The sequence below is a fragment of the Burkholderia ambifaria AMMD genome, from assembly GCF_000203915.1.
GTDB classification, from domain to species: Bacteria; Pseudomonadota; Gammaproteobacteria; order Burkholderiales; family Burkholderiaceae; genus Burkholderia; species Burkholderia ambifaria.
Map to the genome: position 1 here is coordinate 399820 of NC_008391.1, position 57671 is coordinate 457490.

Here is a 57671-nt window from a genome sequence, read left to right on the forward strand (position 1 = left end):
ACGACGCGTGCCGCACGGCGGCGCGCGACTTCGCGCGCGGCGCGGTGGGCGCCGGGCGCGGGATGTCGTGTTTCGACCTGAAGGGCGGGATCGGCTCCGCGTCGCGCGTGGCGGTCGCGGCCGGCCGGCCGTATACGGTCGGCGCGCTCGTGCTCGCGAATTTCGGCCGGCTGCCGATGCTGACGCTCGGCGGCGTGCCGCTCGGGCGCGTCGTCGCGCAGCGGCATGCTGCGGCGGCCGCGCAGGCGGCGGCGCCCGAGCAAGGCTCGATCATCCTGCTGCTCGCGATCGATGCGCCGCTCGACGCACGGCAACTGTCGCGGCTCGCACGCCGCGCGGGTGCGGGCCTGGCGCGCACCGGTTCGGTGTACGGGCACGGCAGTGGCGACATCGCGCTCGCATTTTCCACCGCATACACGATCGCGCACGACGCGTCGACTCTCGCACTGCCGGCCCTCGTGGCCGATGCGGCGCTCGATCCGCTGTTCATGGCCGCGGCCGAAAGCGTCGAGCATGCAATCGCCGACGCGCTGCTGCAGGCCGTGACCGTGGTCGGGCGCGACGGCCACGTGCGGCAGTCGCTGCGCGACGCGGTGCCCGATCTCGAGCGCTTGTTCAACGACGACAACGAAGGACGTCATATCCCGTCATGAAGATCCTGATTTCCACCGACATCGAAGGTGTCGCCGGTGTGTTCGCCGTCGAGCAGACGCGGGCCGGCAATCCGGAGTACGAACGTGCGCGCCGCTGGATGACCGCCGAGGCGAACGCGGCGATCGAAGGTGCATTCGCGGGCGGCGCGCAGACCGTCTGGGTCAACGACTCGCATGGCAGCTTTCGCAATCTGCTGCCCGACGGGCTCGATGCGCGTGCGCGCGTCGTGCTCGGCAAGCCGCGCACGCTCGGGATGATGGCGGGCCTCGAACAGCAACCCGATCTCGTGTTCATGATCGGCTTTCACGCGAAATCGCAGACGCACGGCGTGCTCGCGCACACGATCAACAATTTTGCATTCACGCAGGTGTGGCTGAACGGCGTCGAACTCGGCGAGGCCGGGCTGTACGGCGCGCTGGCGCGCGAATATGGCGCGCACGTCGCGCTGGCGTCGGGCGACGACGTGTTTGCGGAGGAAACCCGGCCGCTGTTTCCGGACGCGCGTTTCGAGACGGTCAAGACGGCCCGCGGCGCATCGAGCGGCGACACGCTCACGCCGGCCGCGTCCTGCGCACGCATCGCGACCGCCGCACGCGAAACGGTCGCGCACGCGCTGTTGTCCGGCTGGCGCGCAACCGCGCATCGGCCCGCGCCGGCCGCTTGCACGTTGCGCGTGCAGACGGCCGCGCTCGCCGATCTGTTCTGCATGCTGCCGACGCTCGAGCGCGTCGATGCGGTGACGTTGCGCTTCGACGGCCCGTCGGTCGAGCACGTGGTGCGCACGTTGAACAGCCTGTCGGCCATGTCGTTCATGCTGCGGTGAGGCGCGGCGCGTCATGCAGGCCCGGCGGGTGTCTCGAGCCGGAACGCTGCAATCGCGGCGGCTGGCGCAAAGATGGGTTCAGCCCCACCCACGATGAAACGTAGTTGGCATCTCCGCTCCGATGAAGTCGCATTCCGGCCGATTGGGCCGTCGGGCCGTCGGGTCGTGCGTCCGTCCGGTCGCACAGGCGTGGAGCGGATCTCGGACCGATCGAAGGTGACCCGCCTTCGATACCAGATCATTCATGATGGAATTCCGGCCTTGAGAAATACGCTGCCAGATCCCTACGACCACATTCCCCGGAGCGTGGTCGTGACCGCCAACGACTATCCGGCGGGCACGACGTTTCCGGAGCACGCGCACGGGCGCGGGCAGTTCGCGTTCGCGTCGCGCGGCACGATCAGCGTGTCGACGCCGCACGGCCGCTGGCTGGTGCCGCCGCAGCGCGCGTGCTGGGTGCCGCCCGGCGTGCGGCACGAAATGACGATGACCGGGGCGGTCACGATGCTCAACACGTTCGTGTCCGACGACGCGGCCCGGGCCGCGGGGCTGCCGGACCAGTGCGGGGTGTACGGCGTGTCTCCGCTGTTGCGGCAACTGATCGACGATGCGATCGAGCTGCCGGCGATGTACGACGTCGACGGCCGGGCCGGCAAGCTGATGGCGCTATTGGTCGCGGAAATCGCGACGATGCCGCGGCTGTCGCTACACGCGCCGCTGCCCGCCGACGCGCGCCTCGCGAGTATCTGCCGGCACCTGTTCGCGTCGCCGTCGATCGCGGCCGATCTGGACCAGGTGGCGACCCATGCGGGCGTGAGCCGGCGCACGTTTACGCGGCTGTTCCGCGCGCAGACCGGCGTGAGTTTCGCCGCGTGGCGTCAGCAGGTCTGCATGCTCGCGGCGATTACGCGCCTGAGCGACGGCCAGCCGGTGACGCGGGTCGCGTTCGAGCTCGGCTATGCGAGCGCGAGCGCCTTTACGTCGGCGTTTCGCCGCATCCTCGGCGATACCCCGAGCCGGTATCTGGAGGCTCGCCGCTAGGTGCGGCGGCGCTGCGGTCGCGCACGAAAAAAACGCGCCTGCCAGGAATCGGTCAGACGCGCTTAAAGGCACTCGGTCAGAAAAAATGCGCGACCAGCCGGCGGGGCGGCGTTCGCGCATTCATTCACTCATGAAAATTGTTGCCTATCCCGATTCAATTCCATCGGCGTATCGCGGATAGCAAAGCATACGCTGCATAACGCGCGAACGATATCGCGTGCCGCCAACGATTCATGTGCCGGCGCAGCATGCGTTTCGATCGCGCGTTCGACGCCGAGGTCCGAGGCCGCCAATCATGGACCTTGGCGATGGCCGTCGCGCGTGCTGCGGCACAACATCGAATGTCGATGCCCGAAAACGAAAACCGCCGCGCGACGCGATGCCTGTCGGTATCGCGCCACACGGCGGTTCGGTGCGAGCAGCCGGCCTGCGCCGGCTCGCGCGTCACACGTCGAAGAACACGGTTTCGTCCGGCCCCTGCATGCGGATGTCGAAGCGGTACACGACGGGGCGGCCCGGCTGCGCATCGCGCTTCGCGACGAGCGTCGCACGGCGTTCGGCCGGCACCAGGTTCAGCACCGGATCGGCCGCGTTCGCCGCGGCTTCGTCGTCGAAATACACGCGGGTGAACGCGTGGGTCAGGATCCCGCGCATCATCACGGTCACGTTGATATGCGGCGCTTCGTCGGCGGCGATGCGGCCCGGCTTTATCGTCGGGACCACGAAGCGGTTCTGCGGGTCAGTGCCCGTGCCGACGCGTGCGAAGCCCGTGAAGCCGGACTTCGCGATGTCGTCACGCGACGCGGGATAACGGCCCGCGCCATCCACCTGCGTGAATTCGAGCACCGCGTCGCCGACGACGTTGCCGTCACCGTCGAACACCTGACCCACCAGCAGCACGTGCTCGCCTTCGGCGTCCGGCGTGGCGATCGCCGGCGTGAACAGGCTCTTCAGGTCGTAATCGTATTGCTGCGGGCACAGGCCGTATGCGAAGTACGGGCCGACCGTCTGCGAAGGGGTTTGCTTCAGCGTCGTCATGGTTCAGCGCTCCATCGGGGTAGCGTCGCGGCCGCGCAGCACGATGTCGAATTCGTAGCCGAGCGCATAGCCTTCTTCGGTGATGTCCATCGAGAAGCGCGAGATCAGGCGATCGCGCGCGGCTTCCGGCGTGCCCTGGAAGATCGGGTCGTACGCGAGCAGCGGATCGCCGGGGAAGTACATCTGCGTGACGAGGCGCGAGCCGAAGTAGTCGCCGAACAGCGAGAAGTGGATGTGATTCGGGCGCCACGCGTTCGGATGGTTGCCCCACGGATAGGCGCCGGGCTTGATCGTCAGGAAGCGGTAGCGGCCTTCGTTATCGGTCAGGCAGCGGCCCGCGCCGAGGAAGTTCGGATCGAGCGGCGCGTCGTGCTGGTCGACCTTGTGCACGTAGCGGCCGGCGGCGTTCGCCTGCCATACCTCGACGAGCGTGTTGCGCACGGGCTTGCCGCCTTCGTCGAGCACGCGCCCGGTGACGACGATGCGTTCGCCGAGCGGCTCGCCGTTCTTCACCGAGTTCTTCGTCAGGTCGTGGTCGAGCGCGCCGAGATCCTCCGCACCGTAGACGGGCGCGTACTGGTCGCGCAGCTTTTCCTTCAGCGGGATCATCGGGCGCGTCGGGCCGCGCTTCACCGACGAACGGTACTCGGGGTGGACATATGCGGGATGCGACGGCCAGTCGCGCGGCGTGAGGATCGTGGGGGAATCCATCGGGTGTCTCCTGATAGGTATTTCGCGAGGGGATGGCAAGACTGTAACCAATCCGGAAAGTTATGCAAAATGACCTTTTTTAGCGAATCGCATAACCATTCGTTATGTTCGACGACCCCAATGAAAATCCGCCGGACAGGCGGCCTGTCCGGCGGAAAAAGCGATCGGGCTTCGCGTCGTCGGTGACGACTCCGTGCAAGGCCCTCCAGCCAGCCCGTCGCTGCTTTTTTGTGTTTCGTTGTTGTTATCAGGTCTCCCCGAGCGTGCCCGTCGTTCGTTTTCGTTCTTCGTCGTTCGTTCGTTACGGTCGGGCGGGATCGAAGACGATTCCGTCGAATTCGAGCGACAGCGTGCCGCTGCGCAGCAGCGCGGCCGGCGTCGCGGTGCGCTCGGCGCCGAGCACGTCGCCCACGTAGTTCGCGCAGAACCCGCGATGCGCGAGCAGGCTGAAGCGGCTGCCGAGCAGCGCGTCGATCCGCTGTTCGGCCAGCGCGTGCACGTGGCGCTGCGCGTCGGCGCTCGGTGCCGCGACGCGGCGAGCCAGCGCGACGCGTCCGCCGTCGGCGCGGGCGATGAAGCGCGACAGCGGTGTGAGCTTCGTCCGCGCAAACGCGGGCTCGGCGATCAACGGTTCGTCGCCCGACGTATCGACGACGATGCCGAAGCGATCGGCCCACGCGCCTGCGTTGCCTGCCGCGTCGCGCAATGCGCGGGCCGGTACGCGGATGAACACGAGATCCCCGACGTGCGCGCCGGCGGCCAGTGTGCGCACCGTGGCGAGCGGCAGCGTGCGGTCCGTGTCGCGGGCGTCGCGCGGCGCGGTGGGATGCGGTTCGAAGGCGGTGGTGTCGGTTCGGGTGCTCATCGCGGCTCCGTGGGGCAGTGACAGGACGGAGCGGATTATGCGGACAAGTATCCAAAAGTGCTTGTATGGATGCTTGAGTAGCCTAATATCCGACCTTGAGCACCATTTTTCGATACCAACATGACCGAGACCGCCCAACTCATCGAAACGCTGAAGCGCCAGCTGAAGGCGCAGGGAATGACCTATCGCGACGTCGCGCGCGCGCTCGACGTGTCCGAGACGAGCGTGAAGCGGCTGTTCGCGAGCGGCCGCTTCACGCTGGAGCGCGTCGCGGAGATCGCGCAACTGCTCGGCTATACGCTTGCCGAACTCGTGCAGGAGGCATCGGCATCCGCGCCGCGCTTGCGCGTGCTGACCGAGCAACAGGAGGCGCTGCTCGTGTCGGACGAGAAGCTGCTGCTCGTCGCCGTTTGCGCGGTTAACTACTGGACCGTGCAGGACATCGTGTCGGCCTATTGCCTGACGCAGGCCGAGTGCGTGAAATACCTGCTGATGCTCGACCGGATGAACGTGATCGCGCTGCTGCCGGGCGACCGGATTCGCGTGCGCGTCGCCCGCGATTTCGACTGGCTGCCGGGCGGGCCGATCCGCCGTTATTTCCATGCACACGTGCTCGACGACTTTCTCGGCAGCCGTTTCGACGGCCCGGGCGAGACGATGACGTTCTCGCAAGGGATGCTGACCGACGCGGCCGCCGCGGAACTCGAGCAGGAGCTGCGGCGGCTCGGCGCCAAGGCGGCGGCGCTGCACGCGGAGTCGTCGTCCGCGCCGCTCGGGCAGAAGCGCGGCACGGGCCTGCTGATCGCCAAGCGGATCTGGGAGCCGACCGGCTTCCACGCGCTGCGGCGCCATGCGTGACGCCGCGCCGAATGCTTGGGCCTTTCCGGAAAGTTATGCAAAATGGCACAACGTCATCCCTTGCATAACCGCCCGTTATGAACAACCGTATCGCCGACGGCCGCGTCAAATTCCGGCACCTGCAGTGTTTTCTCGCGGTCGCGCAGCTGGGCGGCGTGCAGAAGGCGGCCGAAAGCCTGTCGATCACGCAGCCGGCCGTGTCGAAGACGATCGCCGAACTGGAGTCGATCCTCGGCGTGAAGCTGTTCGAGCGCGGGCGGCACGGCGCGCAGCCGACCCGCGAAGCGCAGCTGTTCCTCCCCCATGCGAACGCGTGCGTGCTGGCGCTGCGGCAGGGCGTCGGGCTGCTTGCGCGCGAGGGCGGAGCGGCCGCGGCGACGCTCGAGATCGGCATGCTGCCGACCGTCGCGGCATCGCTCGCGCCCGCGCTGATGAAGGCGCTGGCCGCACGCTGGCCGCGCATCGTCGTGAGGATCGCGACGGCCGCGAACGCCGAGTTGCTGGAGCGGCTGAAGGCGGGCGCGATCGAATGCGCGATCGGGCGCCTGTCGGAGCCGGAGCGAATGATCGGGCTCGCGTTCGAACAGCTGTACAACGAGCCGCTCGTCGCGGTCGTGCGCGCCGGGCATCCGCTGCTGGCCAGCGCCGCACCGGCCGCCGAACTCGCGCGCTATCCGGTCGTGTTGCCGCCGTTCGGCACGCTGATCCGCCAGTCGGCCGAGCAGCTGCTCGGCGCATGCGGTGCGCCGCCGCTGGATTCGTTCATCGAGGTGCTGTCGGTGTCGGTCGCCCGCGCGCTCACGCTCGAGAACGACGCGGTCTGGTTCGTGCCGCTCTATGCGGCCGAATATGACCTGTCGGCCGGTGCGCTCGCGCGCCTGGCGCTGCCGTCCGCGGGCACCGACGAGCCGGTCGGGCTCGTGCTGCGCACCGATGCGCAACCGTCGCCCGTCGCGCGGACGCTGATCGACGCCGTGCGCGAAATCGCTCGCGCCCGGTTCGGCAATGCGCGAGCGCATCGCGCGCCGCCCGGCGCACGCAAGCCGGCTCGCCGCACACGTTGAGCGCCGCGCAGGGCCGCGCCAGGCGGCACTCGGCCGCCGTTCCTTGCCCCTCATTCGTTAGCCGTTCGGTCAGTAGCGGGCTTCGTCGTGCTTGGCATATCGTATCGTTTTTGATACGCTTGATGGCACGACGATGGCGAGACAGCAGATTCAGATCACGCTCGGCGTGCGGTTCTTCCGCACGGCGCGCGGCAACGAGCCGGTGCGCGAATGGCTCAAGGCGCTCGGGCACATCGAGCGCAGGATGATCGGCGAAGAGATCAAGACCGTTCAACTGGGCTGGCCGCTCGGCATGCCGCTGGTCCGGAAGATGTCGAAGGATCTGTGGGAAATCCGCGTGATATTGCCGAGGCGAAGCGCGCGCGTGCTGTTTACGGTCGTCGGCGACACGATGGTGCTGCTGCACGCGTTCTTCAAGCAGTCGCAGGCCACGCCGTCCGACGATCTCGACGTGACCGTCGCGCGGCTGAAAGCGCTCACGCACGCCATCTGAATTTCCCGGTTGCGCCGGAACGCACCGTCTTCGACGGTCGGGCCGCCGGCAACGCCATGCACTGGAGTACCCATGACCACCACGAACAATCCGCATATCGGCAGCGATTTCGATACCTTCCTCGAGGAGGACGGCAATCTCGAAGCGGCCACCGCCACCGCGATCAAGCGCGTGATCGCCTGGCAGATCGGGCAGGAAATGAAGGCGCAGCACATCACGAAAACCGCGATGGCCGCGCGGATGAAAACCAGCCGCGCCGCGCTCAACCGTCTGCTCGACGAAACCGACACGAGTCTTACGCTGGCGACGCTCGCGAGCGCGGCCACCGCGCTCGGCAAACGGCTCAGCTTCGAGTTGGTGCCCGCCTGACGCGTGCCCGGTGAACCGGCGGGCAGCCGATTTCCGATGGAGGCTCACGCTGTTTTCCGGTGGTCCCATGGAGGGAGCGGCGGCTTACCGGTTCGCGGTGTCGTTCAATTCCGCTGTCGTGGTGCAAATTGATTGGATTGAAGGCTCAAATTGCTCCAGCACAGCGCACCCTCCCGTGGTTATTCAAACCACTATAGAAAATCGCTGTTACCCGACATACCTAATGCGCCTTCAGCGCGATCCCGGCGTCGGGTTGCGATATCCGAGGACGCTTGCCTATTGGGCGATGTCCAAGCACGGTCGATTGTGTGTTAGTCGGGGCGACTGACGTTCGAATTTCTTGGATTTTCAGACTCTTTCTAGTGAAGCGCTAAAGGAATTCGGACCCGTTCTATTTTTACCAATTGTTGTTTTTCATACACTCGAAAAGATCTGCAATGTGACGTGCAATTGTGCTCAGTAAGACAAACGTTTGCGCTCGACTCAACTGCAGTGGATGCGCGAATAAAGGAAAACGATGAGCAACTGCAGTCGGCACAGTCGAACGGATGGGGGCATGTCACGAGAGCCCAACCTCAAGGTCGGGCGTCCTCGGTACGCTGCGCGCAATGCGCTAAAGGCAATTTCCAGCTTTCTTGCGATCATATCGGCTACGCATGCCAACGCGTCGAGTCTGGCGAATCTCGCCGGCGAGGCGCTCGCGCAAGATGCCACGTTCAGGAGCGCCGAAGCTGCGTGGCGTGCAGGGATCGAAAGAGCGCCTCAAGGGCGGGCGGGACTGCTGCCGCAAGTTGGCATCCAGCAGGTCATCTATCGCAATGGCGTGCGGATTCCAGGGCAAACCATTCCCGGCTATTCGACCAACGGTTTCACCCTGACGCTGAACCAGCCTCTCTTCAACTGGGCCGCGTGGGAAAACTGGCAGCAAGGCCAACTCCTGGCGATGGATGCCGATCTTGCGTTGGCGCAAGCGAAGCAGGACTTGCTCCTTCGCGTTGCTCAGGCCTATCTGGCCGCACTGAATGCACAGGACGATCTCGCGCTCGCCGTCGGCCACCGCAAGGCCGTCGCGGAACAACTGGCGCTCGCGAAGCGCCGCTTCGCGCTGGGTGATGCGACCATCGTGGATACGAACGAGGCATTGGCCGGTTTTGATGCTGCGCGAGCCGATGAAGTCGCCGCGCAAACGCAGCGCGATACCAGCTACGCGGCGCTCCAGAAGATTGTCGGTCATCCTGTCGACAGGGTAGACGGATGGCGTGACGATGCGCATCTGCCGCCCGTGGCGACCGCAGACCTGCAACAGTGGATGGACACGGCTGCCACTGCGGATTACGGAGTGCGTCGAAAAATGATCGCGATCCAGCTCGCCAGCCGCGAGCGAAGCAAGGCACGCGCCGGTGACTATCCCACTGTCTCGCTGGTCGGCAACGCCAGCAACGGCAATGCGGCGTTTATCAATGGACAGACGAACTTCTACACCGGCGCAAGCCGTGGCAGCTCCGGCTACGTTGGCATCCAGATCTCGTTGCCTCTGACCGACGGCCTGATGACCCGCAGCAAAATTCGCGAAGCGCTCGCGCTGGAGGACAAGGCTCGCGAAGATCTGGAAGACGCCCAGCGCAGCGCCCGGCTCACGGCCCACGACGCGTATTTGGGCGTCACGCGAGGACTGGCGCAGACCGATGCGCTGGCGAGCGCGGTGCGGTCCGCCACGATCGCGTTGCGGTCGAATCAGACCGGCTACCGGGTCGGCGTTCGTGTGAACGCTGATGTGCTTGACGCAGGCGATAAGCTCTACCGGGCCCAGCGCGATTTCGCGCGCGCCCGTACGGAAACGCTCGCCCAAGCGCTGAAGCTGAAAGCGAGCACCGCCGACCTGGGCGAAGCCGACCTTGCGGCACTCGATACGATGATGGTCGAGCACACGCCCGCCCGCATCCCGAGCTCCGGCGCATCGGGAGGACACTGATGTATCAACTCATCAGGCGCCATCTGGTGATCGCTGCCGCGTTCGGTATCGCATCAAATTTGCTGCTGCTGACGCCGACCATCTACCTGCTGCAGGTCTACGACCGCGTGCTACCGAGCCAGAGTATTCAAACGCTGCTGATGTTGATGGCCTTCATGGCGATCACACTTGGGATGAATATCTGCGTCGATATTGCCCGCAGCCGGATCTTGTCGGACCTGGGCGTGCGAATCGGCAACCGGCTCGAGCGACTCGCGTTGCAGGCGCAGATTTCCGCTCACGCCTATCGGCTGCCGTCGCGCGCGCTCGCGAGTCAGGGTGACATCAATACGCTGCGGGCGTTTCTCGCAGGGTCGGGCGTGATTGCGTTTTTCGACGCGCCTTGGCTGGTGGTCTACGTAGTCGTCATCGGCCTCTTTCATTGGTCTTTGGCGCTGATTGCGGTTCTCAGCGCACTGCTGTTGGTGAGTGTCGCGCTGGTCAACGACCGACTCACGCGCAAGGGCATCGAGTCTTACCTTGCGCGGCAGCGGGAGGGGGATGCGTTCTACCAGCACCTCATCCGCAATGCCGAAGTCATGACCGTGCTCGGCATGACGGAAAACCTGGTGGGTGCCTGGGATGTACGCAAGCGCGACTACATCGCCGCGCAGCGTGACGTGTCGGATCGCAGCGCGTTTTATCGCGACTTGACCAAGGGGCTGCGGCAGGCGATCCAGGTGATCATGATGGCGGCCGGTGCATGGCTGGTGATTTCGGGCCATGCGACGCCGGGCGTGATGCTGGCCACGACCATCCTGCTCGGCAAGGCGTTGGCGCCGATCGAACAGTTGATTGGCAACTGGAGGCAGGCCGGCGAGTTGCGCGAAGCATGGCCTCGTCTGGAGGCACTGCTGGCCAGTCAGACCGAGGCCGAACCGATCGCGTTGCCACCGCCCACCGGCGAAATTCGGGTCGAGCAGATCGCGTTCAGCGTGCCGTCGCGAACGCCCGGCCTGGGACGGCTATTGCTGCGCGGTATCAATTTCACGCTGGCCGCGGGCCAGACGCTGGTGATCACGGGGCCGAGCGCATCCGGCAAGTCGACGTTGCTGCGGGTCATCGCGGGGTTGTGGCGACCGCAGGCAGGTGCGGTGCGGCTGGACGGCGCCGACATGGCGCAGTGGCCCCGATCTTCCCTGGGCCGGTATCTCGGGTACGTGCCGCAGGACGTCGAGCTGTTCGCAGGCACCGTCGCTGAAAACATCGCCCGGACCGCGAAGCCGCTCCCGCTCGATTCGGCCGCGATCGTGCGCGCGGCGAAGCGAGCGGAGGTTCACGAGATGATCTTGAATCTTCCCGATGGATACGAGACGCTGATCGGTGACGCGGGAGAGCTGTTGTCCGGGGGCCAGCGTCAGCGCATCGCCCTCGCGCGTGCCTTGTACGGCGAGCCAGCCGTGCTGCTGCTGGACGAGCCCAATGCGAGCCTCGACACGATGGGGGAAGCCGCGCTCGAACGCGTGCTGCGCCATCTGAAAGCCGATGGAATGACCGTCATCGCGGTCACCCACCGGCCGTCTCTGCTCGCACTGGCTGACCGGATATTGCGGCTGAAAGATGGCCAAATGGAACGGCTTGACATGCCACCTGGACCGGAGCAAGTCGATAGCGATTCGTGCACAGCGAATGGGCAAACCGACGACACCAGTGGCTTACCGCAGGGAATCGATTTCTCCGCGTTGCAGGCAAGCCGGTCTTCGTTGCAGGCCGCCCGGGTGCCAACGCTTGGTCCGGCGATGGAAGGCAACCGATGAGAACATCCATGCCGTTACATCGTGTGAGCCAACGTCTGAAACGCTGGTGGCCCGCTTCCGTGGCATCCGACGGCAGCGTGCTGCCGTTGCCGCGCCGCTTGATCGGCGCCAGCGTCGGCGGTCTCGTCGTCGGTCTGGGTTTGATGTGGGTGGGGGCTGCGCTCGCGCCGATTTCTGGCGCCGTCGTCGCAGAGGGCTCGGTGCGCACCGAAGGCGAACGCAAAACAGTGCAGCACCTGGAGGGCGGGATCGTGAAGCAAATCCTGGTCCGGGATGGCGATCGTGTGAAGGCGGGCCAAGTGCTGGTTGTGCTGGACAACGTCAGTCCGGCGGCCGAATTATCGGCGTTGCAGGCGCAATTCGATGCGGAGCAGGCAAAGATTGCGCGTCTTTCCGCCGAACGCGAACTGAAGGAAACGCTGGCGTTCCCGGCCGCGCTCGAGAAACAGCGCGACGATCCGCGCGTTGCCGAGTTGCTGGCACGCGAGTCTTCGCTGTTCATCGCGCGCCGGCGTGCGTTCGCCGACCAGAGCACGATGCTGCGCACCGAACTGGCGCAGACCCGCCAGGAAATCGCGATCAGTTCGCAGTTGATTCAGACGATGAACCGCAGCTACGACATGGCGCGCCAGCAGCGGCGGACCAACGAAACGTTGCAACAGGAAGGTTTCGTTGCTGAAACGAAGGTGCTCGATTTGCGGCGGGCCGAGGCTGATGCACTGTCGCGCGTCCAGTCAGGTGCCGCCGATCTGAGCCGCGCGAAACAGCGGCAGACTGATCTCGAACTCCGTATTGCCGGGCTACGTCATGACTATGTGAAGGCGGCTGACGACCAGCTTAAGGAAGCGACCACACGCGCGATCCAGATTGGTGAGCGGCTACGCCCAGCTCGCGATCAGTCTGCCCGTACCCGCGTGACGGCACCGGTGGCAGGCGTGATCGTTGGCTTGAAGGTGCACACGATCGGCGCAGTAATCGCGCCTCGCGAGCCGATCGTTGATGTTGTCCCCGAAGGGGCGCCGTTGATCGTGGAAGCGAATATCCGACCGGACGACGTGCGCGAGATCGCGCCTGGTAGCCACGCCGACGTTCGGCTGACGGCCTACAACTCGCGCACCACGCCGATGCTCGACGGCAAGGTCACATACATTTCGGCTGACGCGCTGACCGACAGCGACAAGCGCACGCGGTTCTACGTGGTTCGGGTCGAGGTGCCGGCGCAAGCACTGGAAAGGGCCAACCGTCTCGCCAAAGAGCCGGTCGCACTCGGGCCAGGGCTCCGGACCGAGGTTTATATCCGCACGCATGCGCGCTCGGCCTTCGATTATCTGCTCGAACCGGTCAGGGACGGGATTCGGAAGTCGATGCGGGATTGATTCAATGGGGCATCGGATCGACTCCAGGACTTTTTATATGTGGTTTTTAGCGGCCAGGATGATGAAGGCTGCAGCACTAGTTGTCGTAGTGGTTACCGCAACCGCGAGCAATAGTTATGCGGAGCCCGCACCCGCGTCCGACGCGTCGGCTAAGGTGCCGTGCAGTCAGCATTCTGCACAACGCAAATACGTGTATCAACCGCATACTTCATGGAAAAGCTATCTGGGGTTTACGGAAGAGTTAGATTCGATAATTGCCAGATTAATTTTCTCGAAAGAGGGTGAAGAGGCGACGAAAATGATATTCAGGCCGAAAAATACTGCCGATTTGGTCGGGAATCTTAAGGTGATTTTTGATGGAGATATCCTGCTTCAAGATAAATTTTATGCAGCTGAAAATCTGAAAGATATTTTTAACCTCGAGGAGGTGGCTGTATTAGATGACCGCAACGGAGCTGAGCGACATATTTCAATTTCGGGGGGCGTTTCAGATTCGGTATCTCCGAGAATACAGGCGTCAGAACGCTTTGGAGGATCGATGCGCGGTGCCGGATTTGGGGGCGGGAAAACGATTCATCAATCGGGTGTGGTCGCGGCAGCCATAAACTTTGGAATTTACAAGGGCGGTCCGGATTTCGAGGCGACCTTGAAAATATTCTCGAAGAGATTCGTTCTTGTTCCGCCGCAGCCATCGCCCCACGGTGGCCCAGGTGCGCCAACAGCACCTCATGGAAACCAGACGTTGCGGTACCAGCAGGTAGACGATCAAATCGAGAAGGCGATTACAGTTGGATTCAATCGGAATGCTGAGCTTTCTAGGGTTATTGTTGAGATTAAGAGAAATAAAAATGATGGCGAATCAGAGAGCCAACGAAACTAGCCGCCATGAAGGTTTTGTTTCTGAAACGAAGGTGCTCAGTCTACGACGGACTGAGGCAGGCACACGCGTATACGTCCAGTTGGGTGTTGCCAATCTGAGTAGCTCGATGCGGTGGTCGAAGATATAACGTATTTGGCAAGGTGCTTTTTCATGAATTCGGGGTCCGTCAGATAAATTCCGTAATCTGTAAATTGAGCGATTTTTTAAAAGGAGTAAGTCTCATGAAGGACGTGAAAGTAACCGGTGTTGCGGGTGCGGTGGTGGAAAGTAATATCGATTTTGCTCGGCCGGAAATTTCCTCTGCTCGCCTGGTAAGTAGTCTGCGCCATGCGCAGTCAGTTGAGTTTCCAGAAATTTCGCCTGCATTGACGAGTCGCCTTAGCTTCGTTCAGTTGAAAAATTCGATGGCAATGTATTCGAGTTCGGTCGATTCTAATTATTCGTCCCGGGTGACATCTCTAATTATAAATGCCAAATCAATTGGTCTTGACTAAAAGGCTTTGTGTCAAATGAGGAGGATTTCACTTTTCTTGCTCGTACCTGGATTGATCGCCCTTGCGGCATGTGTGAATTATGAGGCAGGTTTGGCGTCACCTCGTTCATCACACGATATTCTGTTTGGCATCAAAGCTGTGGTGGACTCGACAGATTTGACCGACGTGGATTTTGTTGGAAAGCGATTGCAGATTGATCTTGTAAAGAGTCCTGAGATGCCAGTCTATGAAGGTACTGATCAATTAATTCTCGGCTACCGAAGTGAAGTTAAGCAAAGGGGAGGTGCAAAGGAATATCAACTCCGTAGTTTTCATTATGGGATATTTTCGGCCCCGCGACAGAAATTTTGAGCGCGTCCTTATTTCTGTATCAATGGATGTGGCGGAGATTTGTATTAGTCCGGCTGATGTGAGGGGTGTATTTCATAAGATCGATCGATCTGTAAACCCACATGCTTCGTGGTCGACCTTTTCTTACGATAGTCCGAAGATGAAGGGTGTCGGGGCTTACTTCCAGTTTGGAGAGGATGAGTGTCTTCGTGGTTTTGGATTTTTTCAAAATAACAAAAAGGAATAAATAATATGTCAGTCATTACCGGTAAAGAGGCGATGTTTGTCAACGTCAAGATAACTCAGGATGAACTCGATCTGATCAATCGGAGTCCCACGCTTGTGGATCCATTGTTGAAATACAATAACGATGTGTTGAAAGAGGCGGTTCACCCTATTCAGGTCAGTGCGGGCGAGAGTGGTATGATCTGGGACGCGAAAATTAAGACCATTCAATTCGGGAGGTATGACAATAAGGCCTATGATCAGCTCGAATCACGAGTCTTTGTCGGAGTATTAAGTCATGAAATCGGCCACTACATCAACGATGCACATGATCGAGACATTAATAGGCAGTATGGCGCAAAAATGCGAGAGGACTTCGATCTTGCAGCAGTCATCGGTGTAAACAAGGAGAGGGAGGCAGCCTATAACAACTGGCTGGTTGCCCGGGAAATTTTTCAGAATAATGGGCAACAGATCGTTGTGCGTGGCGACCGGGCGGATTATGTCGGTGCATTGGAATATATATATCCGCACGCATGCACGCTCGGCAATCGATTATCTGCTCGAACCGGTCAAGGGCGGGATTCGTAAATCGATGTGAGGTTAACGTGACGACTCGATATCGGAAAGCGGGTCGTGCAATTTCCGCGCAGCCACCGAAATTAAATCCATTTCGATGATGATTTTGTGAAGTCGGAGTTCGTTGGATCAACTCCTTGCCTGGTTGTTAAACGCAGTTTCTGAAAGGAGCAAGACTAATGAAAGCTGTGACAGCAGCCGCAGTGGCCACCGCCACGGTGGCAAGCAACATAAGTTATGCGCAACCAGTGCCGGCATCCGACCTGCTGGTCGCGTTGCCGGGAGGTTTGGGTTATACCCGACCGGATGACACACCACAAATAGCTCCTGCATTGTCTAGCCATTTGAGTTCCACGCAACAAGCTGATCTTACAACTAGTCAGTCTGTTCTTCGGAAAAATGGAAAAGAGGTGGGGAAAATGATATTTAGACCGAAAACTCCCGTCGAATTTGCTCAAAACCTCAAGATAATTTTTGATGGCGATCTTCTGCTGCAAGATTCATTCTACACCGAGGATAATCTGAATGATATTTTCAGTCTGGAAAAAGTCAATATAAATAATGATATCGAGGATCGTGAAAAAAATATATCAATTTCGGGGGCTGTATCCGATTCTATTTTTCCGAGAATAAAGACATCCGAATTTTTTGGTGGATCGGCTTCCGGTGCACATTTTGTTGGTGGAAAGCTTGATCAAGCAGAGTTTGTCAGGGCTGGTTTGAATTTTCATATGTATGTAGGCGGTCCAGATTTTTATGCTGCCGCGAAAATATTTGAGAAGAAATTTGTTCGCGTTCTGCCTCAGCCATCTCCTCATGGCGGTCCGGGGCTAGCCACGGCCCCTCACGGAAACGAAACGTGGAAGTTCGAGCAGGTAGACGGTCAAGTAAATAGGGCAATTACCATCGGCTTTAACTCCGCCGGTAGCCTTTCTAGTGTTCTTATTCAAATCAAAAAAATTAAGAAATAAGAGGTGTGAAAGTGGCAGTTGCTCTCGAAAAAAAAGCACTTGACAAGCTGGCTGCAGTGTTCAATCGGGATTCTCCGATGTATAACGCAATTATCATTGCAGCAGAAAAATCCCCGTTCCTGGCCGGCGAACTGAATGCCTTCGGTCGCGACCCCGACTGGGAGTTCGTAAAGGGGGAGGCAAATAAGGGAATCTTTACTGATTCGTCCAAGAAGAAGATCGCTTTTGATCCTACATGGAGCGAATCTGCAACCTTATTCGCCACCACGCTGGCGCATGAACTCGGACACGCGCTGCTGCCAGGCGGGACGGGCGGTTCTTTGGCACTGAATCCGGATCAGGCCGTCGCGAATGGTTTGTCGAACGAAGGGGTTGCGCTCCTTTCCGAATATATTGTGGCCATCCAGTTGGGGTTGACCGGTGGTGCGGCCGGCCACATGCATTCGGACCAATCCGACAGTCGGCTGACGCTGCAACTGAATCAACTGGCTCAGTCGGTTGGCATCGACGTCAAAAGCGTGACGTGGGGATCTGCTGCCGCTCACGCGCTCGCCGATTCGGATTCGGCCCTAGTCGATGCTGCGGGGAAATACTACGGCACCGTCCATCCGTCCCCGGCCTTGCAACTGACGTATAGCCAGTTTTATGCGGATTGGTGGATTATCCAGCATTCCGGCATGGATCCGAATCTCGTCGACTGGCAGAAGGTCCAGGCCGACATGATCAAGTACACCAACTTCACACTTGATGGCCAGCCGGTATTCACGATTGATACGAAGGGCATTCCGCTGCTGGATGGCGGATGGGCGGTGGTGAATGGCGAAATTTCGCTGAAAGGAGTCGTAACAAAGACTCTTTTTAATGCCGACGGCAAAATCCAGGAGCAAGCGAAATACGACTACACGGGATTCAAGTTTCAGAATATGCTTTTTGGGGGAGACGGCAAGGCAACCCATCGGTACGACTTTAAGCTCGATAACAGCTACACGAAGTATGATTTCGCCGCTGATGGTTCGCAGACTGCATCGCTATACGGCACGACCGGCCAGATGATCGAGTATGCGAAGTTCAATGCCAATGGTTTCAAGACGCTGGACATCTTCTATGGCGCGGATGGTAACGCCACGCAACAATACAACTTCAACCTTGACAAGAGCTATACGAAGTACGATTTCAATGCTAATGGTTCCCAGACCGCAACGTTGTATGGCGTGAACGGCAAGATAACCGAGTACGCGAAGTTCAACGCCGATGGCTTCAAGACACTGGACATCTTCTACGGAGCGAATGGCAAGGCGGTACAGCAGTACAACTTCAATCTGGATAAGAGCTACACGAAGTACGACTTCGCCGCCGATGGTTCACAGACCGCCTCGCTGTACGGCACGACCGGCCAGATGACCGAGTACGCGAAGTTCAACGCCAACGGTTTCAAGACGCTGGATATCTTCTACGGCGCGAACGGCAAGGCCACGCAGCAGTACAACTTCAATCTGGATAAGAGCTACACGAAGTACGACTTCGCTGCCGACGGCTCCCAGACCGCGACGCTGTACGGCACGACCGGTCAGCTAACCGAGTACGCGAAGTTCAATGCCGACGGCTTCAAGACACTGGACATCTTCTACGGAGCGAATGGCAAGGCGGTACAGCAGTACAACTTCAATTTGGACAAGAGCTACACGAAGTACGACTTCGCCGCCGATGGTTCCCAAACGGCGACGCTGTACGGCACGACCGGCCAGATAACCGAGTATGCGAAGTTCAACGCCAACGGCAACAAGACGCTGGACATCTTCTACGGTGCTGACGGCAAGGCCACGCAGCAGTACAACTTCAATTTGGACAAGAGCTACACGAAGTACGACTTCGCCGCCGATGGTTCCCAAACGGCGACGCTGTACGGCACGACCGGTCAGCTAACCGAGTACGCGAAGTTCAACGCCAACGGCTTCAAGACGCTGGACATTTTCTACGGTGCTGACGGCAAGGCGACGCAGCAATACAACTTCAACCTCGACAAGAGCTACACGAAGTACGACTTTGCTGCCGATGGCTCCCAGACCGCGACGCTGTACGGCGCGGCTGGCCAGGTTACCGAGTACGCGAAGTTCAACGCCAACGGCAACAAAACACTGGACATCTTCTACGGTGCTGACGGCAAGGCGACGCAACAGTACAACTTCAACCTGGACAAGAGCTACACAAAGTACGACTTCAATGCCGACGGCTCGCAAACGGCGACGTTTTTCGGCGTCAATGGTCAAGTGAGCGAGTATGCGAAATTCAACGCAGCCGGTGTCAAGACGCAGGATATCGTCTTTGGCGCGGACGGAAAGGCAACCAAGCAGATCGACTTCAATATCGATGGCAGCTACGCCTCTCACGTCTTTAATAGCGATGGCTCACAATTCGCAGCGCTGTTCGGCACCAATGGACAGATGACAGAATATGCGACATTTAATGCGGGCGGGTTCAAGACACAAGACATTTTTTACTCGAACGGACGGGCGACGCATCGGTACGATTTTGCTCTTGACAAGAGTTTCATCGCTCATGTGTTTGACGGTTCAGATGAAATGGTCGCACTTTTCGGTGTGAACCATATTGTTTATGATTATTATAAGTATTCCTATGGAAAACTATTCGAACGTGACATATTCGATGGTCTGGGGCGTCAGATCGAGGCTGACCGCTTTAGCACCTCAACGGGCAAGCTTACCGGGTTCTCAAAGTTCACGTACAACAGTGATGGCACGTACAATGCAAAAAGCTATGATTCATCGGGACACTTGACCGCCAGTTCAAACTACACCGGCGACGGACACTTGATCCAGAACAACACCATCTATATTCCCGGAAGTAGCGGCTTCCCTTCTGCTCAATTGTGGTGGGGGTTCCAGATCTGATTGCTTCAATGTACGCGCAGGTATGTCTCGTCCAGGACATATCTGCGGTGTCGGCTGATTCGGATATCGACCATGTAGGTATCGGAGGCCGTTGATTCGAGCCCTGCTATGGTGAAGAGATGACGCGGCAGGTTCGCAATCGGTGACAACTTCATTGGGGTCTATGGCCGCCCGGCCAACCTCAGATAAAGCAACGCACCGCCCGCGAGCAGCAGCGGGCACAAGATATACCACCCTGTCGTCAGAAACAGCCCGGCAACGGCGACCAGCGAAATCCATGCGCAGCGGTACGCGATGCCGCCACGCGGCAGCAGTTTCAGCGCCGCGGCCGCGCCGAGCCCGTACACCATCACGAAGCAACCCGACGTGACGAGCACGAGCGGTTTCGGCCCGACGTCCGAGAGCGTCGTTGCCGCGAGCGCCACGGCCGCCAGCACCGCGATCACGCCGAGACTGCGGCGCGGCACGCCGCCGACCTGGCTGCCTTGCGCGAGCCACGCGGGCAGTGCGCCGTCGCGCCCGAGCGCCGCGCCGAGTTTGGCCGCACCCGCGAAATACGCATTCATCGTGCCGAGCGTGAGCAGCACCGCGGCCGTGGCCGCCAGCACCCGTGCGTGACCGCCGATGCCGCCCGCGATCAGTTCCGCGAGCGGCGCGCCCGATGCGCCGGCCGACGGCCCGAGCACCGTCACGCTCGCGGCCGCGACCGACAGATACAGGAACCCGACGACCACGACCGCGATCGCGGCCGAGCGCGGCATGTCGTGCGCGGGGCGGCGGAATTCAGCGGCGAGGTGCGTGATCGCTTCCCAGCCCGCGAAGCTCCATACGAGCAGCGCCGCCGCCTCGCCGACCGCCAGCCAGCCGTGCGGCGCGAACGGATGCAGGTTGGCGGTGCGCGCATGCGGCGCGGACGCGAGCACCGCGGCCAGCAGCAGCGTGACGAGCAGCGCCGACAACACGAGCTGCATGCGGCCCGACACCGTCACGCCGAACGCATTCGCGGCCGACACCGTGGCGATGAGTGCGGCGGCCGTGACGATCACTGTGACATGCCCGCCGCCCGTGACGGCCGCGACATACGCGCCGCCGAACATCGCGGCGGCCGGCGCGCCGGCCGGCACCGCGAAATAGAAACACCAGCCGACGATCGCCGCGGCCTTCGGCCCGAATGCGCGGCGCGCGTAGGTCGATACGCCGCCCGCGTCCGGATAGCGCGCACCGAGTGCGGCAAAGGTGGCCGCGAGCGGCCCCGACAGCACGACGAGCGCGGCCCACGCGAGCAGCGATGCCGGACCCGCGACCTCGGCGGCGAGCGCGGGCAACGCAATGACGCCAGTGCCGAGCACCGCGCCGATATACAGCGCGGCGCCCTGGAAAATCGTCAGCGAGCCCGCGTGATGAACGGCGGGTGAATCGGCATGCGAAGGCATGAAAGGCAGTCTCCGGAAGGCTTGTTCTGGGCGCGGTCCGCGCGGTGAATCGTGGGATGCTACCCGAACGGGCGCGGCGATGCGGCGCGGCGTTCAGTAGTCCGCGACGTGCCGCGTGTCAGCCGATGTCAGTAGCGGCGGGCGAGACGCAGGCGCGCATCCTCGCGCGAGGCAGGGGTCAGCTCGGGCGCGTAGTGGAACGCGCCCGCCACGAGCGACGCGACGGGCACGCCGTCGCGGAACAGCACGCGATTGCCGGCCAGCGCGGGCACCTTGTCGCCGGGCAGCAGCGTGCCGGCAAGGTTCAGCGGATCGGCGCCGGTCACGCACACATATTGGCCGTCGCCCGGTTGGCGACGCAGTTCGCGCAGGATCGGGATTGCCTCCGGCAGCGCGAATTGCTCGCCCGCGAGCCCGGCGACGAAGCGTCCGCCGCGAATCTCGCCGCGCGCTTCGAGCCGCTGCAGCACGCGCACGAGCTCGCGCCAGCTCGGCAGCCAGTCGGCTTCGCGTTCGAGCAGCCGCCAGAACACGACACCGTAGCGGCGCAGCAGCGTCCAGACGATGTGTTCGAGCGCGTCGGGATCGGTCGCGGGCGCACCGCGCTTCGGTGCCGGCGTGGGCGCGTCGTCGTTCGTTGGCGAAACGCGTTGCACGAGCGCCCAGCGGCCCGCATCGTCCATCCCGCCGATCAGTGCGCCGCCGCGCCGCGTGCGCGGCGCATACGTCGCGCTGCGCTTGACCGCCGGCTTCAGCAATGCTCGCAGTCCGGCGAAGCTGTCGGCATTCACGAGGCCGGCCGACACGAGTTCGCCGAGTGCCTGTTCGAGTTCGACGGGCAGCATGTGCAGTTCGTCGAGCAGTGCATCGAAGAACATCGCGCCATGGGCGGCGAGCGCGTCCCGCACCTGTGTCGCGCGCGCGGACAGCGCCGGTTGCGCGTCCGGGTCGCGCAGCGCCTGCCATGCGCCGAGGTGGCGGCGGGGCAGCAGCACGACCGGCGTCGTCTTCACGGGCGTGCCGGCCGCGCGGGCCGGTGCGCCGATGCGGGTCCACACGAGCTTGCCCGAGCGGCATAGATCGTCGAGGCCGCCGGCCGTATAGTCGGTCAGCCGTGCGGGCAGGAGCGCGTCTTCCCATGCGCTCGCCGCGGCTTCGTAGCCTTCGAGCTGCTCGAGGACGGCTGCGAGCGCGTCGCGGCCGGTTCCACGCGTATCGGGCGTCAGGCGCTGCCAGTGGAACAGGAAGCGCATGAAATCGGCGCGCTCGACGGGCTCGATCTCGCGGCGCAGTCGTTTCACCGTATAGCGATGAATGCGCGCGAGCAGGTGGCGTTCGCACCATTCGTCGGTCGTCGCGCCGGGCGTGAAGCGGCCGCGCATTACGTAGCCTTCGCGCTCCAGTGCGGCGAGCGCCGTCGCGATCGCCGCGGGCGGCAGGCCGAGCGGCTGTGCGATGGCGTCGAGCGTCAGCGGCCCGAATCCGGTGAGCCGCGCGCGGATCACGTCGACGAGCGCGGCGTCGGCGTCCCATGGCTGCGCGCATGCGGCCGGCACCTTCAGCGCCGGTGCAACACGGGCGTCGGGATGCAGCGCGCGTAGGCAGACCAGCCGTTCGACCGGCACCCACAGCGTGGCGCCATCCGGTGTGACGAGTTTCGTCGCACGACGGCGTTCGGTCAATTCCGCGAGCCGCTCGGGCCAGCCGTCGTGCGCCCGCGCTTCGCTGTCGGCGACGCATGCGAGCGTGAGCAACGCGTCGTGCATTTCGTCGGCATCGCGCACGAGCGGCCACGCTTCGTCGCGCACCGCATCGATCGCGTCGGCGTCGAGCGCGCCGAGATCGTCGGCCGACTCGGGGTCGCTCCAGCGGCGCGACTGCACGGCCTGCGTGCGGCGCTCTTCGAGCGGCGCATCGTCGAGGAACGCATAGGGCTTCGCGTTCAGGATCTCGGCGGCGAGCGGCGACGGCGCGGGCAAGTCGCGTGCGATCAGTTCAATCGCGCCGCTCTCGATCCGGCGCAGCAGCGCGAGCCAGCCGTCGGTATCCATCGCGTCGTGCAGGCAATCGTCGAGCGTCTGGTCGACGAGCGGGTGGTGCGGGATCTCGCGTTCGCCGACGACATTTTCCAGGCACGCGACCTGTTCGGGAAACACGGTCGCGAGCAGGTCGTCGCTCTTCATCCGCTGCAGTTGCGGCGCGGTGCGCCGGCCGCCGGTGAAGCGCGGCAGCGCGAGCGAGGTCGTCGCGTTCCAGCGCCAGCGCACGCCGAACATCGGCGCGTCGAGCAGCGCCTGGATCAGCACTTGTTCGGCGCTGGCCGAGCGCAGGTAGCGCCACACTTCGTCGAGCGCGAAACTGTGCGCGAGCGACAGCGACAGAACGATCGCGTCGTCGGTCGCGGCGGCCTGCAGCTCGAAGTCGAACGTGCGGCAAAAGCGCTTGCGCAGCGCGAGTCCCCACGCGCGGTTGATGCGGCTGCCGAACGGCGAATGGATCACCAGCTGCGTGCCGCCCGACTCGTCGAAGAAGCGCTCCATCACGAGCGTGTCCTGCGTCGGCAGCGCGCCGAGCGCCGCGCGCGTGCGGGCGAGGTAGTCGACGATCTGGCGGGCCGCGTCCGGAGCCAGATGCAGATCGTCGGCGAGCCAGCGCAGCGCCGGCGCGAGGCGGCTTTCGGCCGGGACGATCGCGGTGCCGTCGGCATCGCTTCGCGAATCGGCGACGGTTGAGGCTTCGGCGGCTCGTTTGGCCTTGCCGCGCGTGGCCGTCTTACCGGTTGCATCACCATTCGCGCCGTTCACGCCGCTCGCACCGCGCTTGCGTCCGCCGGCATCCGTGTTGCGATCGCCTTCGGCGAACAGCGCGTCGAGCCGCGCGCGCAGCCGGCCGACCGCGGCCGACAGTTCGTCGCTGCGCCCAGGCGCCTCGCCGAGCCAGAACGGAATGCTCGGCGACTGGCCTTGTGCGTCCTCGACGCGCACGCGGCCCGTTTCCACGCGAATGATCCGGTACGACTGGTTGCCGAGCTGGAACACGTCGCCGGCCAGGCTCTCGACCGCGAAATCCTCGTTGACGGTGCCGACCTGGATGCCCTGCGGTTCGAGCAACACCGCGTAGTCGGCCATGTCGGGAATCGTGCCGCCCGAGGTCGTCGCGGTCATCATCGCGTTGCGGCGTCCGCGCACCGTGCCGCCGACCACGTCGCGATGCAGATACGCGCCGCGCACGCCGCGGCGGCTCGTGAAGCCTTCGGCGAGCATCTTCATGACCTCGTCGAAGCGTTCGCGCGACAGGCGCGCGTACGGCGCCGCACGCGTGAAGCTCGCGTACAGCGCATCCTCCTGCCATTCCGCGCAGGCGACTTCGGCGACGATCTGCTGCGCGAGCACGTCGAGCGGCGCCTCGGGAATCCGCAATGCGTCGAGCTCGCCGCGCTGCACGCAGTCGAGCAGCGCCGCGCATTCGACCAGCTCGTCGCGCGACAACGGGAACAGGCGGCCCTTCGGCACGCCGCCGACCTGGTGCCCGGAACGGCCGACGCGCTGCAGGAACGGTGCGATCCCGCGCGGCGAACCGACCTGGCATACGAGATCGACGTCGCCGATGTCGATGCCGAGTTCGAGCGACGCGGTCGCGACGAGCAGCTTCAGCTCGCCGCGCTTGAGCCGCTGTTCGGCGTCGAGGCGATGTTCCTTCGCGAGACTGCCGTGGTGCGCGGCGATCGCGTCCTTGCCGAGGCGCTCGGCGAGATGGCGCGCCATGCGCTCCGCGGTGCGCCGGGTGTTCACGAACACGAGCGTCGTGCGATGCGCGGCCGCGAGCGCGGCGATGCGGTCGTACACCTGGTCCCACACGTCGGTCGCCATCACCGGCCCGAGCGGCACGTTGGGCAGTTCGAGCGCGAGGTCGCGTTCACGCGTGTGGCCGGTGTCGACGATCGTGCAGTCGCGCGGCGCATCGGCCGGGCCGCCGACCAGGAAGCGCGAGACCGCGTCGATCGGTTTCTGCGTGGCCGACAATCCGATGCGCGGCAACGCGCGGCCCGTCAACGCATCGAGGCGTTCGAGCGACAGCGCGAGATGGCTGCCGCGCTTGGATGACGCGAGCGCGTGGATCTCGTCGACGATCACCGAACGCACGCTCGACAGCATCTGCCGTCCCGACGTCGAGGACAACAACACGTACAGCGACTCGGGCGTCGTCACGAGGATGTGCGGCGCGCGTTTGCGCAGCGCCGCGCGTTCGGCCTGCGGGGTGTCGCCGGTGCGCACGGCGGTGCGGATCGCGGGCACCGGCAAGCCGAGCTGCGCGAGCGATTCGGCGATACCGGCGAGCGGCGCGTCGAGGTTCACGTGGATGTCGTTCGACAGCGCCTTCAGCGGCGACACGTAGACGACGAGCGTCGCGTCGGGCAGTGCCCCGTCGTGCGCGAGCGCATCGCGCACGAGATCATCGAGCGCGCACAGGAACGCGGTGAGCGTCTTGCCGGAGCCGGTCGGCGCGGCCACGAGCGTCGACCGGCCCGCCTTGATGTGCGGCCACGCGAGCGCCTGCACGCCGGTCGGCGCGGCGAACGTGCGACGGAACCATGCGGCGACGGCCGGGTGGAACACGTCGAGCGCGTGGGCGGGGCGGGTGGCGGTGACGTCCATCGGAGCGTTGAAATAGGGTGCGAGCGCACGGGCGGCCGCGCGCGAATCGTCAGTGTGCCAGACGTCGCAACTGCGCGCCGGGCACCTGGGGCGGGGAGAATACGCGCGCCTCGTAGATGCAGATGAGGCGCAGTGCCGGCGTTTCAATAGGCGTGCGTGTGCAACGCCACCCGTTCGGTCACGGGTGCCGGATCAGCGAAAGGGAGTGGCGCTTGCGTTCGGTGTGCGCGGCGGGGTGGGTGCCCGGCCCGGTCCGCCATTACACGCGATGCAGCCAGCCGAGCCAGTGTTCGAGGAATGGTGCGCGCGTCCACAGCGACTGCACGAGCCACAGCGTGCCGCCCCATGCAGCGGCGACGATGATCAGGTCGCAGTGTCCGCTGTTCCACAGATTCAGCGAGTGACGCCGCCAGATCCACGGCACGCCGAGCGGATTCGGCCAGTCCGCGAGCAGGTGCATCACGCCGCCGCACGCGAAGCCGAACAGCGGCGCGGCCCACAGCGGATGCGGATGATGCGTGAGCCCGTGCCAGCCGAGCGCGAGCAGCGCGATCCAGCCGATGCCCCAGTGCGTGACGGTGCGGTGCGTGATCCACAGGCGGCGCTTGCGGGTCCACCATGCGACTTCGAGCCAGTCGGGCGCGGTGCCGCCCGCGACGCCGGCCACGAACGCGGCGAGCAGGCCAGTGTGCCAGGGGCCGGTCGCGCCGGTTTGGGCGACGAGGACGGCGGCGGCGACGCCGGCCGCGAAGCCGGACGCGTGATGCGCATTGTGTGATGCCATAGGGAACGAGACGAACGAACGTGAAGCGGCGTGCGAGCGAAAGCCTGAACGCAGCGCGAAAGCGGGGCGCTATCTTCTCAGATCGGCCGGCACAGCGGGCGGCTCTGGCGCCGTTTTTTTGCATGGCCGGCATGAGGGGACCGCGGTTTGCAACTTTCGGATTTTTGCATTGCAACGAGGATCGGCCGCGCAGGAAATTTCGACCGATGAGCACGCCCGTTTCTACCGGGTAGGTGACCTCGCTGCCCACAATTTGCACGCGTGGATCGCGCGTGGCGTGTTCGACCCTTTTTGTCCCCCTATACTACGAAGCCGCAGGTGTCCGCCGGCGAGCCAGCGGATACGCGCGGATCGGGCGCCTTTCCCGCCTGAAGAAGATCCACATGGGGGACATGCAATGACTACGCTGAATCGCTTCAAAACATCCGCCGTCGTGCTCGCGACGGTGGCCGGCGTCGGTTTCCTGCCGAACGCGCCTGCCTATGCGAAGGGTCCGCAGCCGGCGGTCCTGACGAGTTCGGCAGTCGCGGTGGCCGACAAGTACAGCGCGGATGCCGCGGAGCGGATCTTCAAGGAAGGCGGCAACGCGATCGACGCGGCCGTCGCGATCGCGTTCACGCTTGCCGTCACGTATCCGGAGGCCGGCAACATCGGCGGCGGCGGCTTCATGACGATCTACAAGGACGGCAAGCCGTACTTCATCGACTACCGCGAGCGCGCGCCGCTCGCCGCGACGAAGGACATGTACCTCGACAAGGAGGGCAACGTCGTCAAGGGCATGAGTCTGTACGGCCCGCGCGCGGCCGGCGTGCCGGGCACGGTCGCGGGGATGTGGGAAGCGCAGAAGCGCTTCGGCAAGCTGAAATGGAAGCAGGTGCTCGCGCCGGCGATCCACTATGCGCGCGACGGCTTCATGGTCGACGAGCAACTGGCGCAGCGCGGCGTCGACGCGTCGAAGGAGTTCGGCGGCAAGACCAACTTCGACAAGTACTTCTCCGGAATGAAGGCGGGCACGAACTTCAAGCAGCCCGATCTCGCCGACGTGCTCACGCGGATCGCGAACGGCGGCGCGGAAGGTTTCTACAAGGGCAAGACGGCCGAGCTGATCGCGGCTTCGATGAAGACCGGCGACGGCAACGGGCTGATCACGACCGAGGATCTCGCGCAATACCGCGCGGTGTGGCGCCAGCCGGTGCAGGCGAAGTGGAACGGCTATGACGTGATCACCGCGCCGCCTCCGAGTTCGGGCGGCATCGGCCTCGTGCAGTTGCTGAAGATGAAGGCCGATCTGAAGAAGGACTTCGACGGCGTGGCGCTCAACTCGCCGCAGTACATCCATCTGGTCGCGGAAATCGAGAAGCGCGTGTTCGCCGATCGCGCGCAATACCTCGGCGATCCCGATTTCTACAAGGTGCCGATCGCGCAGCTCACCGCCGACTCGTACATCGCGAAGCGTGCGGCCGAGGTCAATCCGAAGGAGCCGTCGGACACGAAGAGCGTACAGCCGGGGCTCGGCACGTCGATGCCGGAGAAGGCCGAAACGACGCACTTCTCGGTCGTCGACAAGTGGGGCAACGCGGTATCGAACACGTACACAATCAACGGCTATTTCGGTTCGGGCGTGATCGCCGACGGCACCGGTATCGTGCTGAACGACGAGATGGACGACTTCTCCGCGAAGCCGGGCGTCGCGAACATGTTCGGCGTGGTCGGCAGCGATGCGAACGCGATCGAGCCGAAGAAGCGTCCGCTGTCGTCGATGTCGCCGACCATCATGACGAAGGACGGCAAGGTATCGCTCGTGATCGGCACGCCGGGCGGCTCGCGCATCTTCACGTCGATCTTCCAGGTGATCAACAACATCTACGACTTCAAGATGCCGTTGAAGGACGCGGTCGGCGCGATGCGTTTCCACCACCAGCTGCTGCCGCCGAACACGATCTTCTGGGAGCCGTACCATCCGATCGAAGGCGAGCTCGCGAAGCAGATCGAGGCGCGCGGCTACACGCTGAAGGGGCAGGACTTCAGCGGCGATATCCAGGTGATCAAGATCGACGGCAAGACGCCGGAGGCGATGGCCGATCCGCGCGGGCGCGGCGTCACGCGGATCATTCGCTGACGGGGCAGGTCGCCGGTGCGACCGCGTTGGTGGTTGTGCCGACGGCAATCGATGCCGGGCTTGTGCCCGGCATTTTTCATGGTGCCGGCGGGCGGCGCCCGTTTGGATCGCGTGGCGAGCGCCGGCGCGTGTCGCCTCACGGTCGACGTCGGCCGGTCGCCTAGCCGGTCGCCCCAGCCGCTCGCCCCCTTTTTCATCAATTTGACGCGCGACGCTGGGATAATGGCGGAGTATGGCTGCGTCAATTGAAGCAAGGAGGCCCCATGGAAGATAACGATACCCGCACCGAGACCGACGACCTCACCGATATGGCATCGGGCGAGTCGCGCCGGCACCATTTCGAGGAAGACCTCGTCGACGCGTACGACGAAGAACTCGAAATGGAGCTTGACGACCGCCGTTTCGATAGCGGCGAGGATCTGCTGTTCTCGCCGGAGCGCCGCGAAGCGCGCAAGCAGTATTTCCGCGAGCTGTTCCGGCTGCAGGGCGAACTCGTGAAGCTGCAGGACTGGGTCGTGAGCACCGGGCACCGCCTCGTCGTGATTTTCGAGGGGCGCGACGCGGCAGGCAAGGGCGGCGCGATCAAGCGCATCACGCAGCGCCTGAACCCGCGCGTGTGCCGCGTGGCGGCGCTGCCCGCGCCGAACAACCGCGAGCGCACGCAATGGTATTTCCAGCGCTATGTCGCGCATCTGCCGGCCGGCGGCGAAATCGTGCTGTTCGATCGCAGCTGGTACAACCGCGCGGGCGTCGAGCGCGTGATGAATTTCTGTACCGACGACGAGTACGAGGAATTTTTCCGTTCCGTACCCGAATTCGAGAAGATGCTGGCGCGTAGCGGCATCCAGATCGTCAAGTACTGGTTCTCGATCACCGATCGCGAGCAGGAAGTGCGCTTCCAGAACCGGATCCAGGATCCGCTGAAGCAGTGGAAGCTGAGCCCGATGGACCTGGAGAGCCGCCGCCGCTGGGAAGCCTATACGGCCGCCAAGGAAGAAATGCTGCAGCGCACGCATATCCCCGAAGCCCCGTGGTGGGTCGTGCAGGCGGTCGACAAGAAGCGCGCGCGCCTGAACTGCATCAGCCATCTGCTGACCCAGGTGCCGTATCACGAGGTGCCGCGCCCGACGATCGATCTGCCGCAGCGCGAGCATCACGAGGACTACATTCGTCGTCCGGTGCCGGACAGCATGATCGTCCCGGACGTTTATTGAGCGGTTCAGGTCGGCTGGACCGACCGCCGGGGCGCGCCGTGCAACGCGGCGCGCGTTATTCCCGGATCAGGAACGCGGCACGGTCGCGGCCGGCGATCCACGCGGGTTCGCGACCGCGGCCGCTCCACGTGGCGCCCGTCGCCGGATCGCGATATTTCGCGCCGATCGTGAACAGCTTCGCGCGATCGCTGTAGCCCTGCCCGAAAATTTCCCGCGCGGTCAGCGCATAGTCCTTCACAAGCTGGCGCACCTGCACCAGTGCCGCATCGCGTTCGCGGCGACGTGCCGTCTGGATGCGTCGATCGAGTTCCGCGAGTTGGGCTTGCAGTTCTTGCAGTTGCATGCGTCCGATATCCCCTGGCTGAATTCTGATTGTCGGCGACGCGCGAGGTGCGGCGTGCCCCATGCCCGGCCAGCCGTTTGCGCAACGCCGTACCGGGAATGCAGGGAGATTAAATTTGGGTGCGCGGTTTTTCTATGGGACTTATCTGAATTTTGGCGGGGATCGTCATGAAGCGGGGGGCGCGGCCGGCAGCGCGTCACAGGTCAGGAAAGCCCGAACGCCCCTGCGTCAGGTCGAACAGCTCGGCTTTCGCCGCCCCTTCGGCCGTTTCCGGCAGCTTGATCACGAGCTTCACCGTCATCCCGTACGCACTGTCCGCCAGTTCATAACCCGCCTGCTCGATCCAGCGGCGCACGCGCGCTTCGTCCGGATAGCCGATTTCGATCGCGAACCGCGTGTGGCGAATGCGTTCGACGCGCTCGGCGTCGAGCAGCGCGGAGGCGATCGCGTCCGTATAGGCGCGCACCAGGCCGCCTGCGCCGAGCTTCACGCCGCCGTAATAGCGGACGACCGCGCCGAGCACGCCGTCGAGATCGTGATGGCGCAGCACCTCGAGGATCGGCCGGCCGGCGGTGCCCGAGGGCTCGCCGTCGTCCGACATGCCGGACTGGCCGCCGGCGAGCAGCGCCCAGCAGACGTGGGTGGCCGCGGGGTGCGCGTCACGCAGGCGCTGCAGCGCCTGCATCGCGGCGTCGCGGTCGTCGACGGGGATCGCATGTGCGATGAAGCGGCTCTTGCGGATTTCGAGCTCGCGGGTGTATTCGGTGGCGAGCGAATAACTCATTGAACGGGAAAAGGGGATTCGGAATCGCGCCCATTATGAGCCATTTGGGTGCAGGATCGGTACAAAGTACGTGGGACGACGGATTGTCGGGATAACCGACGATGCACAACTTTCCGGCAAATTAATAAATAGTTAAATAATGGAGAAGTCGCACGCTGTAACGTTGATCTTTTGTAACAGTCCTGTTACAGTTCCGCCGCACCGGGATGCCGGTCACTCGGCATGGAAAGCGGAGCGCAACGGCCCGATACGCGGCGGCGCTATATAAAAACACTCAAGAGAAGTCACCTCAACGAGAACAACAATGGCCGATTTGCATTGGACCATGCCAATCGCCAGATGGACGTCGATTTCGACCGCGGGGGTGCCGGGCGTCGAAGCCCTCGATCCGATGGTGCGTCGCCGCTTGAGCCGGCTGTCGCGTCTCGCGCTTCAGGCTGCGTATGATTGCGCCGGAGCGGAAAATCCGTTGCGGATGGTATTCGCGTCGCGCCATGGCGAACTGACGCGCACCACCGGCATTCTCTCCGACATCGGCGCCGCGGAACCCGTCTCTCCGACGGCCTTCAGTCTTTCCGTTCTCAATGCGGTCACGGGCATATTCGGGATCGCAAGGCGCGACCGATCGCCCGCGACCGCGATCGCGGCCGGCCATGAAACCCTCGGCTACGCGTTGCTCGAAGCATTTTCCCAATACGACACGTCGCCGGCATCGCCGGTGTTGCTCGTCCATGCGCACGAGCCGGCCGACGCTGTATACGGCGATATCGACGACGACCCGGAGAGTGTCGGGCTTGCCGTGCTGCTTGGCGCCGATGAGCCTGTCGGCTATCTGAGCTGCGAAATGGCGGTCGACGGCGCGAGCGACACGCATGTTGCCGACGACGCGGCGAATACGCAAAGCGCGGCGGTGCTGCGCTGCCTGTCGGCGCGCACGACGGCGTCATGGCGTGGCGAACACGCATTCTGGCGATGGAGCTGGCATGATCGCGCGGCTTGACTACGGCTGGCGCCTGTTCGCGACCGGCATGAGCCTGGCATTCTTTGCGTTTTGCGGATCGGTGTTCTCGGTGCTGGCGATCGTCGTCGGCGCGCTGTGGCCGCATCGGCGCTCGCGCCAGCGTTGCGTGACGCTCGTGATCCACCATTTCTTCCGCGTGCTGGTCGCGCTGCTGCAGCGCATGGGCGTGATGAAGCTCGAGTTGAGCGGCGTCGAGCGTCTCGCCAACGGCGGCCCCGCAATCGTCGTCGCCAATCATCCGACCTGGCTCGACGTCATGGTGCTGCTGTCGCTGACGCCGAAGGCCTGCTGCGTGGTCAAGCGCGGCCACTGGGGCAACCCGTGTTTCTGGGGCATCGTCCGTGCAGCCGAATACGTGAGCAATGCCGATGCCGTCGGTCTCGTCGAGGCCGGGGCACGGCAACTGGCGGCGGGCTACACGATGATCGTCTTCCCCGAAGGCACGCGCAGCCCCGGTGACAATCGTCTGCATGCGTTCTCGCGCGGCTTCGCGCATATGGCGCTACAGTCGCGCAGCCGGATCCAGCCGGTGCTGATCGATTGCGATCCGCCGGTATTCACCAAGACCCTGCAGTGGTATCACGTGCCGTCTCGTGCGTTTCGCATGCGCATCGACGTGCTGGAGCCGATGGATCCGAACCGGCTGGCGTCGGACGTGACGTCGCCGTCGATTGCCGCTCGCAGTATTGCCCGCGAGGTGGAAGGGCATATTACTCAAAGCCTGTTTCAGCATGGATACTTTAAAACTGCAAATTAAGCAGCTTCTGATCGAGATGCTCGATCTCAGCGACATGACGGTGGACGATATCGATGACGATGCGCCGCTGTTCTCGACCGACGGAATCGGCCTCGATTCCGTCGATGCGCTCGAAGTCGGCATCATGCTGCGCAAGAAGTTTCAATTGACGATCGCCGCGAACGACGAGCGTACGAAAGCGCATTTTCGGTCGATCAACACACTGGCGGCATTCATTGCCGAGCAGCAGTCGCATCAGGCATCGCAAGAAGCCGTGCTGGAAAAGGGGAGTCACTCGTGACCGACGCAGAAATCCTGGAGCGCATCCGCGCCATTTTTCACGAGAATTTCGCGATCGAGCCGGAGCGCGTGACACCTGAAACGCACCTGTTCGAAGAGCTCGACCTGGACAGCATCGACGCGGTCGATCTGGCCATCAAGCTTCAGGAAATGACGGGCAAGCGCATCAAGCCCGAGGAATTCAAGTCGGTGCGCACCGTCGGCGATGTCATCGCCGCGGTTCACGCGTTGCTCGCGCGCGCATGACGATGGCGATGACGGGCACGCGGGCGACGACCGGCACCGGCTTGCCACGCTGGGCAAGCGTGGCGGCCAGGGCGGTGCTGTTTGTCGCGTATCCGCTCGTCATCCTGTTTGCGTGGCAAAGCATGTCGCCGCGCTACGTCGGTTGCCTGCTCTTCGCATTGCTGTGGCTTCAGCGCACGGTCGGCAAGGGCACGCTCACGAAGGCGCTGCGGCGGCTCACGACGCTCGACTGGTGCGTGGCCGGTGCATTGACCGCGTTGTCCGTCGCGATTGCCGTGACGGACAGCGAACGTCTTCTTCATCTCTATCCTGCATGTGTGAGTGCCGGCTTGCTGGTCGCGTTCGGCGCGACGCTGCGGCGCGGTCCGACGATGATCGAAAAATTCGCACGATCGACCTATCCCGAGCCGAGTCCGGAAATCGTCCGCTACACGCGGCGCGTCACACAGGTGTGGTGCGTATTCTTCATCGTGAACGGCGGCTTTTCGGTCTACACGGCGTTGTACTGGAGCCGTGCATCATGGGCCCTTTACAACGGCTTCGTCGCGTACCTGCTGATCGGTGCGTTGCTTGCGGGCGAGTGGCTGTGGCGCAGCGTTGTCATCGCTCCCAGACGAAAGCGCACGGGTGTCGCATGATCGCGCTGCACGAGATGCTGTGTGCCGCGGCGGATAGCGAAACGACAGTCTGCCGCGACGGCGCCGACGCGCTGACGCTCGGCGATTGGCGTGCGCGCGTGGACGCCATTGCACGGACGCTCGACGCGAGCGGCGCGCGACGGGTCGCGATCTGCACGGACGATCCGTACGACTTCGCGTGCGCGTTCTTCGCGGTCGCGGCGGTGCAGGGCGAAATCGTGATTCCGGCCAGCAACGCGCCCGGCTATCTCGGCGATCTGGCCCATGCATACGACCTGGTGCTGGATGCGCCGGCATTGGCCGCGTGCGGGCACGGCACGGAGCGCGAACCTGCCATCTCCGTCCGCCCAATTGACGCGACGGCCCCAGTGACGCTCTATACGTCCGGCAGCAGCGGCATCGCGAAGCCGGTGCGGAAGTCGCTCGCGCAGCTCGATGCCGAAGTGCGCACGCTGCAGCGCGAATGGGCCGACCGGATCGGCGCGGCAGTGACGCTGTCGAGCGTGCCGCATCACCACATCTACGGACTGCTGTTCAGGATCCTGTGGCCGTTGGCGGCGGGCCGCGCGTTCGACCGGGCAGCGGTGCTCGAGCCGTTGCAACTGCAGCAGCGGCTTGTCGAATACGGCGGCGGTGTCGTGGTCTCGACGCCGTCACAACTGATGCGCTGGCCCGCGTTGTCCGGTTTTCCGATGCAAGCGCCCGCGCCGTGCGCGTTCTTCTCGTCGGGCGGCCCGCTGCCGGCCGATGCGGCAGCGGCCTATGCGAACGCGTTCGGCGCGGCGCCGCTCGAGATCTTCGGCAGCACCGAAACCGGCGGTATCGCGTGGCGGCGTCAGGACGTCTCGCACGCATGGCAGCCGTTGAAGGGCGTTGACGTGCGCTGCGACGACGAAGGCGTACTGTGCGTTCGCTCCGCGCATCTCGGCCACGATCGCTGGCACCGCACCGACGACACCGCGCGATTCGACGCGCTGGGCCGCTTCGCGCTCGCGGGACGGCGCGATCGCGTGATCAAGCTCGACGGCAAGCGCGTGTCGTTGCCGGAGCTCGAGACGCGGATACTCGCGCACGAGTATGTCGAGCAGGCGGCCGCGGTGGTCGTCGACGGCGCGACGCGGCCACACGTGGGCGTCGTCGCGGTGTTGAGCGCGGCGGGGCGGGACGCGCTGGCGGAGCACGGGCGGATTGCCGTCGCCACGACGTTGCGGCATGCGCTCGGCGCCTATTTCGACGCGGCCGCCTTGCCGCGCTACTGGCGATTCCGCCACGCGATGCCGTTCGATGTGCGCGGGAAGCTGCCCGCTGCCGCGCTGGCGGCGGCCTTTACGGCCACGCCGGAGGGCTTCGAGCTGCTCGCGTCGTGGCGCAGCGACGACGCGTTGCATTACGAGCTGCGCGTGCCGCCCACGCTCGCGCATTTCGACGGGCATTTTCCCGGGCTGCCCATCCTGCCCGGGGTCGTGCAGATCGACTGGGCCGCACGCCTTGCCGGCCGCGAGATGCCGGCCGTGCGGGAAATCCGTTCGATCGAACACCTGAAGTTCAAGGCACCCGTGCCGCCCGGCGCCGTGCTGGCGCTGCGTCTCGCGCATGATCCGGTACGCGGCCACACGCGCTTCGCGTTCCGGTGCGGCGGCCGGGAATGCACGTCGGGCGTGCTGGTATACGGCGCGGCGGCGGCATGAGCGACACCTGCATCGTCATCCCGATCTACAACCATCGCGATGCGATCGGGGGCACGCTGGCGCGCCTGGTCGTGCACGGCCTGCCGATTCTGGTAGTCGACGATGGCAGCGATGAGCCGACCCGGCGGGTGCTCGCCACGCTTGCCGCGCAGTATGCCGATTCCGTGACGTTGCTGCGGTTGCCCGTCAACGGTGGAAAGGGTGCGGCCGTCATGGCCGGCATGCGTGCCGCGCGCGCACGGGGATACCGGCATGCGATCCAGATCGATGCCGATGGCCAGCACGATGCCGACGACGTGCCGAAGTTCGTCGCGGCCGCCCAGGCCGAGCCGGACGCCGTGATTCTCGGGCGGCCACGTTTCGACGACAGCGTACCGAAGGCGCGTCTGTACGGCCGCTATCTCACGCACGTGTGGGTATGGATCGAAACGCTGTCGCTGGACATTCCCGATGCGATGTGCGGGTTTCGTCTGTATCCGGTCGATGCCGTCTGCGAACTGATCGACACGGTATCGATGCCGACGCGGATGGCTTTCGACAGCGAGATCCTGGTCAGGCTGCACTGGCGAGGCCTGGCGTTCAGGACGATCGCGACGCGCGTCGTCTACCCGGCCGACGGCGTGTCGCATTTCGACGTCTGGCGCGACAACGTGCGCATCAGCGCGAGCCACACGCGGCTCGTCGCCGGGATGCTCGTGCGCGCGCCGATGCTGCTGACGCGCCGGCTCATCGGTCGGCGCGCCGCGCCGCCGACGGCGCGCACGCGCGCATGGTGGCGCATGCCGGAACGCGGCAGCCGGATCGGCATGGCGTTGCTGGCCCTGAGCTGCCGCTGGTTCGGCAAGGATTTCACGTCGCTCTGGCTGCATCCGATCGTCGGCTATTTCGTGCTGACGAACCGCACGGCGCGCACCGCGTCGCATGCGTACATCGCGCGCCTGCGCGACGCGCAAGCGGCGGCCGTGCCGAAGCCGGGATGGCGCAGTGCGTATCGGCACATGCTTGCCTTTGCGCAGGCGGGATTCGATAAGTTCGTCGCATGGTCCGGCCGTCTCGACGAACTCGACGTGCGCTTCGACGATTCATCTGCATTCGATGCGCTCGCCGCGAGCGGGCGCGGTGCGCTCGTGATCGGCGCGCATCTGGGCAACCTCGAGATGACACGCGCGCTTGCGCTGCGCGATGCGCACACGAAGGTGACGGCGATCGTCTATACCGAACACGCGAAGCGCTTTACGGGTGTGCTGGCCGGCGCGAACCAGGCATTCGGCAAGCAACTCGTCGAGGTATCGGACTTCGGGCCGGATACGGCGATGATGATGCAGTCGCGGATCGATGCGGGCGAGCTGCTCGTGATCGTCGGCGACCGCGTGCCGCCGCATGATTCGGGGAAAACGGTCGACGCCCGTTTTCTCGACGCGCAGGCCCCGTTCGCGCAGGGCCCGTACATCCTCGCCCATGCGCTTGGCTGTCCGGTCTACCTGTTCTTCTGCCTGAAGGAGCAGCGCGGCTACCGGCTCTATTTCGAGTCGTTCGCAGACCGAATCGAACTGCCGCGCCGCGAGCGCGCGAGTCACGTCGCGCAATGGGCGCAGCGCTATGCCGCGCGGCTCGAACACTATTGCCGCAAGGCTCCCTATCAATGGTTCAACTTCTTCGATTTCTGGGCGCGGCCCGATGGAGGTCCGCGTGGCCGAGCATGACATGAAGAACGTCCCGGCCACCGCCGCGGCGCACGCGAGCCGGCCGGCCGTCGTGATCGGCGACCGGCATCTGACGATCGAGGACGTCGTCGCGATCGCCCGCGATGGTGCGCCTGTCGCGCTGAATGCGGCGAGCGCGTGGCGCTCGCGGATCGAGCGCGGCGCAACCTGGCTGCGCGACTATCTCGCGAACGGCGGCACGCTGTACGGTGTCACGACCGGATATGGCGACGCGTGCGTGGTCGAGGTGCCGCCGTCGCTCGTCGAAGCGCTGCCGCTGCAACTGACCCGTTATCACGGATGCGGGATGGGCGACTGGTTCGACGCGACGCAGACGTTGTCCATCATCGTCGCGCGGCTCAATTCGCTCGCGTTCGGTTACTCGGGCGTGCGGTTCACGTTGCTGGAGCGGCTGGCCGATCTGGTGAATCACCGCATCCTGCCGCGCATTCCATCGGAAGGCTCGGTCGGCGCGAGCGGCGACCTGACACCGCTGTCCTACGTCGCCGCGGCGCTGGTCGGCGAGCGCACCGTATCGTTCGCCGGCGACGAGCGCGACGCGCGGGACGTATGGCGCGCGATCGATCGCGCGCCGCTCACGCTTGCGCCGAAGGAAGGGCTGGCGCTGATGAACGGCACGGCGGTCATGACGGGGCTGGCCTGCCTCGCGTTTGCGCGTGCCGAGCACCTGACGTCGATGGCTGCCCGCCTGACGGCGTTGACGACGGTCGCGCTCGACGGACGGGCCGGGCACTTCGATGCGCGCTTGTTCGACGCGAAGCCGCATGCGGGGCAGGGCGAGGCGGCCGCATGGATACGCGCCGACCTGGCCGGGCGCGACGAATCGCCGGGCCGGCGCTTGCAGGATCGCTATTCGGTCCGGTGCGCGCCGCACGTGATCGGCGTGGCGCGCGACGCGTTGTCGTGGATGCGTCGCGATATCGAGAACGAACTGAACAGCGCGAACGACAATCCGCTGATCGATCCGGACGAAGGGTGCGTGCTGCACGGCGGCAATTTCTACGGCGGCCATATCGCATTCGCGATGGATGCGCTGAAGACCGCTGTGGCGAACCTCGCGGATCTGATGGATCGCCAGCTCGCGCTGCTAGTCGACGACAAGTTCAGCAACGGACTGCCGCGCAACCTGACGGGGGCGACCGGAGAACGTGCCGCGATCAACCACGGGTTCAAGGCCGTGCAGATCTCGTCGTCCGCATGGACGGCGGAGGCGCTGAAGCACACGATGCCGGCGAGCGTGTTCTCGCGCTCGACGGAGTCGCACAACCAGGACAAGGTCAGCATGGGAACGATCGCCGCACGCGATTGCCTGCGCGTGCTGGCGCTGACCGAGCAGGTCGCCGCGGCGCACGTGCTTGCGACCGTGCAGGCCGTCCGTCTGCGGCTGCGCGACGACCCGCGCACGCAGCTTTCGCCCGCGCTGCGCGCGTTCATCGACGATGTGGGTCGCCACTCGCCGCTGGTGGTCGAGGACCGGCCGCTCGAAGCGGAGCTGCGCGCGTTGACCGCGCGCCTGGCAGCCTGCGAGCCGATTGGCGAGCCGATCGGCGGATCGTTCGGCGCATGCCGGCGCGGGGAGGCGGCATGAACGAGAACCGTCCGCCGCTCACCGCGACCGCACGCGTCGAGGTGCTGTTCCACGATGTCGACGCAATGAACGTCTGCTGGCACGGGCATTACCTGAAGTACTTCGAAAGCAGCCGCGCCGCACTGCTGCGGATGATCGACTACGACTATCCGGCGATGCTGGCGTCGGGCTATGTGTGGCCCGTGGTGGAGGCGCATCTGAAATACGTTCGCCCGGCCCATTACAGCCAGCAGCTCGACGTGCGCGCGACGCTCCTCGAATTCGAGAACCGGCTGAAGATCGGTTACGAAATCGTCGACGCTGCCTCCGGCGAGCGTTTGACGAAGGGCTATACGGTGCAACTTGCGATCGATGCGACGACGCGCGAACTGCAGTTCGTGTCGCCGCCTGCCTTGATCGAAAGGGTGCGTGCGCAATGGGCCTGACGCTGCGCTACCGACGGTTTGCGGCGACGATGCTCGGCGCATGGATGATGCTCGCCGGCGGCGAGCTGGCGGCCGCTCCGACGCCGGCCGCGGCCGCAGCGGCGGCCCGGCCGGCGAACGCCGCGCTCGTTGCCGATGTCGCGGCGCGGCTGGCAAGAGTGGGTGCGATTCGCTCGGATTTTCGGCAGACACAGACGCTGTCGGCGATGAAGCAGCCGCTCGTCAGCACGGGATCGATGTTGTTCGATCGCAGGTCGGGCGTCGTCTGGCGCATCGACACACCGTACAAGGCCACTTATGTGATTACCGACGGCGGCATGCGTGAGGTCGGGGCGGACGGACGCCTCGTCGCGCCGGGCGGCGGTGGCCGCGGCGTCGCGCAAGTGTCGCGCATGATGCGCGACGTGCTCGGCGGCGACCTGTCGGCGCTGTATGCGCAATTCGACGTCGAAGCGAGCGGCACGCCGGAACGGTGGCGGATGGTGTTGCGGCCGAACCAGCCGCAGCTCGCACAGGCGATCCGCGTGCTCGAAATGAGCGGCGGTGCCTATCTCGGCAAGCTCGACATGACGTTTGCGAACGGCAACGTGACCGTGCTCGAGTTCGTGCGGCCGACGCCGGTCGATGCGCCCGCGCCCATCGAGCGCGGTTGGCTGGAGGCACGATGATGAATACGGCGCGCGACGCGATCGACGCATCGGGCGACCGCGGCCGGCGGCGCGTGCTGTGCGCCGCATGGCTGACCGTCGCGCTGGTTGCGATCGCGTTCATCGTGTGGCGCTTCAGCGGGCCCGCACCATTGCAGACGAATCTGCTTGCATTGCTGCCGGCCACCGAAGCGAATCCGGTTGCCGAACGAGCCGTCGACGTGCTCGGCGATGTGCTCGGCAATCGCACCGTCTATCTGGTCACCGATCGGGACGCCGACCGTGCGAAGTCCGCCGCGAAGCAGTTTGGCGCGCGGCTCGCGGCGAGCGGGGCATTTCGTTCGGTGACGGTCGAAGTGCCGCCGTTCGACCTGTCGCAGATCGCGGCGACCTACCTGCCGGCCCGTTTCGGTCTACTGACGGACGCGGATCGCCGGTCGCTCGAACAAGGTGACGCCGCGCTCGGCGAACGCCTTGTCCGGCGGCTCTACGCGCCGCCCGTCGACGGTCTGCAGACTGCGGTGGCAGACGATCCGTTTGGCTGGCTGCAGCACTGGCTCGGCGAGCTGCCGCTCGCGGCATCGAACCTGTCGCTCGAAGACGGCGTGCTGGTGTCGCATCGCGCCGGTGCCACTGGCGTGCTCGTGATGACGTCGCTGGCAGGGTCGGCCTATGAATCCGGTGTCCAGCACGCGGTGCGCGTCGCGACTGCCGATGCGGAACGCGCCCTCGCGGCCGACTTTCGCGGCGTTCGCGTCGACCGGGCCGGCGCCGTGTTCTATGCGGAAGCGGCGCGCGCCAGTGCCGAGCGCGACGTGCACGTGATCGGCGCGGTGTCGCTGGCCGGCATCGCGCTGCTGCTGATGAGCGTGTTCCGGTCGCCGCGCCTGCTGGTGCTCGCGTTTGCGTCGACGGCATTCGGCATCGTGTGCGCGCTGGCCGCGACGCTGTTGGTATTCGGCAAGCTGCACCTGCTGACGCTGGTGTTCGGCGTGAGCCTGATCGGCGAGGCCGTCGACTATTCGATCCAGTATTTCGTCGCATACCTTTCCGCCGGGCGGCAATGGGATGCGCGGCGCGGCGCGGCGGCGGTCAGGCCGGCACTCGCGGTGGCGCTGGCGACCAGCCTGCTGGGTTACGCGATCCTGATGTGGGTGCCGTTTCCGGCACTCAAGCAGATCGCATGCTTTGCGATCGTCGGGATCCTCAGCGCGTTCGCGGCGGTTACCGGCTTTTTGCCGCTGATGCTGATTCAGCCGCCCCGCAGCGCGCCGTCTCGCGTATTCTCCTGCGCGGCTCGCCTGCTGAGCGGCTGGCAGTCGCTGCTGGCAGGGCGGCGCGCGGTGGCCGCCGCCGTGCTGGTCGCGCTGGTTGCGATTCCGGGGTGGGTCGTCCTGAAGAGCGACGACGACATTCATCTGCTGATCCAGCGGGATGCGGGCCTCGCTCGACAGGAAAGCAACATCCGCGCGGCGGTCGGACTGGCAAACACCGCGCAGTTCTTCGTCGTCCAGGGCGCGTCTCAGGAAGAGGTGCTCGAGCGTTCCGAGGCGCTGCTCGGGGCGCTCGATCAGCAGCGGGTCGGCCGCGTCCAGTCGATCGCGACGTTCGTGCCGTCGGCGAAGCAGCAGGCACGCAATCGCGCGGTGCTGGGCACGCACGTGTTCGCCGATGCCGCCGCACTGCGTGCGACGCTGGCGCATGCGGGCTTCCGCGACGAGGTCGCCGACGCGTGGCTTCGCGCGTATTCCGTCGATGCGCCGGCGACGCTGTCCGTCGATACGTGGCTGGCGGCCCGCTGGTCGGCCCCGTTCAGGCATCTGTGGCTCGGGCGGGTCGACGGCGCCACCGGCCCCGTCGATGCGGCACTGGCGATTCCGGAACGGGTCGACGCGGCGAATGCAGCGACGTTCGCGGCGCTGGCGCGCACGCTGCCGGGCGTGTCGTGGGTCGACAAGGCCGCGAGCGTGTCGAGCCTGTTCGGCGCCTATCGGGTCGACAGCGGCCTGTGGCTGGCCGGGGCGCTGATCGTGGTCGCCGCGCTGCTGATGTGGCGATACGGCATGCGCGGCGGTATCGCGACGACGTTGCCGGTCGTGTTCGCCATCGCGTTGACGCTCGCGGCGTTCGGCTATGCGGGCGTCCCGCTCACGCTGTTCAATTGGCTCGCGCTGATGCTGGTGCTCGGCGTGGGCGCCAACTACGCGGTGTTCCTCCGGGAAGGCTGCATGCGGGACGCGGCCGGTCTCGGCGCCGTATGGACCGGCGTGCTGCTGTCGGCGGCCACGACGTTGCTGTCGTTCGGGATGCTCGGCGCGAGCGCGATGCCCGCGTTGCGCAGCTTCGGCACGACCCTCGCGATGGGCATCGTTTTTTCGGTGCTGTTCGCGCCGCTCGCCACGCCGTCCACGAAGGAGGGGCGCGCATGAATGCCAGACTGACGCCGGTCTACCTGTCCGCGCCCGGCATGATCAACGCGCTCGGCGCAACCACCGACGAAATCGTCGACGCATTGCACGCCGGCGTCGCGCCGGGCATGGCGCCGCGTACCGATGGCGTTGCCGGCGGCTGGATCGGGAGCGTGCGTGCCGCGCTCGACGTCGCGCCGCCCACCTCGCTCGCGCATTTCGACTGCAGGAACAACCGGCTGTTGCTTGCCGCGCTGGCGCAGATCGGACCCTTCGTCGACGCGGCGATCGCGCGTTACGGTCCGCGCCGGATCGGTGTCGTGATCGGAACGAGCACGTCCGGCATCCAGGCGGCGGAGCACGCGCTTGCGCAGCGTGCCGCGACGGGCACGATGCCTGCCGCGTTCGATTATCGACAGATGGAAATCGGCACGGCGGCGCCGTTCGTGCGCGCGGTGCTGGGTGTGGCCGGGCCGGCCTATACGTTGTCGACCGCATGCACATCGAGTGCCAAGGCGTTCGCGGCCGCGCGCCGCCTGCTGCGGCTGAAGCTGTGCGACGCGGTCGTCGTCGGCGGCGCGGATTCGCTGTGCGAGCTGACGCTGCAGGGCTTCGCGTCGCTCGAATCCGTCAGCCCGGGTCGGACCAACCCGATGAGCCGAAACCGGAACGGCATCACTATCGGCGAAGGCGCCGCGCTGTTCGTGATGAGTCGCGATGAAGCGGCGGTCCGGCTGGCCGGTGTCGGCGAGTCGAGCGATGCGCACCACATCTCGGCGCCGGATCCGGCGGGCTGCGGCGCGGAGGACGCGCTGCGCGCCGCGCTCGCGGACGCCGGCGTCGCATCGTCCGCTGTCGGCTACGTGAACCTGCACGCGACGGCGACGCGGCTGAACGACGAGATGGAAGCGAACGTGATGGCACGGGTTTTTCCGCACGGCGTACCGGCGAGCGGGACCAAGCCGCTGACAGGACACATGCTCGGCGCGGCGGGCGCGACCGAGCTTGGATTCGGCTGGCTGACGCTGGCGCGCGGGATCGCGCTGCCGACGCACGTCTGGGACGGCGAGCGCGACCCGGCGCTGCCGGGGCTCGACCTGGTCGACCGCGAGCATCGTCTGGCCGGCGCTGCAACAGGACGCTACGTGATGAGCAATTCGTTCGCATTCGGCGGCAGCAATGCCAGCCTGATTCTGGGAGGCTGACATGGATGCCGCACCATTGATCGACGCGCTGCATGGCGGCGCGGATATTCCCGTCGGCGACGTGCGGGACGTGTTGCCGCATCGCGGCACGATGCTGCTGCTCGACGCGATCGAGCGCTGCTCGGAAACCGGCATCGAGGTCAGCGCGCTCGCGCGTCGCGATGCGTGGTATGTCGACGGCAATGGCGCGATGCCGGCGTGGATCGGCATCGAGCTGATGGCACAGGCGATCGCCGCGCATGTCGGCCTGCTCGCCGCGCACGCGGGCGGCCGCGCGAAACCGGGCGTGTTGCTCGGGGCCAACCGCTATCTCGCGCATCGCACGGCGTTCGGCGCCGACACGACGCTGCGCATCGTCGCGCGGGAACTGCTGCGCGGCGACGAGGGGCATGGCGCGTACGAATGCGCGATTCATGCCGACGGCGAGTGTTGCGCGGAAGCCGTCGTCAAGGTGTACCAACCAAACGATTTTCAATCCTTTATCGAGGGGAGCTTCAATTCATGACTCGGCGAGTTCTCGTGACAGGGGCGAGTCGCGGCATCGGCCGCGCCGTGGCGCTGCGCGCGGCGTCCGACGGTTTCGCCGTGACCGTGCATTGCCGCACCGGCCGCGACGACGCGGAAGCGGTGGCCGCGACGATTCGCTCGCAGGGCGGCACGGCAAGCGTGCTGCAGTTCGACGTGCGCGACCGTGCGGCGTGCCGGCAGCAACTGGAGGCCGATGTCGAAGCGAACGGCGCGTACTACGGGATCGTCTGCTGCGCGGGCGTGACGCGGGATGGCGCGTTTCCGGCGCTGTCCGAAGAGGACTGGGACATCGTGATCGAAACCGGGCTGGACGCCTTCTACAACGTCGTGCATCCGCTGACCATGCCGATGGTGCGCCTGCGCGGCGGCGGCCGCATCGTGACGATCGCGTCCGTGTCGGGCGTGATGGGCAATCGCGGCCAGGTCAATTACAGCGCCGCGAAGGCCGGGCTGATCGGCGCGACCAAGGCGCTGGCGATCGAGCTGGCGTCGCGCAAGATCACCGTCAATTGCGTGGCGCCCGGGCTGGTCGACACCGGCATGCTCGACGAGGTGCCGCTGGAACACGCTTTGAAGACCGTGCCGATGGGCCGCGTCGGCCAGCCCGACGAGGTCGCGGCGGTGGTCGGTTTCCTGATGTCGGATGCGGCGAGCTACGTCACCCGGCAAGTGATCGGCGTCAACGGCGGGATGGTGTGATGAAGCGCGTGGTCGTGACGGGAATGGGCGGTGTGACCGCGTTTGGTCAACGCTGGACGGAGATCGAAGCGCGCTTGCGCGACGGGCGCAACGCGGTGCGGCGCATGCCGGAATGGGACTGCTTCGAGGCGCTGCATACGCGGCTTGCGTGTCCGTTGCCGGCGTTCGAGCTGCCACCCACGTATCCGCGCAAGAAGACGCGTTCGATGGGGCCGGTGTCGATGTACGCGGTGCGCGCGAGCGAACTGGCGCTGGAGGATGCGGGGTTGTCCGACGATGCATCGATCCGTGACGGCCGGATGGGCGTCGCGTACGGATCGTCGTCTGGATCGGTCGAACCGATCCGGGCATTCGGCACGATGCTCGAAACGGGCTCGATGCGCGACGTCACGTCGAACAGCTACGTGCAGATGATGCCGCATACCACGGCCGTCAACGTCAGCCTGTTCTGGGATCTGAAAGGCCGGATCGTGCCGACGTCGTCCGCATGCGCGTCCGGCAGCCAGGCGATCGGCTACGCGTACGAAGCGATTGCGACGGGCAAGCAAGCGCTGATGCTGGCGGGCGGCGCGGAAGAATTGTCGGGCCCGGCGGTGGCCGTGTTCGATACCCTGTACGCAACCAGTACGCGCAACGATGCCGCGCACCTGACGCCACGCCCGTTCGACGCCGATCGCGACGGTCTGGTAGTCGGCGAGGGCGCGGCGACGCTGGTGCTCGAGGAGTACGAGCACGCGCTCGCGCGCGGTGCAACGATCCATGCGGAGATCGTCGGCTTCGGCTGCAACTCCGACGGCGCGCACATTACCCAGCCGACCGCCGAGACGATGGCGGTCGCCATGCGTCTCGCGCTGAGCGATGCGACGCTCGACGCAGACGCGATCGGCTACGTGAACGCGCACGGTACGTCGACCGATCGCGGCGACGTAGCGGAGAGTCATGCGACGGCGTCGGTGTTCGGCGAACGCATGCCGATCAGTTCGCTGAAAAGCTATGTGGGTCACACGCTCGGCGCGTGCGGCGCACTCGAGGCATGGTGGACGATCGAAATGATGAAGCGCAACTGGTATGCGCCGACGCTCAATCTCACCAAGGTCGATCCGGCGTGCGCGCCGCTCGACTACATCATCGGCGACGCACGCCGGATCGATGCGGAATTCGTGATGAGCAACAACTTCGCGTTCGGCGGGATCAACACGTCGTTGATCTTCCGCCGGATCGGCGCATGACGGCGGGCGGTAGCGCGGCGACGCGCGTCGTGGTCACGGGGCTCGGCATCGTGTCGTGCCTCGGCAATTCGCTGGCCGAAGTATCGGACGCGTTGCGCACCGGCCGCTCTGGCGTGAGCCGCGTCGACGCGTGGCGCGAGCGCGGTTTCCGCAGTCAGGTCGCCGGGGTCGCGAGCGTCGCGTCGGCGGCGCGATTCGCGCGCAAGCACGAGCGCTTCATGGGCGACACCGCGCGTTTCGCCGCGCACGCGGCCGCGTCGGCACTCGACGATGCAGGGCTCGACGCCGGGATGCTGCGTTCGCCGCGCGCGGGCGCGATCATCGGGTCGGGCATCGGATCGATCGCCGACTACGACGACGCGATGGAGATCGCGCGGCATCGCGGTATCGAGAAGACGCCGCCTTATGTCGTGCCGAAAGCGATGAGCAGCACGGCGTCGGCATGCGTCGCGCAATTGTTCGGCATCGAAGGCGTGTCGTACTCGCCGTCGTCCGCCTGCACGAGCGCGGCGCTGGCGATCGGGCAGGCGGCGCACTGGATTCGCTCCGGATACCAGGACATCGTGCTGGCCGGCGGGAGCGAGGCACTGCACGACAACATGACGCTGATGTTCGACGCGATGGGTGCGTTGTCGAGCGGTTTCAACGATACGCCGGAGCGCGCGTCGCGCCCGTATGCGCTCGGCCGCGACGGCTTCGTGATCGCGTCCGGCGCGGGCATTCTCGTGCTCGAATCGCTCGAGCATGCGCGTGCGCGCGGCGCGCGAATTTACGCGGAAATCAGCGGGTTCGGCCAAGCCACGGACAACGCCGGCATGGCGGCGCCTCATGCACCGGGGATCGCACGCGCGATGCGTGGCGCGCTTGACGGCAGCGGGCGGCGTCCGGACTACGTCAACACACATGCGCCGTCGACGCCACTCGGCGACACCGAGGAACTCGAGGCGCTGCGCGACGTATTCGGTGGCGACGTGCCGGCATTCTCGTCGACGAAAGGACTGACGGGGCATCCGCTCGGCGCGAGCGGTGCGCATGAAGCGATCTACACGATCCTGATGATGCGCGACGGTTTTGTTGCGGGCACCGCGGTCGGCCTCGAGCCCGATCCGGCGGTCGCCGGCATGCCGCTCGTGCGTACCGTGCGCGAATGCTCGATCGAGCGCGCGCTGTCGGTGTCGTTCGGATTCGGCGGCAGCTGCGCAAGTGTGTTGTTGGACGCCTGGAAGGGCGATTGAAGTGAACTTACTGAGCTGAGAGGACGATAACAATGAAGCACAAAGGACATCTGGCCGGCATGTTGGTGGCCGCGTCGTTGCTGACGGGGTGCGGTACCGTGGTGCGTTCGCTGCCGCTGCCGGCGGCGGCAACGACGTCGGACACGAGCGGCGTCGCGATCTATTTCGGCACGCAGCCGCATCCGGACGTCAAGACCAGCATCGGTCCGCGTTCGGAATCGGTACGTGTGTCGCGCGGGACTCAAGCCGAACAGCCGACGTGCGACCAGGCGCTGGCCGAAGCGTTGAACCGTCTTCGCATCTACGCGAAGAATCATGGCGGGAATGCGGTCGTCAACGTGACGACGCGCTTTCATGAAAAGCGTTCCGAGTCGACGTCCGAATATACGTGCGGCGTGAGCGGCAGCGCCGGCGCGATCGCCGTTTCGGGCGACGTCGTGCAGCTGAACGCGCAATAACGGGAGCCCACGTGAAATATCGCATCGCACTGGCGCTGCTCGGCGCGACGTTCATCGCGTCGGCCGCGCACGCACGGGACACGATCCGAGACTATCCGATCGAGAACGCGTTGAAGAGCGAGGAAGGAAAGCTCGACGACGGCGTCGCGCTCTATTTCGGCGATCAGTCGCATCCTCGCGTGCTCAAGTCGTACGGCACGTTCGCGACGAACAAGAAGACCAACGCGTTCGGCAAGAGCGACGAGGCGGCGTGCCAGCATGTGTTCCTGTCGGCCGTCATCGAACTGCAGGCGCGCGCGCGAAAGGAAGGCGGCAATGCTGTCGTCGGCATCAAGAGCAATTACCGCAACGTGTTGCGCTCGAGCGCGACCGAGTTCACGTGCGGGGCCGGCGCGGTCGTGGCGGGTGCGGCGCTCACCGGCGAGATCGTGACGCTGAAGCGTTAGCCGGCGCGTGTCGGACGGGGCCGCCGAGCGGCGGCCTCCGACACTCAGGCGGGCTTGCGCGCGGCGACGTTCACGAGCGTCTCGCGGCGCTTGCCCGGCTTCGGTGCGTACAGGCCGATGCGCTCGAGGAGTCCGAAGTCTTTCGCGCGGCTCCACCACAGGTACGGGAACGACACATTGCGGGCGTCGAACGTGAACCCGCCGTCGCGCAGCATGGCAAGGTAGCCGTCGGCACTTTTCTGAACTTCCATCGGATGACGGAACAGCAGCCGGATCACCCACGACTTGATGTATGCGTCGGTCGATTCGGCGAACAGCAGCAGCCCGCCGGGTTTCAGTACGCGGCGAAAGTCGGCCAGCGCATGCTCCTGGTCGACGAGATGATGAAAGGTCTGATGGCAGAACACGATGTCGACGCTCGAATCGGCGAGCGGAATCTGTGTGCAGTCCGCACGATGCAGTTCGACGGGCGTGGCGCAGCGACGCGCGGCTTCCGACGCATGCGTGAGTGAGTCGTCGTGACAATCGATGCCGATGATTTTGCCGGGCGCGAACGCTTCGCCGAGCAGGCGGAACGATTTGCCCTGGCCGCATCCCGCATCGAGGATGACGGGAGCCTTCGGCAGCGGCGCGCCGATGAGCTGCTTGAGATCGTCGATGGCCACCCTAAGCACGTGATGCTCCCAGGTATGCGTGCGAAGAAACCAGATGCCGAAGCGGGTTTCGGGAACATAGGCGGGAGCGTGCGTGCGGCAGGACGTCATGGGTCTCTCGTCGGAATGTTGGATTTGTTGACCGCCTATTGTAGTTTGCAACGCCAGATCGTGGCGTGAGAAACGTAAGATATCCAATCCATCGAAATGGAACGGCAAGCATGAGTGAAATGAAATCGAATTCCGTCGACGTCGCGATCATCGGCGCGGGGCCGTCCGGCGCGGTCGCGGCCGCATTGCTGCGCAGGGCGGGCCGTTCCGTGCTGGTGCTCGAACGCCAGCATTTTCCGCGCTTTTCGATCGGCGAGAGTCTGTTGCCGCAAAGCATGCAGTATCTCGAAGAGGCCGGTATGTTGCAGGCTGTCGTCGAGGCCGGCTTCCAGTTCAAGAACGGCGCCTATTTCGTTTATCGCGACAGGATGTCGTCGTTCGATTTCCGGGAAAAGTTTTCCGACGGCTGGGGGACGGCCTATCAGGTCGAACGCGCCGCCTTCGACGATCTGCTGATCCGTTGTGCGGCGGACCAGGGCGCGGACGTGCGGTTCGGTCATACCGTGCAGGCGTTCCATCCTGGCGATATGCAACGGCTCGAGGTCGTCGACGAAGCGGGGTGCGAATATTCCGTTCATGCGTCGTTCGTACTCGACGCCAGCGGATTCGCGCGCGTGCTGCCGCGCCTGCTCGATCTCGAGGCGCCGACCGGCATGCCGACGCGCGCGGCAATCTTTTCCCACGTCGAAGACAGTCTGCCGGCCGGGTCGACCGATCGCGACAAGATCTGCATTGCCGTCCATCCGGCGCGTCGCGACGTGTGGTTCTGGATGATCCCGCTGACGAACGGGCGCTCGTCGGTCGGCTGCGTGGCCGACGCCGGTTTTCTCGACGTGCCGCAAGCGCAGCAGGAATCGTTGCTGCGGGAATTGCTGCAGAGCGAGCCGACGTTGTCGCGGCTCGTCGGCAGCAAGCCGTTCGTGATGCTGGTGCGTCGCATCGCGGGCTATGCGTCGAATGTCGAGCACCTGCACGGGCGCGGCTATGCGTTGCTCGGCAACGCGGGCGAATTCCTCGATCCGATCTTCTCGTCCGGCGTGACGATCGCGATGCGTTCCGCGCAACTGGCGGTCGCCGTGCTGGAACGTCAGTTGCGCGGCGAGACGGTCGATTGGACACACGATTACGACATCGCGCTGCGCAAGGGCATCGACACCTTCCGCGCGTTCGTCGAGCGCTGGTACTCAGGCGCGCTTCAGGACATCGTGTTTCATGAAGACAAGGCGTCCGACGTGAAGCGCATGGTCTGCTCGATTCTGGCCGGCTATGCGTGGGACGAGTCGAATCCGTTCGTGCGGGAACCGGCGCGCGGCCTCGACGTGCTCGCCGAATTCTGCCGAGCCGGCGGCCTTGGGTGATTCGGTGAATCGAGGCGGGCGCCGAGCGATGTTTCGTCCGGCGCCCGCCATTGCATCACCGTCGCTCAGCTACCCTGCAGCCGGATATCGCGCGACGACGCGCCGACATACACGGTCCCGCCCGGCACGAACTTCCAGCCGTTTCGCGACGTATCCCACACGCTCTGCATCCGCGGTGAAACGGTCACGCGCACATGCCGTGCCTCGCCCGGGTTCAGCCGGATCTTCTCCCAGCCGACCAGCCGCTTCGGCGGTTCGTCCTTGTACGGCACGCCGAGATAGACCTGCGGCGTTTCCGCGCCTGCGACGCGGCCGTCATTGCGCACGGTGAACGCGACGCTCAGCGAGCCGTCCCGTTGCCGCGACACCGACAGCCCCGAATACGCGAAGTGCGTGTACGACAGCCCGTAGCCGAATTCATACATCGGCTTGATATTGCGTGCGTCGTACCAGCGATACCCCATGTTCAGCTTCTCCGAGTAGACGGGATCGTTCTCGAACGCGCCGCCTTGCCGCCACGCCGGCGAATCCTCGTCGCGCGCCGGGAACGTGACGGGCAGCTTGCCGGACGGATTGACCGCGCCGAACAGCACGTTCGCGATCGCCTTGCCGCCGCCTTCGCCCGGGTACCACGCCTCGACGATCGCCGACACGCGGTCCTTCCACGGCATCAGCACCGGATTGCCGCTCTGCACGACGACGACCGTGTGCGGGTTGGCACGCGCGACCGCTTCGACGAGCGCGTCCTGGTTCGACGGGTTCGCGAGGCTCAGGCTCTGCAATTCGCCGAAATCCTCGCCGGCCGCTTGCGCGACCACGACGATCGCGACGTCCGAGCGTGCGGCGAGCGCCGCGGCCTGGTCGATTTCCTGCTGCGTGTACGCGCGGAACGGCGACTGCTGATCGCTGTTGCCCGCGAACGTGACCTGCGCCGCCGGCGCGAGCGCGCGGATCGCCGCGACGATCGGCACGTCGACCTTCAGCCACGGATTGCGCCACCAGCTGCAGCCTGTCGACGAGCCGAACGTGAGGCCGCCGCAGCCCGCGAACGAACCGGTGACCGGATCGCGCGTGTTGCCCGAGCCGCCGCCCGACAGCACGGCCGCATCGGCGTGGCCGCCGATCACGGCGATCCGCGACAGCGCGGACGCGACGAGCGGCAACTGATTGCCGTCGTTCTTCAGCAGAACGATCGACTGCTCGGCGACGCCCTGCGCGAACCGGTTCGCGGCCGCGAAATCGATCGTGCCGCCGGCCTTGGCCGGATCGTCCATCACGCCGACGCGGATCATCACGGCCAGCTTGCGGCGCACCATGTCGTCGAGACGCGCGGTCGACACCGAGCCGTTCGAGATCGCCTGCTTGACGGCGGCCGGCGTCAGGTAGACGCTCGGCCCGACGTCCTCTTCCTCGTCGAGCCCGGCGTTGATCGAGGCGGCCGTGCTGTGCGCGGCGCCCCAGTCGGATTGCACCTGGCCCTGGAAGCCCCACTCGTTCTTCAGCACGTCGTTCAGCAGGTGATTGTTCTCGCACGCGTACGTGCCGTTCAGGCGGTTGTAGCTGCACATCACGCTGCCGGGCTGCCCGCGCTTCGCGGCGATCTCGAACGGCAGCAGGTAGAGCTCGCGCAACGTGCGTTCGTCGATCTGCGTGTTGCCGCCCATCCGGCCGTGCTCCTGTTCATTGCCGGCATAGTGCTTGATGGTCGCGATGACTTTCTGCCGCTGCGTGGCGAGCGTGCGCTCCGCGAGCAGGTCGCCGGCGAGCAGCGGATCCTCGCCGAGATACTCGAACAGCCGGCCGCCGCGCGGCTCGCGCGCGAGGTTGGTGCCGCCGGCAAGGCCCATGCCGAATCCTTGCGCACGCAACTGGATCGCGACCTGCTTGCCGTAGTCGTACGACAGGCGGCGATCCCAGCTCGCGGCGACGGCGATCGTCGCGGGAAAGGTGGTGCTCGCGAGCGACGTGCTGCCGGAGCCGGTGGCCGAGTCGACCATGTTGAGATCGGGAATGCCGAGCCGCGGCACGCCCTGGATGTAGCCGGCGCCACCGCCCGGCACCTTCGACATTTCGTATTGCGAATGAATGAACTGCAGTTTTTCGTCGAGCGTCATCTTGCGCACGAGGAGGTCGGCGCGCCGCTGCGCGGCGGATGACGCGAATGCGTCGGCGGCGTCGCCCGGTGAGTTGAAATCGGCGTTGCCCGCATAGACGCTGGTGCAGAGGGTCGCCGCCAGGACGGCGGCCGGCCAGAGTGTGTCCCGCATGTTGCTCTCCATGATCGTATTGCCGGTTGTTGTTCGGATGATGTCTGGAGCTGCGTACGTCCGATGGATTCGCATCGAACGCATTCGGCTGGCGATGCAGGGTGATTGCGCGTCGGCATGCCAGCCAGGCGGGGAATCGTTACGGCCGGTTGGGCCCGATCGGAGCATGCGGACGGCGACGCGGACCGCCCGCCACTGCCGAATCGGATGTAGCGATTCTCTGCAGCGACCAATCGTACGAATGTAGTATGACTACAGCATTGGTGTTTCTACCGATACGTATGATCTTTTTTCGATGCGATTGCTCGATGCGGGCGAAAGACGGTCATCGTTCCCGATGAGGTGTCTGCGGCGGAGTAAGAAGTACCTGCGCGATGCGCTTTGTTGTGCGCGCATCGAAGGGAGCGTCATCGGATTCCGGCCGCTGCGAGGAAATCGCGCAGCACGGCCGACGCGCTAGCTGCGTCGAGCGACAGCGCTGCCAAGCAGCGGAATCCCGGCGCGATAGACGACGGTCGCGAGCGCCGCGGCAACCGCGGCCTCGGCCGTCAGCACGGCGGCGGCCGCGCCCAGTTCCGCGAAGTACTTCGCGAGCACGGGCACCAGCACGATGTTCAGAATGCCCGACGACATCAGGATCCGCGTGAACGCCGATTTCATCCCGAGCGGCAGCATCGTCTGCACACCGAACAAGTCGGTCATCCCGGCCATGAATGGAATGAACGCCATCCAGCGCAGCACCTGGACCGTCGGTTCGTACGAAGGGCCATACAGGAGGCGCACGGCAAGCGGCGCGCCGAAGAAGATGGCGAGCGAGATGCCGAGCACCATCACGACCTGCACGACGAACAGCTTGCGCAGGAACGAGAACGCGTCGTTGCGTGCGTGCCGCATCAGGTAGCTGATGCGTGGATAGGTGGCGGCCTTCAGCGGCTGCAGCATGCTGAGCGCCGCGCGGATCAGCTTGTCGCCGGCGGCGAAATAGCCGGCCGCGACGTTGCCCGACACGAAGCCGAGCAGTACGGTGTTGGTCGACGCGTAGAACGCGATCGACGTCGACGCGAGGAACACCTGCCAGCCGCCTTTCAGCGATTCGGCGATGTCGGCGATACCGACGCGCACGAAGTCGATTTCCCGCTGGAAATACAGATAGGCGGCGAGCACGATCGCGGACAGCGTCGGCACGGCGGCGTTGACGATCATCGCGCGATCGATGTCCGCCGGGCTGTGCACGAGCGCGAACATCGCGGGCAGGCTCAGGATGCGGCCGACGAACAGGATCACGCTCAGCGCGCGCAGCTTCTCCATGCCCTGGAAATACCAGCCCGGCGTAAACGCCACGCCGGCCACCATCCCGAAACCGATCAGCAGCAGGTCGCGGTCCTCGCCGAAGCGCTCGACCAGAAAGGTCAGCGCGATCAGCACGACGAAGCAGATCGCGGCGATGCCGATCTGCGCGTACAGCGTCGCCCAGAAGATGCGCGAGCGCTCGGCGCGGTCGTCGCGGGCGAGCGCGATGCGCGGCGTCGCGGTCAGGTCGAAGCTGTAGCTCGTGCAGTTGGTGAGGTAGGCGATGACCGCGAGCGAGAACGCGAGCTGCCCGTAACCCTCCGGCCCGAGCGCGTGCGTCAGCAGCGGCGCGATCAGCAGCGGCACCGCGTACATCGAAATCTGCAACGTCAGCAGCAGCAGGAAGTTCTTCTTGATGTTTGACATTCGCTCGGTCGGCGCCGTGAGTGGCGCATGGCGGCGGAGTGCGGGCCGCCGTGCGCGCGCGGCCGGCCGGCGCTGGCCCGGCTGCGTGAGTTCGCGGCCCGTTCCGGCGGGCGCCGGTTTCGTCCGGCGATGCCGGACACGGCCACATCGTATGGCGGTCATGATACGGGCCGCGCGAGACATCTGTGTTCGCGAGCCTACCGTTCGCGGATTCCGTGCGCGCGTGCGGCGCGAATCGCGCTGCGGCGTGCATCGTTGTATCGCCGCCGTGGTCAATGCATTTGTAAGCTGGCGCACCGAAGGACGCTCGGGCCCGGTGCTCTAATCAAGCGCACTGTTTTGGTTCAGCGAGCAAAGGGCTTGACGACGACTCGGGCCGACAACCGTCGTCCCCGGGCGACGGAACACGACGACGCATGGCGAAGGGCGAGCGGGGCGCGCAGGGGCGCGACGGCAGTCCGTTACCCGAAGGCCGTGCGTTCGCCGACCTGTCGCACGATCGCGGCATGGCCGATCCCGGCGGAGCCGCCGGCGCGGGTGTCCGCACCCGATAACAAATACCGATCCGAGGAGTACCGATTGAAGCCGATAACGTTCGGCAGCTGCGTGGGGTGGCTGCACGAAGGACAGACGACACAAGGCGTGATCCTGTGCGAATCGCTGGGGCACGAGGCTTCGTGGACGCACAAGCTGATGCGCGCGATCGCGGAGCGGCTGGCGCGCGACGGCGTGACGGTATTGCGATTCAACTATCCGTGCACCGGCGACTCGGCGGGCGACGATCGCGATGCCGGTCGGCATGCCGCGTGCATCGCCAGCATTCACGACGCGATCGACCTGTTGCGGGACCAGGCCGGCGTCACCGCGCTGACGCTCGTCGGGATCCGCGCAGGTGCGCTGTTCGCGATGCTGGCCGCGGCGGGCATGGGCTCGCGCGAGTCGCCGCGCGTCGATGCGCTGGTGGCGCTCGCCCCGGTCGTGCGTGGCCGCGCCTATCTGCGCGAGCTGTCGTTCGTGCATCGCCAGTGGCTCGACACCACGTCGCCGGCAATCCGCGCCGCGCATCGCGACGAACCGTGCATGAACGTGCTCGGCCACCGCTTTCCCGCCGATTTCGTCGATGCGCTGAAGGCGCTCGATCTGTGCGACGTCGTGCGCGATGCGCCGACATTGCCCGGCGCGATGCTGCTGATCCAGCCCGATCAGGGCGACGGGCCGGCATTGCGCGACGCGTTGCTCGCGCGCGGCGTGGACGTGACGAGCGATCCGTTCCGCGAATGGACGACGACGATGCTGGACGGTACGCGCTCGCGCTTGCCGCTTGCTGCGATCGACACGCTCGCGAACTGGATCACCGAACGCGCGCCGCATAAGCTGGCCGGTGCCGACACCGCGTCGCGAGTGGACCCCGCATGGAATGGCGAGTCGGCCGTCGCACTCGACATGAACGACATGACCGAGCAGGTCGTCGCGGTCGGTCCGGACCGGCTGGTCGGCGTGCTGTGCCGGCCCGCCGATACGCGGCCGGCGAAGCCGGTCGGCCCGGCGGTCGTGATCGCGAACACGTCGACGAATCCGCGCAGCGGCGAAGGGCGCTTCAGCGTGCGGCTCGCCCGCACGCTGGCACGCGCCGGCGTGACGACGCTGCGGATCGACGTGCATGGCGTCGGCGACAGCGGGCCCGCCGTGACCGACGATCAGTCGGGCGTCGTGTATTCGACGCAGTCGAGCGACGACGTGGCGGCTGCCGCGGACTGGCTGCGTGCGCTCGGTCATCCCGAAGTGGTCGCGGCCGGCATTTGCTCCGGCGCGTATGCGGCGTTGCATGCGGCATTGAAGACGCCGTCGCTCGGCGGCGTGATCGCGGTCAATCTCGCGCGCTTCGTGTGGCCGGCAGGGCTCACGCTCGACGCGGTGCAGAAGCAGCGGAACAACTCGGTGCGCGGCTACTGGCTGTCGGTGCGCGACTGGCAGAAGTGGAAGCGCCTCGTGCGGGAGCGCCGCGACCTGCGTCCGATCGTGCGGGCCGTGGCCGCGAATGCGATCGCGCGGGTCAGCGTGCCTGCGAAGGCGCTCGCCGCGCGCGCCGGGTGGAAGCCGCGCAGCGGCACGCCGCGCGGCGTGATGCATGAACTCGCGCAGCGCAACGTCAGGACGACACTCGTGTACGGCGCACTCGATCCCGGCATCGACGATGTCCGGCGTCACTTCGGCGCGATCGAGCACGCGTTCCGGCGCTCGCGTCACGTGCGCTTGTATCTCGAGCCGGAGGTCGACCACGCGGTGTACGGCGCGGCGGGCACGGACATCGTAATCGACCTGTGCATGCAGGCGCTGGGCCACGACTCGGCCCGGCCGGTCGCGCGCGTCGCCGATCCGGCCACACAGGAGGCGGCCGCGCGATCGTACGCGAACGTGTCGGTCGGCAGATCGTGATGTGTGGCGCGCCCTTGCCGACACTTAGGGGTGCGATCGCGTTTGGCTTGAAGATCGGCGTTCGGTGGGCTCGCTCACAGACGCGCCGTCCGCCGTGGTGTCCAATCCCGTATCGGCGCGTGCGCGGCGGGATGCGTCAGTCCGGATCGCCCGGCTGCGCGTAGGGCGTCTTCTCGTAAGGCGACGTGTACAGCGTGCCGGTGTGCCAGAGGTCTTCGGTAGGCGCATCGGTCACTTGCGGGCGATGCGGCCGCGTCGGCACGAGCAGCCGGCGCAGTGCACCGCGAGCGCGCGATTCGGGCGCTGCGGCGGTGCTCGCGGCGGGAAGCGCAGCGCCAGGTGACGCGACATCGGATGCCGCCGTGGCCGGTTCCGCGGCCGCGCCGGTTATCGCGGTTTGTGCGGAACGCTGGAGCGGCACCGGCGCGAGCGGCGTCGACGACGCGAAGCCCCGCGCGTCGGCCTGCGTGGCGGGCAAAGTCTGCGCGCCGGCGGCACAGGCAACGCTGGCCGAGACGATGCAGACGAGTGACGAAAGCGATGCAGAGCAGTTCATGACGAATCGTACGGAGTACGTGCGGTGAAGAGGGAGGCGCGGCACCGCCATGCGAGCCGCGCCGCCAAGCGTAATGCCGGAATTCGCCGCGTTCGGCGGGTTACCGCACAGTTTTGGAAGGACACGATGTCAATCACCACGCAACCGGAATCGACGCTCGGGACGCCGCGGTCACCCACCGCAGGCATCCGGCGCGCGCCGTGGCTGTCGCGCATGGCGATCGTGGCGGCCGCGTGCGCGCTGAGCGCATGTGCGTTGTCGCCGGGCATGAGCTACCGGGCGCCTGCCGCGCGCGACGCGAATGCGCGCGTGAGCGCTGACGCATCGGGCTCGGGCGGCCTCGACGGCGTGCAGAACGTGTCGAGCGAGGATCTGATCGAAATCACGCCGGCGTTCGTCGCACAGCAGCATTCTGGCCAGCGCGCCGACGTCGACGCGGAGATCCGCCAGTTGTTCGGCAAGCCGAGGCCATACGCGATCGGCCCGGGCGACGTGCTCGGCATCGTCGTCTGGGACCACCCCGAATTGAACCTGCCGACGACGCAGACGACGGGCGGCGGCGACGGCGTCGGT

At 65.2% G+C, this 57671-nt stretch carries 51 protein-coding genes (2 of these 51 only partly in view); 39 read left to right on the forward strand and 12 right to left on the reverse strand.

The features are described 5' to 3' along the window. From BAMB_RS17995 to BAMB_RS18005, 3 genes are all read left to right on the forward strand, one after another. Positions 1-653: the 3' portion of a DmpA family aminopeptidase gene (locus tag BAMB_RS17995; RefSeq protein WP_011658595.1), read on the forward strand. 430 nt of this gene lie to the left of the window's left edge; only the last 653 of its 1083 coding nucleotides appear in the window; the start codon falls outside the window, past its left edge; the stop codon is at positions 651-653. Beyond that, a complete protein-coding gene (locus tag BAMB_RS18000) occupies positions 650-1477 on the forward strand; it encodes a M55 family metallopeptidase (RefSeq protein WP_011658596.1) in 828 nt (275 codons plus the stop codon). Before BAMB_RS17995 ends, BAMB_RS18000 begins: the two co-directional genes overlap by 4 nt. A gap of 261 nt (positions 1478-1738) precedes the next feature. Further along, complete coding sequence (locus BAMB_RS18005; RefSeq protein ID WP_041491442.1) at positions 1739-2518, forward strand: AraC family transcriptional regulator; 780 nt, start codon at positions 1739-1741, stop codon at positions 2516-2518. Between the two features lie 444 nt (positions 2519-2962). Here BAMB_RS18005 and pcaG read toward each other — a convergent pair whose 3' ends face one another. The 3 genes from pcaG to BAMB_RS18020 form a co-directional block, all read right to left on the reverse strand. After that, positions 2963-3556, reverse strand: a complete 594-nt coding sequence (gene pcaG, locus BAMB_RS18010; RefSeq protein WP_011658599.1) for a protocatechuate 3,4-dioxygenase subunit alpha — start codon at positions 3554-3556, stop codon at positions 2963-2965. Between the two features lie 3 nt (positions 3557-3559). Then, the gene (gene pcaH, locus BAMB_RS18015; RefSeq protein ID WP_011658600.1) at positions 3560-4267 is read right to left on the reverse strand and encodes a protocatechuate 3,4-dioxygenase subunit beta; all 708 of its coding nucleotides are present in this window, start codon (positions 4265-4267) and stop codon (positions 3560-3562) included. Between the two features lie 301 nt (positions 4268-4568). Next, positions 4569-5132: a YiiX/YebB-like N1pC/P60 family cysteine hydrolase gene (locus BAMB_RS18020; protein WP_011658601.1), complete on the reverse strand. Its 564-nt coding sequence runs from the start codon at positions 5130-5132 to the stop codon at positions 4569-4571. A 120-nt stretch (positions 5133-5252) separates the two neighbouring features. On the opposite strand from BAMB_RS18020, the gene BAMB_RS18025 reads away from it, so the two are divergent. The 13 genes from BAMB_RS18025 to BAMB_RS18065 all read left to right on the forward strand — a co-directional run bounded on the left by BAMB_RS18025 (position 5253) and on the right by BAMB_RS18065 (position 19448). Beyond that, positions 5253-5990, forward strand: coding sequence for a helix-turn-helix domain-containing protein (locus BAMB_RS18025; RefSeq protein ID WP_006751195.1), 738 nt, complete (start codon positions 5253-5255; stop codon positions 5988-5990). A 77-nt stretch (positions 5991-6067) separates the two neighbouring features. Continuing rightward, on the forward strand, positions 6068-7054 hold the full coding sequence (pcaQ, locus tag BAMB_RS18030) for a pca operon transcription factor PcaQ (RefSeq protein WP_011658602.1): 987 nt from the start codon (positions 6068-6070) through the stop codon (positions 7052-7054). Between the two features lie 133 nt (positions 7055-7187). Further along, complete coding sequence (locus BAMB_RS18035) at positions 7188-7547, forward strand: type II toxin-antitoxin system RelE/ParE family toxin (protein WP_011658603.1); 360 nt, start codon at positions 7188-7190, stop codon at positions 7545-7547. Positions 7548-7619: 72 nt separating this feature from the next. After that, complete coding sequence (locus tag BAMB_RS18040; protein ID WP_011658604.1) at positions 7620-7916, forward strand: XRE family transcriptional regulator; 297 nt, start codon at positions 7620-7622, stop codon at positions 7914-7916. Between the two features lie 556 nt (positions 7917-8472). After that, positions 8473-9888, forward strand: coding sequence for a TolC family outer membrane protein (locus tag BAMB_RS18045; protein ID WP_045554957.1), 1416 nt, complete (start codon positions 8473-8475; stop codon positions 9886-9888). Next, complete coding sequence (locus tag BAMB_RS18050) at positions 9888-11684, forward strand: type I secretion system permease/ATPase (RefSeq protein ID WP_011658606.1); 1797 nt, start codon at positions 9888-9890, stop codon at positions 11682-11684. The genes BAMB_RS18045 and BAMB_RS18050 overlap by 1 nt, the downstream gene beginning before the upstream one ends. 8 nt (positions 11685-11692) lie before the next feature. Then, positions 11693-13060: an HlyD family type I secretion periplasmic adaptor subunit gene (locus BAMB_RS18055; protein WP_227739374.1), complete on the forward strand. Its 1368-nt coding sequence runs from the start codon at positions 11693-11695 to the stop codon at positions 13058-13060. 4 nt (positions 13061-13064) lie between these two features. After that, positions 13065-13940: a hypothetical protein gene (locus tag BAMB_RS35375; protein WP_127456264.1), complete on the forward strand. Its 876-nt coding sequence runs from the start codon at positions 13065-13067 to the stop codon at positions 13938-13940. A gap of 221 nt (positions 13941-14161) precedes the next feature. Next, positions 14162-14434: a hypothetical protein gene (locus BAMB_RS35380; protein ID WP_127456266.1), complete on the forward strand. Its 273-nt coding sequence runs from the start codon at positions 14162-14164 to the stop codon at positions 14432-14434. 36 nt (positions 14435-14470) lie between these two features. Continuing rightward, positions 14471-14785, forward strand: a complete 315-nt coding sequence (locus tag BAMB_RS35385) for a hypothetical protein (protein ID WP_127456268.1) — start codon at positions 14471-14473, stop codon at positions 14783-14785. Between the two features lie 231 nt (positions 14786-15016). Next, a complete protein-coding gene (locus tag BAMB_RS35390) occupies positions 15017-15580 on the forward strand; it encodes a hypothetical protein (protein ID WP_011658608.1) in 564 nt (187 codons plus the stop codon). A 167-nt stretch (positions 15581-15747) separates the two neighbouring features. Continuing rightward, a complete protein-coding gene (locus BAMB_RS35395) occupies positions 15748-16539 on the forward strand; it encodes a hypothetical protein (RefSeq protein ID WP_127456271.1) in 792 nt (263 codons plus the stop codon). Between the two features lie 11 nt (positions 16540-16550). Continuing rightward, complete coding sequence (locus BAMB_RS18065) at positions 16551-19448, forward strand: hypothetical protein (RefSeq protein ID WP_127456273.1); 2898 nt, start codon at positions 16551-16553, stop codon at positions 19446-19448. A gap of 161 nt (positions 19449-19609) precedes the next feature. Here the strand turns inward: BAMB_RS18065 and BAMB_RS18070 are convergent, their stop codons facing one another. The 3 genes from BAMB_RS18070 to BAMB_RS18080 form a co-directional block, all read right to left on the reverse strand. Next, positions 19610-20881 (reverse strand): APC family permease, encoded by a 1272-nt coding sequence (locus BAMB_RS18070; protein ID WP_011658610.1) that lies wholly within the window; start codon positions 20879-20881, stop codon positions 19610-19612. A gap of 128 nt (positions 20882-21009) precedes the next feature. After that, complete coding sequence (locus BAMB_RS18075; protein ID WP_011658611.1) at positions 21010-25536, reverse strand: DEAD/DEAH box helicase; 4527 nt, start codon at positions 25534-25536, stop codon at positions 21010-21012. Between the two features lie 259 nt (positions 25537-25795). Then, on the reverse strand, positions 25796-26320 hold the full coding sequence (locus BAMB_RS18080) for a metal-dependent hydrolase (RefSeq protein ID WP_011658612.1): 525 nt from the start codon (positions 26318-26320) through the stop codon (positions 25796-25798). A 397-nt stretch (positions 26321-26717) separates the two neighbouring features. Between BAMB_RS18080 and ggt the strand changes: the two genes are divergently transcribed. Together ggt and ppk2 are read left to right on the forward strand one after the other, a co-directional pair. Beyond that, positions 26718-28439, forward strand: a complete 1722-nt coding sequence (ggt, locus tag BAMB_RS18085; RefSeq protein WP_011658613.1) for a gamma-glutamyltransferase — start codon at positions 26718-26720, stop codon at positions 28437-28439. Between the two features lie 263 nt (positions 28440-28702). Continuing rightward, on the forward strand, positions 28703-29653 hold the full coding sequence (gene ppk2 / locus BAMB_RS18090; protein WP_011658614.1) for a polyphosphate kinase 2: 951 nt from the start codon (positions 28703-28705) through the stop codon (positions 29651-29653). Positions 29654-29708: 55 nt separating this feature from the next. On the opposite strand, the gene BAMB_RS18095 is transcribed toward ppk2, so the two are convergent. Beyond that, positions 29709-29996: an H-NS histone family protein gene (locus BAMB_RS18095; RefSeq protein WP_011658615.1), complete on the reverse strand. Its 288-nt coding sequence runs from the start codon at positions 29994-29996 to the stop codon at positions 29709-29711. Between the two features lie 196 nt (positions 29997-30192). Further along, positions 30193-30780, reverse strand: a complete 588-nt coding sequence (locus tag BAMB_RS18100; RefSeq protein ID WP_011658616.1) for an IMPACT family protein — start codon at positions 30778-30780, stop codon at positions 30193-30195. A 304-nt stretch (positions 30781-31084) separates the two neighbouring features. Between BAMB_RS18100 and BAMB_RS18105 the strand changes: the two genes are divergently transcribed. Genes BAMB_RS18105 through BAMB_RS18190 form a run of 18 tightly spaced genes read left to right on the forward strand, consistent with a single transcriptional unit; the run spans position 31085 to position 48001 of the window. After that, complete coding sequence (locus tag BAMB_RS18105) at positions 31085-31780, forward strand: beta-ketoacyl synthase chain length factor (RefSeq protein WP_011658617.1); 696 nt, start codon at positions 31085-31087, stop codon at positions 31778-31780. Beyond that, a complete protein-coding gene (locus BAMB_RS18110; RefSeq protein ID WP_011658618.1) occupies positions 31764-32558 on the forward strand; it encodes a lysophospholipid acyltransferase family protein in 795 nt (264 codons plus the stop codon). Before BAMB_RS18105 ends, BAMB_RS18110 begins: the two co-directional genes overlap by 17 nt. Beyond that, positions 32533-32838, forward strand: a complete 306-nt coding sequence (locus tag BAMB_RS18115) for a phosphopantetheine-binding protein (protein ID WP_011658619.1) — start codon at positions 32533-32535, stop codon at positions 32836-32838. Before BAMB_RS18110 ends, BAMB_RS18115 begins: the two co-directional genes overlap by 26 nt. Beyond that, the gene (locus BAMB_RS18120; protein WP_011658620.1) at positions 32835-33083 is read left to right on the forward strand and encodes an acyl carrier protein; all 249 of its coding nucleotides are present in this window, start codon (positions 32835-32837) and stop codon (positions 33081-33083) included. Before BAMB_RS18115 ends, BAMB_RS18120 begins: the two co-directional genes overlap by 4 nt. Next, on the forward strand, positions 33080-33721 hold the full coding sequence (locus BAMB_RS18125) for a COG4648 family protein (protein WP_011658621.1): 642 nt from the start codon (positions 33080-33082) through the stop codon (positions 33719-33721). Before BAMB_RS18120 ends, BAMB_RS18125 begins: the two co-directional genes overlap by 4 nt. Next, positions 33718-35409, forward strand: a complete 1692-nt coding sequence (locus BAMB_RS18130) for an ApeI family dehydratase (RefSeq protein WP_011658622.1) — start codon at positions 33718-33720, stop codon at positions 35407-35409. Before BAMB_RS18125 ends, BAMB_RS18130 begins: the two co-directional genes overlap by 4 nt. Beyond that, positions 35406-37112 (forward strand): glycosyltransferase family 2 protein, encoded by a 1707-nt coding sequence (locus tag BAMB_RS18135; protein ID WP_011658623.1) that lies wholly within the window; start codon positions 35406-35408, stop codon positions 37110-37112. Before BAMB_RS18130 ends, BAMB_RS18135 begins: the two co-directional genes overlap by 4 nt. Beyond that, entirely contained in the window at positions 37099-38721 is a 1623-nt protein-coding gene (locus BAMB_RS18140) for an HAL/PAL/TAL family ammonia-lyase (protein ID WP_011658624.1), read from the forward strand. The genes BAMB_RS18135 and BAMB_RS18140 overlap by 14 nt, the downstream gene beginning before the upstream one ends. Further along, positions 38718-39146: an acyl-CoA thioesterase gene (locus tag BAMB_RS18145; protein ID WP_011658625.1), complete on the forward strand. Its 429-nt coding sequence runs from the start codon at positions 38718-38720 to the stop codon at positions 39144-39146. The genes BAMB_RS18140 and BAMB_RS18145 overlap by 4 nt, the downstream gene beginning before the upstream one ends. After that, positions 39137-39814: a LolA family protein gene (locus BAMB_RS18150; RefSeq protein WP_011658626.1), complete on the forward strand. Its 678-nt coding sequence runs from the start codon at positions 39137-39139 to the stop codon at positions 39812-39814. Before BAMB_RS18145 ends, BAMB_RS18150 begins: the two co-directional genes overlap by 10 nt. Beyond that, a complete protein-coding gene (locus BAMB_RS18155; RefSeq protein WP_011658627.1) occupies positions 39811-42222 on the forward strand; it encodes an MMPL family transporter in 2412 nt (803 codons plus the stop codon). The genes BAMB_RS18150 and BAMB_RS18155 overlap by 4 nt, the downstream gene beginning before the upstream one ends. Further along, complete coding sequence (locus tag BAMB_RS18160; RefSeq protein ID WP_011658628.1) at positions 42219-43406, forward strand: beta-ketoacyl-[acyl-carrier-protein] synthase family protein; 1188 nt, start codon at positions 42219-42221, stop codon at positions 43404-43406. Before BAMB_RS18155 ends, BAMB_RS18160 begins: the two co-directional genes overlap by 4 nt. Before the next feature lies 1 nt (position 43407). Next, the gene (locus tag BAMB_RS18165) at positions 43408-43911 is read left to right on the forward strand and encodes a hotdog family protein (protein WP_011658629.1); all 504 of its coding nucleotides are present in this window, start codon (positions 43408-43410) and stop codon (positions 43909-43911) included. Then, entirely contained in the window at positions 43908-44633 is a 726-nt protein-coding gene (locus BAMB_RS18170; RefSeq protein WP_011658630.1) for a 3-ketoacyl-ACP reductase FabG2, read from the forward strand. Before BAMB_RS18165 ends, BAMB_RS18170 begins: the two co-directional genes overlap by 4 nt. Further along, positions 44633-45862 carry a beta-ketoacyl-ACP synthase gene (locus tag BAMB_RS18175; protein ID WP_011658631.1) on the forward strand — a complete coding sequence of 410 codons (1230 nt, stop codon included), beginning with the start codon at positions 44633-44635 and terminating at the stop codon, positions 45860-45862. The genes BAMB_RS18170 and BAMB_RS18175 overlap by 1 nt, the downstream gene beginning before the upstream one ends. Beyond that, positions 45859-47097: a beta-ketoacyl synthase N-terminal-like domain-containing protein gene (locus tag BAMB_RS18180; RefSeq protein WP_011658632.1), complete on the forward strand. Its 1239-nt coding sequence runs from the start codon at positions 45859-45861 to the stop codon at positions 47095-47097. Before BAMB_RS18175 ends, BAMB_RS18180 begins: the two co-directional genes overlap by 4 nt. Positions 47098-47129: 32 nt before the next feature. Beyond that, positions 47130-47555: a hypothetical protein gene (locus tag BAMB_RS18185; protein WP_011658633.1), complete on the forward strand. Its 426-nt coding sequence runs from the start codon at positions 47130-47132 to the stop codon at positions 47553-47555. An 11-nt stretch (positions 47556-47566) separates the two neighbouring features. Beyond that, the gene (locus BAMB_RS18190; protein ID WP_011658634.1) at positions 47567-48001 is read left to right on the forward strand and encodes an excinuclease ABC subunit A; all 435 of its coding nucleotides are present in this window, start codon (positions 47567-47569) and stop codon (positions 47999-48001) included. 44 nt (positions 48002-48045) lie between these two features. Here BAMB_RS18190 and BAMB_RS18195 read toward each other — a convergent pair whose 3' ends face one another. Beyond that, a complete protein-coding gene (locus tag BAMB_RS18195) occupies positions 48046-48765 on the reverse strand; it encodes a class I SAM-dependent methyltransferase (RefSeq protein WP_011658635.1) in 720 nt (239 codons plus the stop codon). A 110-nt stretch (positions 48766-48875) separates the two neighbouring features. Between BAMB_RS18195 and BAMB_RS18200 the strand changes: the two genes are divergently transcribed. Beyond that, on the forward strand, positions 48876-50123 hold the full coding sequence (locus BAMB_RS18200; RefSeq protein ID WP_011658636.1) for an NAD(P)/FAD-dependent oxidoreductase: 1248 nt from the start codon (positions 48876-48878) through the stop codon (positions 50121-50123). Between the two features lie 65 nt (positions 50124-50188). Here the strand turns inward: BAMB_RS18200 and BAMB_RS18205 are convergent, their stop codons facing one another. Together BAMB_RS18205 and BAMB_RS18210 are read right to left on the reverse strand one after the other, a co-directional pair. Then, the gene (locus BAMB_RS18205) at positions 50189-52390 is read right to left on the reverse strand and encodes a glycoside hydrolase family 3 C-terminal domain-containing protein (protein ID WP_011658637.1); all 2202 of its coding nucleotides are present in this window, start codon (positions 52388-52390) and stop codon (positions 50189-50191) included. 456 nt (positions 52391-52846) lie between these two features. Next, the gene (locus tag BAMB_RS18210) at positions 52847-54106 is read right to left on the reverse strand and encodes an oligosaccharide flippase family protein (protein ID WP_011658638.1); all 1260 of its coding nucleotides are present in this window, start codon (positions 54104-54106) and stop codon (positions 52847-52849) included. Between the two features lie 579 nt (positions 54107-54685). On the opposite strand from BAMB_RS18210, the gene BAMB_RS18215 reads away from it, so the two are divergent. Then, positions 54686-56542 carry a serine aminopeptidase domain-containing protein gene (locus BAMB_RS18215; RefSeq protein ID WP_011658639.1) on the forward strand — a complete coding sequence of 619 codons (1857 nt, stop codon included), beginning with the start codon at positions 54686-54688 and terminating at the stop codon, positions 56540-56542. A 136-nt stretch (positions 56543-56678) separates the two neighbouring features. Here the strand turns inward: BAMB_RS18215 and BAMB_RS18220 are convergent, their stop codons facing one another. Beyond that, positions 56679-57149 (reverse strand): hypothetical protein, encoded by a 471-nt coding sequence (locus tag BAMB_RS18220; RefSeq protein ID WP_011658640.1) that lies wholly within the window; start codon positions 57147-57149, stop codon positions 56679-56681. Positions 57150-57224: 75 nt separating this feature from the next. Here BAMB_RS18220 and BAMB_RS18225 point away from each other — a divergent pair, with 75 nt between their 5' ends. After that, positions 57225-57671, forward strand: partial view of a polysaccharide biosynthesis/export family protein gene (locus BAMB_RS18225; RefSeq protein WP_011658641.1) — the beginning only. 780 nt of this gene lie beyond the right edge of the window; only the first 447 of its 1227 coding nucleotides appear in the window; it begins with the start codon at positions 57225-57227; its stop codon lies beyond the right edge, outside the window.

What these genes read in the sequence shown, in the direction of transcription:
- BAMB_RS18000 (WP_011658596.1), top strand. Translation starts at nt 650, where the DNA reads ATGAAGATCCTGATTTCCACCGACATCGAAGGTGTCGCCGGTGTGTTC.
- pcaG (WP_011658599.1), bottom strand. Translation starts at nt 3,556, where the DNA reads ATGACGACGCTGAAGCAAACCCCTTCGCAGACGGTCGGCCCGTACTTC.
- pcaH (WP_011658600.1), bottom strand. Translation starts at nt 4,267, where the DNA reads ATGGATTCCCCCACGATCCTCACGCCGCGCGACTGGCCGTCGCATCCC.
- BAMB_RS18020 (WP_011658601.1), bottom strand. Translation starts at nt 5,132, where the DNA reads ATGAGCACCCGAACCGACACCACCGCCTTCGAACCGCATCCCACCGCG.
- BAMB_RS18025 (WP_006751195.1), top strand. Translation starts at nt 5,253, where the DNA reads ATGACCGAGACCGCCCAACTCATCGAAACGCTGAAGCGCCAGCTGAAG.
- pcaQ (WP_011658602.1), top strand. Translation starts at nt 6,068, where the DNA reads ATGAACAACCGTATCGCCGACGGCCGCGTCAAATTCCGGCACCTGCAG.
- BAMB_RS18035 (WP_011658603.1), top strand. Translation starts at nt 7,188, where the DNA reads ATGGCGAGACAGCAGATTCAGATCACGCTCGGCGTGCGGTTCTTCCGC.
- BAMB_RS18040 (WP_011658604.1), top strand. Translation starts at nt 7,620, where the DNA reads ATGACCACCACGAACAATCCGCATATCGGCAGCGATTTCGATACCTTC.
- BAMB_RS18045 (WP_045554957.1), top strand. Translation starts at nt 8,473, where the DNA reads ATGTCACGAGAGCCCAACCTCAAGGTCGGGCGTCCTCGGTACGCTGCG.
- BAMB_RS18050 (WP_011658606.1), top strand. Translation starts at nt 9,888, where the DNA reads ATGTATCAACTCATCAGGCGCCATCTGGTGATCGCTGCCGCGTTCGGT.
- BAMB_RS18055 (WP_227739374.1), top strand. Translation starts at nt 11,693, where the DNA reads ATGCCGTTACATCGTGTGAGCCAACGTCTGAAACGCTGGTGGCCCGCT.
- BAMB_RS35375 (WP_127456264.1), top strand. Translation starts at nt 13,065, where the DNA reads ATGGGGCATCGGATCGACTCCAGGACTTTTTATATGTGGTTTTTAGCG.
- BAMB_RS35380 (WP_127456266.1), top strand. Translation starts at nt 14,162, where the DNA reads ATGAAGGACGTGAAAGTAACCGGTGTTGCGGGTGCGGTGGTGGAAAGT.
- BAMB_RS35390 (WP_011658608.1), top strand. Translation starts at nt 15,017, where the DNA reads ATGTCAGTCATTACCGGTAAAGAGGCGATGTTTGTCAACGTCAAGATA.
- BAMB_RS35395 (WP_127456271.1), top strand. Translation starts at nt 15,748, where the DNA reads ATGAAAGCTGTGACAGCAGCCGCAGTGGCCACCGCCACGGTGGCAAGC.
- BAMB_RS18070 (WP_011658610.1), bottom strand. Translation starts at nt 20,881, where the DNA reads ATGCCTTCGCATGCCGATTCACCCGCCGTTCATCACGCGGGCTCGCTG.
- BAMB_RS18075 (WP_011658611.1), bottom strand. Translation starts at nt 25,536, where the DNA reads ATGGACGTCACCGCCACCCGCCCCGCCCACGCGCTCGACGTGTTCCAC.
- BAMB_RS18080 (WP_011658612.1), bottom strand. Translation starts at nt 26,320, where the DNA reads ATGGCATCACACAATGCGCATCACGCGTCCGGCTTCGCGGCCGGCGTC.
- ggt (WP_011658613.1), top strand. Translation starts at nt 26,718, where the DNA reads ATGACTACGCTGAATCGCTTCAAAACATCCGCCGTCGTGCTCGCGACG.
- ppk2 (WP_011658614.1), top strand. Translation starts at nt 28,703, where the DNA reads ATGGAAGATAACGATACCCGCACCGAGACCGACGACCTCACCGATATG.
- BAMB_RS18095 (WP_011658615.1), bottom strand. Translation starts at nt 29,996, where the DNA reads ATGCAACTGCAAGAACTGCAAGCCCAACTCGCGGAACTCGATCGACGC.
- BAMB_RS18100 (WP_011658616.1), bottom strand. Translation starts at nt 30,780, where the DNA reads ATGAGTTATTCGCTCGCCACCGAATACACCCGCGAGCTCGAAATCCGC.
- BAMB_RS18105 (WP_011658617.1), top strand. Translation starts at nt 31,085, where the DNA reads ATGGCCGATTTGCATTGGACCATGCCAATCGCCAGATGGACGTCGATT.
- BAMB_RS18110 (WP_011658618.1), top strand. Translation starts at nt 31,764, where the DNA reads ATGATCGCGCGGCTTGACTACGGCTGGCGCCTGTTCGCGACCGGCATG.
- BAMB_RS18115 (WP_011658619.1), top strand. Translation starts at nt 32,533, where the DNA reads ATGGATACTTTAAAACTGCAAATTAAGCAGCTTCTGATCGAGATGCTC.
- BAMB_RS18125 (WP_011658621.1), top strand. Translation starts at nt 33,080, where the DNA reads ATGACGATGGCGATGACGGGCACGCGGGCGACGACCGGCACCGGCTTG.
- BAMB_RS18130 (WP_011658622.1), top strand. Translation starts at nt 33,718, where the DNA reads ATGATCGCGCTGCACGAGATGCTGTGTGCCGCGGCGGATAGCGAAACG.
- BAMB_RS18135 (WP_011658623.1), top strand. Translation starts at nt 35,406, where the DNA reads ATGAGCGACACCTGCATCGTCATCCCGATCTACAACCATCGCGATGCG.
- BAMB_RS18145 (WP_011658625.1), top strand. Translation starts at nt 38,718, where the DNA reads ATGAACGAGAACCGTCCGCCGCTCACCGCGACCGCACGCGTCGAGGTG.
- BAMB_RS18150 (WP_011658626.1), top strand. Translation starts at nt 39,137, where the DNA reads ATGGGCCTGACGCTGCGCTACCGACGGTTTGCGGCGACGATGCTCGGC.
- BAMB_RS18155 (WP_011658627.1), top strand. Translation starts at nt 39,811, where the DNA reads ATGATGAATACGGCGCGCGACGCGATCGACGCATCGGGCGACCGCGGC.
- BAMB_RS18160 (WP_011658628.1), top strand. Translation starts at nt 42,219, where the DNA reads ATGAATGCCAGACTGACGCCGGTCTACCTGTCCGCGCCCGGCATGATC.
- BAMB_RS18165 (WP_011658629.1), top strand. Translation starts at nt 43,408, where the DNA reads ATGGATGCCGCACCATTGATCGACGCGCTGCATGGCGGCGCGGATATT.
- BAMB_RS18170 (WP_011658630.1), top strand. Translation starts at nt 43,908, where the DNA reads ATGACTCGGCGAGTTCTCGTGACAGGGGCGAGTCGCGGCATCGGCCGC.
- BAMB_RS18175 (WP_011658631.1), top strand. Translation starts at nt 44,633, where the DNA reads ATGAAGCGCGTGGTCGTGACGGGAATGGGCGGTGTGACCGCGTTTGGT.
- BAMB_RS18180 (WP_011658632.1), top strand. Translation starts at nt 45,859, where the DNA reads ATGACGGCGGGCGGTAGCGCGGCGACGCGCGTCGTGGTCACGGGGCTC.
- BAMB_RS18185 (WP_011658633.1), top strand. Translation starts at nt 47,130, where the DNA reads ATGAAGCACAAAGGACATCTGGCCGGCATGTTGGTGGCCGCGTCGTTG.
- BAMB_RS18195 (WP_011658635.1), bottom strand. Translation starts at nt 48,765, where the DNA reads ATGACGTCCTGCCGCACGCACGCTCCCGCCTATGTTCCCGAAACCCGC.
- BAMB_RS18200 (WP_011658636.1), top strand. Translation starts at nt 48,876, where the DNA reads ATGAGTGAAATGAAATCGAATTCCGTCGACGTCGCGATCATCGGCGCG.
- BAMB_RS18205 (WP_011658637.1), bottom strand. Translation starts at nt 52,390, where the DNA reads ATGCGGGACACACTCTGGCCGGCCGCCGTCCTGGCGGCGACCCTCTGC.
- BAMB_RS18210 (WP_011658638.1), bottom strand. Translation starts at nt 54,106, where the DNA reads ATGTCAAACATCAAGAAGAACTTCCTGCTGCTGCTGACGTTGCAGATT.
- BAMB_RS18220 (WP_011658640.1), bottom strand. Translation starts at nt 57,149, where the DNA reads ATGGCGGTGCCGCGCCTCCCTCTTCACCGCACGTACTCCGTACGATTC.